At 65.9% G+C, this 55,495-nt stretch carries 58 protein-coding genes and 2 tRNA genes (2 of these 60 running past the window's edge); 34 read left to right on the forward strand and 26 right to left on the reverse strand.

Features of this window, described 5'->3' with window-relative positions:
* The 13 genes from AC1DV8_RS06570 to AC1DV8_RS06630 form a co-directional block, all read left to right on the forward strand.
* Nucleotides 1-801: the final stretch of a stimulus-sensing domain-containing protein gene (locus AC1DV8_RS06570; protein WP_477151550.1), read on the forward strand. 930 nt of this gene lie to the left of the window's left edge; the window shows 801 of its 1,731 coding nt (coding positions 931-1,731); the start codon falls outside the window, past its left edge; its stop codon occupies nt 799-801.
* Nucleotides 798-1,283 (forward strand): HPr kinase/phosphorylase, encoded by a 486-nt coding sequence (locus AC1DV8_RS06575; RefSeq protein ID WP_477156907.1) that lies wholly within the window; start codon nt 798-800, stop codon nt 1,281-1,283. The genes AC1DV8_RS06570 and AC1DV8_RS06575 overlap by 4 nt, the downstream gene beginning before the upstream one ends.
* Before the next feature lie 86 nt (nt 1,284-1,369).
* Nucleotides 1,370-1,768, forward strand: coding sequence for a PTS sugar transporter subunit IIA (locus AC1DV8_RS06580; RefSeq protein WP_477151548.1), 399 nt, complete (start codon nt 1,370-1,372; stop codon nt 1,766-1,768).
* 24 nt (nt 1,769-1,792) lie between these two features.
* Complete coding sequence (locus AC1DV8_RS06585; protein ID WP_477151547.1) at nt 1,793-2,104, forward strand: HPr family phosphocarrier protein; 312 nt, start codon at nt 1,793-1,795, stop codon at nt 2,102-2,104.
* 99 nt (nt 2,105-2,203) lie between these two features.
* Nucleotides 2,204-2,722, forward strand: a complete 519-nt coding sequence (locus AC1DV8_RS06590; RefSeq protein WP_477156908.1) for a DUF2937 family protein — start codon at nt 2,204-2,206, stop codon at nt 2,720-2,722.
* 81 nt (nt 2,723-2,803) lie between these two features.
* Entirely contained in the window at nt 2,804-4,204 is a 1,401-nt protein-coding gene (gene ahcY, locus AC1DV8_RS06595; RefSeq protein WP_477151545.1) for an adenosylhomocysteinase, read from the forward strand.
* A 467-nt stretch (nt 4,205-4,671) separates the two neighbouring features.
* Entirely contained in the window at nt 4,672-7,074 is a 2,403-nt protein-coding gene (locus tag AC1DV8_RS06600; protein WP_477156909.1) for a sensor histidine kinase, read from the forward strand.
* Nucleotides 7,075-7,113: 39 nt separating this feature from the next.
* The gene (gene tsaE, locus AC1DV8_RS06605; protein ID WP_477156910.1) at nt 7,114-7,563 is read left to right on the forward strand and encodes a tRNA (adenosine(37)-N6)-threonylcarbamoyltransferase complex ATPase subunit type 1 TsaE; all 450 of its coding nucleotides are present in this window, start codon (nt 7,114-7,116) and stop codon (nt 7,561-7,563) included.
* 42 nt (nt 7,564-7,605) lie between these two features.
* Complete coding sequence (gene addB, locus AC1DV8_RS06610) at nt 7,606-10,560, forward strand: double-strand break repair protein AddB (protein ID WP_477156911.1); 2,955 nt, start codon at nt 7,606-7,608, stop codon at nt 10,558-10,560.
* On the forward strand, nt 10,557-13,979 hold the full coding sequence (gene addA / locus AC1DV8_RS06615) for a double-strand break repair helicase AddA (RefSeq protein ID WP_477156912.1): 3,423 nt from the start codon (nt 10,557-10,559) through the stop codon (nt 13,977-13,979). Before addB ends, addA begins: the two co-directional genes overlap by 4 nt.
* Nucleotides 13,980-14,058: 79 nt before the next feature.
* Nucleotides 14,059-14,382 (forward strand): thioredoxin, encoded by a 324-nt coding sequence (gene trxA / locus AC1DV8_RS06620; protein WP_055047562.1) that lies wholly within the window; start codon nt 14,059-14,061, stop codon nt 14,380-14,382.
* Between the two features lie 149 nt (nt 14,383-14,531).
* A complete protein-coding gene (trxA, locus tag AC1DV8_RS06625; RefSeq protein ID WP_477151540.1) occupies nt 14,532-14,855 on the forward strand; it encodes a thioredoxin in 324 nt (107 codons plus the stop codon).
* Between the two features lie 60 nt (nt 14,856-14,915).
* Nucleotides 14,916-16,565, forward strand: a complete 1,650-nt coding sequence (locus tag AC1DV8_RS06630) for a glycoside hydrolase family 3 protein (protein ID WP_477156913.1) — start codon at nt 14,916-14,918, stop codon at nt 16,563-16,565.
* A 21-nt stretch (nt 16,566-16,586) separates the two neighbouring features.
* Here AC1DV8_RS06630 and AC1DV8_RS06635 read toward each other — a convergent pair whose 3' ends face one another.
* The 9 genes from AC1DV8_RS06635 to AC1DV8_RS06675 all read right to left on the reverse strand — a co-directional run bounded on the left by AC1DV8_RS06635 (nt 16,587) and on the right by AC1DV8_RS06675 (nt 25,959).
* Nucleotides 16,587-17,909, reverse strand: a complete 1,323-nt coding sequence (locus AC1DV8_RS06635) for a bifunctional folylpolyglutamate synthase/dihydrofolate synthase (protein WP_477156914.1) — start codon at nt 17,907-17,909, stop codon at nt 16,587-16,589.
* Nucleotides 17,910-17,952: 43 nt separating this feature from the next.
* On the reverse strand, nt 17,953-18,912 hold the full coding sequence (gene accD / locus AC1DV8_RS06640; protein WP_477156915.1) for an acetyl-CoA carboxylase, carboxyltransferase subunit beta: 960 nt from the start codon (nt 18,910-18,912) through the stop codon (nt 17,953-17,955).
* Nucleotides 18,913-19,049: 137 nt separating this feature from the next.
* Entirely contained in the window at nt 19,050-19,880 is an 831-nt protein-coding gene (gene trpA, locus AC1DV8_RS06645; RefSeq protein WP_477151536.1) for a tryptophan synthase subunit alpha, read from the reverse strand.
* The gene (gene trpB / locus AC1DV8_RS06650) at nt 19,880-21,100 is read right to left on the reverse strand and encodes a tryptophan synthase subunit beta (RefSeq protein ID WP_477156916.1); all 1,221 of its coding nucleotides are present in this window, start codon (nt 21,098-21,100) and stop codon (nt 19,880-19,882) included. Before trpB ends, trpA begins: the two co-directional genes overlap by 1 nt.
* 12 nt (nt 21,101-21,112) lie before the next feature.
* Nucleotides 21,113-21,763, reverse strand: a complete 651-nt coding sequence (locus AC1DV8_RS06655; protein WP_477151534.1) for a phosphoribosylanthranilate isomerase — start codon at nt 21,761-21,763, stop codon at nt 21,113-21,115.
* A 9-nt stretch (nt 21,764-21,772) separates the two neighbouring features.
* Complete coding sequence (locus AC1DV8_RS06660) at nt 21,773-22,126, reverse strand: lipopolysaccharide assembly protein LapA domain-containing protein (RefSeq protein ID WP_477156917.1); 354 nt, start codon at nt 22,124-22,126, stop codon at nt 21,773-21,775.
* A 15-nt stretch (nt 22,127-22,141) separates the two neighbouring features.
* Nucleotides 22,142-22,426, reverse strand: coding sequence for an integration host factor subunit beta (locus AC1DV8_RS06665; RefSeq protein WP_055047553.1), 285 nt, complete (start codon nt 22,424-22,426; stop codon nt 22,142-22,144).
* Between the two features lie 37 nt (nt 22,427-22,463).
* Nucleotides 22,464-23,411: a signal peptide peptidase SppA gene (gene sppA, locus AC1DV8_RS06670; RefSeq protein ID WP_477151532.1), complete on the reverse strand. Its 948-nt coding sequence runs from the start codon at nt 23,409-23,411 to the stop codon at nt 22,464-22,466.
* Between the two features lie 61 nt (nt 23,412-23,472).
* Nucleotides 23,473-25,959: an ATP-binding protein gene (locus AC1DV8_RS06675; RefSeq protein WP_477156918.1), complete on the reverse strand. Its 2,487-nt coding sequence runs from the start codon at nt 25,957-25,959 to the stop codon at nt 23,473-23,475.
* Nucleotides 25,960-26,087: 128 nt separating this feature from the next.
* Between AC1DV8_RS06675 and AC1DV8_RS06680 the strand changes: the two genes are divergently transcribed.
* On the forward strand, nt 26,088-26,282 hold the full coding sequence (locus tag AC1DV8_RS06680) for a hypothetical protein (protein WP_477151530.1): 195 nt from the start codon (nt 26,088-26,090) through the stop codon (nt 26,280-26,282).
* On the opposite strand, the gene AC1DV8_RS06685 is transcribed toward AC1DV8_RS06680, so the two are convergent.
* From AC1DV8_RS06685 to AC1DV8_RS06695, 3 genes are all read right to left on the reverse strand, one after another.
* Nucleotides 26,283-26,789, reverse strand: coding sequence for a GNAT family N-acetyltransferase (locus AC1DV8_RS06685; RefSeq protein ID WP_477156919.1), 507 nt, complete (start codon nt 26,787-26,789; stop codon nt 26,283-26,285).
* A gap of 96 nt (nt 26,790-26,885) precedes the next feature.
* Nucleotides 26,886-28,583, reverse strand: a complete 1,698-nt coding sequence (gene rpsA / locus AC1DV8_RS06690; RefSeq protein WP_477151528.1) for a 30S ribosomal protein S1 — start codon at nt 28,581-28,583, stop codon at nt 26,886-26,888.
* Nucleotides 28,584-28,761: 178 nt separating this feature from the next.
* Nucleotides 28,762-29,397 carry a (d)CMP kinase gene (locus AC1DV8_RS06695; protein WP_477151527.1) on the reverse strand — a complete coding sequence of 212 codons (636 nt, stop codon included), beginning with the start codon at nt 29,395-29,397 and terminating at the stop codon, nt 28,762-28,764.
* Nucleotides 29,398-29,583: 186 nt separating this feature from the next.
* Here AC1DV8_RS06695 and AC1DV8_RS06700 point away from each other — a divergent pair, with 186 nt between their 5' ends.
* From AC1DV8_RS06700 to AC1DV8_RS06710, 3 genes are all read left to right on the forward strand, one after another.
* Entirely contained in the window at nt 29,584-30,000 is a 417-nt protein-coding gene (locus AC1DV8_RS06700) for a TIGR02300 family protein (protein ID WP_477151526.1), read from the forward strand.
* 197 nt (nt 30,001-30,197) lie between these two features.
* Nucleotides 30,198-30,273: transfer RNA gene (locus tag AC1DV8_RS06705), tRNA-Ala, on the forward strand.
* 82 nt (nt 30,274-30,355) lie between these two features.
* Complete coding sequence (locus AC1DV8_RS06710) at nt 30,356-31,615, forward strand: Hsp70 family protein (protein ID WP_477156920.1); 1,260 nt, start codon at nt 30,356-30,358, stop codon at nt 31,613-31,615.
* A 7-nt stretch (nt 31,616-31,622) separates the two neighbouring features.
* On the opposite strand, the gene AC1DV8_RS06715 is transcribed toward AC1DV8_RS06710, so the two are convergent.
* The 4 genes from AC1DV8_RS06715 to AC1DV8_RS06730 form a co-directional block, all read right to left on the reverse strand.
* Complete coding sequence (locus AC1DV8_RS06715; RefSeq protein WP_477151524.1) at nt 31,623-31,832, reverse strand: hypothetical protein; 210 nt, start codon at nt 31,830-31,832, stop codon at nt 31,623-31,625.
* A 235-nt stretch (nt 31,833-32,067) separates the two neighbouring features.
* Nucleotides 32,068-32,394, reverse strand: a complete 327-nt coding sequence (locus AC1DV8_RS06720) for a cupin domain-containing protein (RefSeq protein WP_477151523.1) — start codon at nt 32,392-32,394, stop codon at nt 32,068-32,070.
* A gap of 8 nt (nt 32,395-32,402) precedes the next feature.
* Nucleotides 32,403-33,809 (reverse strand): glucuronate isomerase, encoded by a 1,407-nt coding sequence (uxaC, locus tag AC1DV8_RS06725; RefSeq protein WP_477156921.1) that lies wholly within the window; start codon nt 33,807-33,809, stop codon nt 32,403-32,405.
* A 103-nt stretch (nt 33,810-33,912) separates the two neighbouring features.
* Nucleotides 33,913-34,887, reverse strand: coding sequence for a helix-turn-helix transcriptional regulator (locus tag AC1DV8_RS06730; RefSeq protein ID WP_477156922.1), 975 nt, complete (start codon nt 34,885-34,887; stop codon nt 33,913-33,915).
* A gap of 86 nt (nt 34,888-34,973) precedes the next feature.
* Between AC1DV8_RS06730 and AC1DV8_RS06735 the strand changes: the two genes are divergently transcribed.
* Entirely contained in the window at nt 34,974-35,246 is a 273-nt protein-coding gene (locus tag AC1DV8_RS06735) for a YjiS-like domain-containing protein (protein ID WP_477156923.1), read from the forward strand.
* 4 nt (nt 35,247-35,250) lie between these two features.
* On the opposite strand, the gene AC1DV8_RS06740 is transcribed toward AC1DV8_RS06735, so the two are convergent.
* A complete protein-coding gene (locus tag AC1DV8_RS06740) occupies nt 35,251-36,213 on the reverse strand; it encodes a complex I NDUFA9 subunit family protein (RefSeq protein WP_477151519.1) in 963 nt (320 codons plus the stop codon).
* A 153-nt stretch (nt 36,214-36,366) separates the two neighbouring features.
* On the opposite strand from AC1DV8_RS06740, the gene AC1DV8_RS06745 reads away from it, so the two are divergent.
* The 3 genes from AC1DV8_RS06745 to AC1DV8_RS06755 all read left to right on the forward strand — a co-directional run bounded on the left by AC1DV8_RS06745 (nt 36,367) and on the right by AC1DV8_RS06755 (nt 38,217).
* A tRNA-Leu gene (locus tag AC1DV8_RS06745) sits at nt 36,367-36,451 on the forward strand.
* Between the two features lie 127 nt (nt 36,452-36,578).
* Nucleotides 36,579-36,983, forward strand: a complete 405-nt coding sequence (locus AC1DV8_RS06750) for a group III truncated hemoglobin (RefSeq protein WP_477151562.1) — start codon at nt 36,579-36,581, stop codon at nt 36,981-36,983.
* A gap of 130 nt (nt 36,984-37,113) precedes the next feature.
* Nucleotides 37,114-38,217, forward strand: a complete 1,104-nt coding sequence (locus tag AC1DV8_RS06755; protein ID WP_477156924.1) for a DUF937 domain-containing protein — start codon at nt 37,114-37,116, stop codon at nt 38,215-38,217.
* Here AC1DV8_RS06755 and AC1DV8_RS06760 read toward each other — a convergent pair.
* Both AC1DV8_RS06760 and AC1DV8_RS06765 read right to left on the reverse strand, forming a co-directional pair.
* A complete protein-coding gene (locus tag AC1DV8_RS06760; protein WP_477156925.1) occupies nt 38,214-39,011 on the reverse strand; it encodes a phosphodiesterase in 798 nt (265 codons plus the stop codon). The genes AC1DV8_RS06755 and AC1DV8_RS06760 overlap by 4 nt on opposite strands.
* A 5-nt stretch (nt 39,012-39,016) precedes the next feature.
* The gene (locus tag AC1DV8_RS06765; protein WP_477156926.1) at nt 39,017-40,870 is read right to left on the reverse strand and encodes a polysaccharide biosynthesis protein; all 1,854 of its coding nucleotides are present in this window, start codon (nt 40,868-40,870) and stop codon (nt 39,017-39,019) included.
* A 126-nt stretch (nt 40,871-40,996) separates the two neighbouring features.
* On the opposite strand from AC1DV8_RS06765, the gene AC1DV8_RS06770 reads away from it, so the two are divergent.
* The 7 genes from AC1DV8_RS06770 (at nt 40,997) to AC1DV8_RS06800 (ending at nt 46,394) form a co-directional block, all read left to right on the forward strand.
* Nucleotides 40,997-41,611: a ribonuclease D gene (locus AC1DV8_RS06770; protein WP_477151516.1), complete on the forward strand. Its 615-nt coding sequence runs from the start codon at nt 40,997-40,999 to the stop codon at nt 41,609-41,611.
* Nucleotides 41,611-42,249 carry a hypothetical protein gene (locus AC1DV8_RS06775; protein ID WP_477151515.1) on the forward strand — a complete coding sequence of 213 codons (639 nt, stop codon included), beginning with the start codon at nt 41,611-41,613 and terminating at the stop codon, nt 42,247-42,249. The genes AC1DV8_RS06770 and AC1DV8_RS06775 overlap by 1 nt, the downstream gene beginning before the upstream one ends.
* The gene (lptA, locus tag AC1DV8_RS06780; RefSeq protein ID WP_477151514.1) at nt 42,246-42,695 is read left to right on the forward strand and encodes a lipopolysaccharide transport periplasmic protein LptA; all 450 of its coding nucleotides are present in this window, start codon (nt 42,246-42,248) and stop codon (nt 42,693-42,695) included. The genes AC1DV8_RS06775 and lptA overlap by 4 nt, the downstream gene beginning before the upstream one ends.
* Nucleotides 42,692-43,459: an LPS export ABC transporter ATP-binding protein gene (gene lptB, locus AC1DV8_RS06785; RefSeq protein ID WP_477151513.1), complete on the forward strand. Its 768-nt coding sequence runs from the start codon at nt 42,692-42,694 to the stop codon at nt 43,457-43,459. The genes lptA and lptB overlap by 4 nt, the downstream gene beginning before the upstream one ends.
* 174 nt (nt 43,460-43,633) lie before the next feature.
* Nucleotides 43,634-45,148, forward strand: coding sequence for an RNA polymerase factor sigma-54 (gene rpoN / locus AC1DV8_RS06790; RefSeq protein WP_477156927.1), 1,515 nt, complete (start codon nt 43,634-43,636; stop codon nt 45,146-45,148).
* A 160-nt stretch (nt 45,149-45,308) separates the two neighbouring features.
* Entirely contained in the window at nt 45,309-45,878 is a 570-nt protein-coding gene (locus tag AC1DV8_RS06795) for a ribosome hibernation promotion factor (RefSeq protein WP_477151511.1), read from the forward strand.
* Between the two features lie 48 nt (nt 45,879-45,926).
* Nucleotides 45,927-46,394: a PTS sugar transporter subunit IIA gene (locus AC1DV8_RS06800; RefSeq protein ID WP_477151510.1), complete on the forward strand. Its 468-nt coding sequence runs from the start codon at nt 45,927-45,929 to the stop codon at nt 46,392-46,394.
* A 199-nt stretch (nt 46,395-46,593) separates the two neighbouring features.
* On the opposite strand, the gene AC1DV8_RS06805 is transcribed toward AC1DV8_RS06800, so the two are convergent.
* Both AC1DV8_RS06805 and AC1DV8_RS06810 read right to left on the reverse strand, forming a co-directional pair.
* Nucleotides 46,594-46,866 (reverse strand): DUF1150 family protein, encoded by a 273-nt coding sequence (locus tag AC1DV8_RS06805; protein ID WP_477151509.1) that lies wholly within the window; start codon nt 46,864-46,866, stop codon nt 46,594-46,596.
* A 15-nt stretch (nt 46,867-46,881) separates the two neighbouring features.
* On the reverse strand, nt 46,882-47,301 hold the full coding sequence (locus AC1DV8_RS06810; protein WP_477156928.1) for an Hsp20 family protein: 420 nt from the start codon (nt 47,299-47,301) through the stop codon (nt 46,882-46,884).
* 125 nt (nt 47,302-47,426) lie between these two features.
* On the opposite strand from AC1DV8_RS06810, the gene AC1DV8_RS06815 reads away from it, so the two are divergent.
* Nucleotides 47,427-48,293 (forward strand): glycosyltransferase family 2 protein, encoded by an 867-nt coding sequence (locus tag AC1DV8_RS06815; protein WP_477156929.1) that lies wholly within the window; start codon nt 47,427-47,429, stop codon nt 48,291-48,293.
* On the opposite strand, the gene AC1DV8_RS06820 is transcribed toward AC1DV8_RS06815, so the two are convergent.
* The 5 genes from AC1DV8_RS06820 to AC1DV8_RS06840 form a co-directional block, all read right to left on the reverse strand.
* Complete coding sequence (locus AC1DV8_RS06820; protein ID WP_477156930.1) at nt 48,294-49,187, reverse strand: ribokinase; 894 nt, start codon at nt 49,185-49,187, stop codon at nt 48,294-48,296.
* A complete protein-coding gene (locus tag AC1DV8_RS06825) occupies nt 49,184-49,702 on the reverse strand; it encodes a DUF1697 domain-containing protein (RefSeq protein ID WP_477156931.1) in 519 nt (172 codons plus the stop codon). Before AC1DV8_RS06825 ends, AC1DV8_RS06820 begins: the two co-directional genes overlap by 4 nt.
* Nucleotides 49,699-50,301: a YdeI/OmpD-associated family protein gene (locus tag AC1DV8_RS06830; protein WP_477156932.1), complete on the reverse strand. Its 603-nt coding sequence runs from the start codon at nt 50,299-50,301 to the stop codon at nt 49,699-49,701. The genes AC1DV8_RS06825 and AC1DV8_RS06830 overlap by 4 nt, the downstream gene beginning before the upstream one ends.
* The gene (locus AC1DV8_RS06835) at nt 50,301-51,122 is read right to left on the reverse strand and encodes an arylamine N-acetyltransferase family protein (protein ID WP_477156933.1); all 822 of its coding nucleotides are present in this window, start codon (nt 51,120-51,122) and stop codon (nt 50,301-50,303) included. Before AC1DV8_RS06835 ends, AC1DV8_RS06830 begins: the two co-directional genes overlap by 1 nt.
* A 93-nt stretch (nt 51,123-51,215) precedes the next feature.
* A complete protein-coding gene (locus tag AC1DV8_RS06840; protein WP_477156934.1) occupies nt 51,216-51,836 on the reverse strand; it encodes a L,D-transpeptidase in 621 nt (206 codons plus the stop codon).
* A gap of 262 nt (nt 51,837-52,098) precedes the next feature.
* On the opposite strand from AC1DV8_RS06840, the gene AC1DV8_RS06845 reads away from it, so the two are divergent.
* The 5 genes in view from AC1DV8_RS06845 to AC1DV8_RS06865 are tightly spaced (at most 19 nt apart) and all read left to right on the forward strand, a layout consistent with a single transcriptional unit that may run on beyond the window.
* Nucleotides 52,099-52,770: an amino acid ABC transporter permease gene (locus AC1DV8_RS06845; protein ID WP_477156935.1), complete on the forward strand. Its 672-nt coding sequence runs from the start codon at nt 52,099-52,101 to the stop codon at nt 52,768-52,770.
* Entirely contained in the window at nt 52,770-53,441 is a 672-nt protein-coding gene (locus AC1DV8_RS06850; protein ID WP_477156936.1) for an amino acid ABC transporter permease, read from the forward strand. Before AC1DV8_RS06845 ends, AC1DV8_RS06850 begins: the two co-directional genes overlap by 1 nt.
* Nucleotides 53,442-53,444: 3 nt before the next feature.
* Nucleotides 53,445-54,179: an amino acid ABC transporter ATP-binding protein gene (locus AC1DV8_RS06855; RefSeq protein WP_477156937.1), complete on the forward strand. Its 735-nt coding sequence runs from the start codon at nt 53,445-53,447 to the stop codon at nt 54,177-54,179.
* 5 nt (nt 54,180-54,184) lie between these two features.
* Nucleotides 54,185-55,102: a glycosylasparaginase gene (locus tag AC1DV8_RS06860; RefSeq protein WP_477156938.1), complete on the forward strand. Its 918-nt coding sequence runs from the start codon at nt 54,185-54,187 to the stop codon at nt 55,100-55,102.
* Between the two features lie 19 nt (nt 55,103-55,121).
* Nucleotides 55,122-55,495 carry the beginning of a transporter substrate-binding domain-containing protein gene (locus tag AC1DV8_RS06865; protein WP_477156939.1) on the forward strand. Its footprint extends 418 nt past the window's final position, so only the first 374 of its 792 coding nucleotides appear in the window; it begins with the start codon at nt 55,122-55,124; the stop codon falls past the right edge of the window.

Raw genomic sequence — 55,495 nt, forward strand, 5'->3', positions numbered from 1 at the left:
ACCAGCCGCACCGAGATCCCGGATTTCTCCGACCGTACCGACGAGGTCGGGCACCTCAGCAAGGCGCTGCGCTCGATGACTTCGGCGCTCTATAACCGCATCGAGGCGATCGAACGCTTCGCCGCCGACGTAGCGCATGAGCTGAAGAACCCGCTGACGTCGCTGCGCTCCGCGGTCGAAACCCTGCCGCGAGCCCGCCGCGCCGAGGATCGCGAACGGCTCAACGCCATCATCCAGCACGACGTGCGCCGGCTCGACCGGCTGATCTCCGATATCTCCAACGCCAGCCGGCTCGATGCCGAACTGGCGCGGCAGAGCGCCGAGCGGGTGGATGTCGCCCAGTTGGCCGACGCCATGGTGTCGATCCAGAAGGACGTGGCGGCCAACCGCAAGGTCGATGTCGTGCTGGAAAAGCACGTCAGCCGCTACGTGCCGGTGGTGCTCGGCCATGACAGCCGGCTGGCCCAGGTGATCAACAACCTGATCGACAATGCGGTGTCGTTCTCGCCCGAGGGCGGCAAGGTGCTGGTGAACGTCTCCACCAACGAGGACACCATCACCATCGTCGTCACCGACGAGGGGCCGGGCATCCGCGGCGATATCAGCCGGATCTTCCAGCGGTTCTACACCGATCGCCCGGACGGCGAGCATTTCGGCGATCACTCCGGCCTCGGCCTCGCCATCTCCAAGCAGATCGTCGAGGCGCATGCCGGCAGCATTACTGCGGCCAATCGCGACGATCGCAGCGGCGCCAAGTTTACCGTCAAGCTGAGACGCGCCGCGGCCGAGAAGCGCCGGTGACCACCACTCACAATATCCACGCGAGCGGACTGGTGCTGGGTGGCATCGGCCTGATCCTTCGCGGGCCGCCGGGCTCCGGCAAGTCACTGCTGGCACTCGCCTTGCTCGACCAGTGGGACGCCCGAGGACTCGAAGCGACACTGGTGTCGGACGACCGCGTCGAGATTGTCACCGGCAACGGCGCGCTTCGCATGCGACCGGCGCCGAACATCGAAGGGCTGATCGAGCTGCGCGGCCGCGGCATCGTCAAGCGCCCCTTCGTCGAAGAGGCGCCGCTGCACCTTGTCATCGACCTGGTCGAGACGCTGGAACGCATGCTCGAGGACGATGCGCTGGTCACCGAGCTGTTCGGCGTCACCCTGCCCCGGGCACCGGTTCCACGGGCCGGCGTGATCGATACGTGGCACCAGTTGCTGCTGATCGGGGAGGCAATCCGGGAGCTCGGTTCACAGCCGCGAGTGGCGCGACAAAAAACCACTTGAATCAGGCTCGCCATGGGGCAAGACTCCCGCTTCCTCTGGGAGCCCTAGTTGCCCGGCCGGAACCTGCGAGACTTTGGGGATATTGCATGATCGGCATGGTTCTGGTGACGCACGGGGCGCTCGCCGTTGAGTTCAAGTCCGCCCTCGAGCACGTCGTCGGCCCGCAGGAGATGGTGGAAACCATCGCCATCGGCCCCGATGACGACATGGAAGAGCGGCGCAACGACATCCTCAGATGCGTCGATGCGGCCGACCAGGGCCAGGGCGTCGTGATCCTCACCGACATGTTCGGCGGCACCCCATCCAACCTCGCCATCTCGATCATGCAGCAGCGCGAAGTCGAGGTGATCGCCGGGGTCAACCTGCCGATGCTGGTGAAGCTCGCCCGAGTCCGCGCCGACCTCGAAATCAAGCAGGCGGTGAAGGAAGCCGCCGAAGCCGGCCGGAAATACATCAACGTGGCCAGCGAGACGCTTGGCGGTTAAGCCGAAATCCGGCATCTTAGCGTGATGGATACCGCAGCTGGTTCGGATCGGGCACTCGCGCAGCAATTGACCATCGTCAATCGCAAGGGTCTGCATGCGCGGGCTTCGGCCCGGTTCGTGCGCACCGCGGAGTGCTTCGATGCCGAGATCAAGGTGGTTCGTGACGGGCAGGCGGTTTCGGGCAATTCGATCATGGGCCTGATGATGCTGGGCGCCGGCCCGGGCTCCACCATCCTCGTGCAGGCCACCGGCAAGCAGGCCCGCGAGGCGCTCGATGCCATCACCACGCTGGTGAACAACGGCTTCGACGAGGATTCGGACGGCGCTGCGGCCTAAAGGCCGGTTTATCCCCCTGATACCATCTCGCCCTATGTTGGGAACGCCCGGGCAGATCGGCCCGTTGCGCAGTCGTGTCGAGACCGGTCGGAGAACCAGATGCGCAGAACGCTTGCCCTGCTCGGCGGCCTCGTGGTTGGCGCCGGGCTCAGCCAGTTCCCCGAGTATGCCCAGCAGTACACGCAGCGTCTCGGCGGGGCGGTCGACGAACTGAGGATTATCACCGAGGATTTTGACAGGGCTGCAAAGGAGGCCGGGCTTGGTCGCGATGAGGCGATCGATCGGTTCTCGAAGACCGGTGACGGCTTTATCGCGGCACGCGGCGAGTCGATGGCGCGCACCTTCAAGCGCTACGAGGAGCTCTCTGCCACGCTCGCCGAGGTGCGCAGCGCGGCCGGCTGGGAGCGCTTCACCAAACTGCCCGAGTATCTCGACAGCGAGATCGGCGGCCGCGCGCTCAGGGACTACAAGCCCGCAGTGCCGGTGACGATCGAGGGTTTCGCCTATGCCGGCGCCGGCTTTCTGGTCGGCTATGCCGCGCTTTCGGCCGTGGTCGGCTTCCTGATGCTGCCGTTCAGGCGGCGGCGCATCCGCTATATCGAACGGCGAGAGACATAAAGCTTTCTTTATATCCCGGTTGATAGCGCCGGCCGCCTTCAGTATAAGGCCCCAACACCAGCGATAAGACGGAGAGGGCCGATGGCCAGCAACAACGACTACGTGGTCACCGACATCGGCCTCGCCGATTATGGCCGCAAGGAAATCGGCATGGCCGAGATCGAAATGCCCGGCCTGATGGCGATCCGCGAGGAATATGCCGCCAAACAGCCGCTGAAGGGCGCCCGCATCGCCGGCTCGCTCCACATGACGATCCAGACCGCGGTGCTGATCGAGACGCTGAAGGCGCTCGGCGCCGATGTTCGCTGGGTCAGCTGCAACATCTTTTCGACCCAGGACCACGCCGCCGCCGCCATTGCCGCCGCCGGCATCTCGGTGTTCGCCAAGAAGGGCGAGAGCCTCGAGGAGTACTGGGATTACACCGACCGCATGATGGAGTGGCCGGGCGGCCAGACGCCCAACATGATCCTCGACGATGGTGGCGACGCCACCATGCTGGTGCTGACCGGCGCCAAGGCCGAGACCGATCCGTCGGTGCTGAACAATCCGCATTCCGAGGAAGAGGAAATCTTCTTCGCGCTGATCAAGAAGCGCCTGGCCCAGGATCCGAAGTTCTACTCGAAGATCCGCGCCAACATCCGCGGCGTTTCCGAGGAGACCACCACGGGCGTGATGCGGCTCTACCAGCTGCAGCAGAAGGGCGAGCTGCCGTTCCCGGCGATCAACGTCAACGACAGCGTCACCAAGTCGAAGTTCGACAACAAGTACGGCACCCGTGAATCGCTGGTCGACGCGATCCGTCGCGGCACCGACGTGATGCTCGCCGGCAAGGTGGCGATCGTCTGCGGCTATGGCGACGTCGGCAAGGGTTCGGCCCAGTCGCTGCGCGGCGCCGGCGCTCGTGTTCTGGTCACCGAAGTCGATCCGATCTGCGCGCTGCAGGCGGCCATGGACGGCTACGAGGTCGTCACCCTCGAGGACGCGGCGCACCGCGCCGACATCGTCGTCACCGCCACGGGGAACAAGGACGTCGTCAGCCTCGACGACATCCGCAACCTCAAGGACATGGCGATCGTCTGCAACATCGGCCACTTCGACAACGAGATCCAGGTTGCGGAGCTCCGCAACTTCAAGTGGACCAACGTCAAGCCGCAGGTCGATATCGTCGAGCTCTCGGCCGGCAAGCGCATCGTGCTGCTGTCGGAAGGGCGCCTCGTCAACCTCGGCAACGCCACCGGCCACCCGAGCTTCGTGATGAGCGCCTCGTTCGCCAACCAGACGCTGGCGCAGATCGAACTGTGGACCAACGGCGACAAGCTGACCAAGGCCGTGCACGTCCTGCCCAAGCATCTCGACGAGAAAGTCGCGGAGCTGCACCTCGCCAAGCTCGGCGCCAAGCTGACCAAGCTGTCGAAGCCGCAGGCGGAGTATATCGGCGTCAGCCAGACCGGGCCGTTCAAGTCCGAGCAGTACCGCTACTGATCCGCGGCATCGCTACAAGTTTCCGAAGGGCGTCCCGCAGGGCGCCCTTTCTCATTGCACCAGCGGAAGTGTGAGTGCCTTCTCCCTTTGTGGGAGAAGGTAGACCGGCGGCCGCCGCTGCCCACTCGGCAAAATAATCCGCCCAAATCACCGCGGCGTTAACGAAGCGTTCACTGTTCGGACTCGGGTCAACTCCCAATCTCGGGGCATTCCCCGCTGTTCACATACAATTAGACTCTTTTTGCGCGATTCCGAGCCCGGTAAGGTCTGGTGATTCGGCGGTTACGGGTTTTGACCGGCCGGATGCGCGGCGAATCAGTGGGGCTCGGCGCGCCAGCAAGTGCGGTGTTCGCCGTCCGCTTCGGGCGGCGCTGAGCGGCATAATCGGTTAGGGGCAGTATATGGCGCCGGATAGGGTCCGGAACGATTGGGGATTCGCAGGTTTATCAGCGAGTCTGGTAACCCTTTTGAGCGCGTCGCCTGCCCTTGCCCAAGGGATCACCGCCAACAACGTGATGGGCGCTGCGCCCGTCGCCATTGCACTCGGGGCCGGCGCTTTCGCGCTGATCGCCATGGCGCTGGTGCGCCGCATGCTGCACGACAACCGTTCGGCCCGGCACCGCGCCGCCGAGCAGATCGCCAGCCTTCGCGCCCGCGTCGATGAGTACGAAGCCCTGCTCTCGGGGGGGCGCGAGATCATCGTGCTGTGGGCCAGCGCCGGCGAGGGTCCGCGCTTCCTCGGCCAGGCTTCGGCCCTGCTGCCACCCGGGCGGCGCGCCGAAGCGGTGCTCGATTTCGGCTCCTGGCTCGGCGAGGCCGATGCCGAGCGGATGGCCCGCTCGATCGAAAACCTGCGGGTCGGCGGTCGCGGCTTCGAGCTGACACTGAAGGCGCATGATGGCCGCACCGTCCGCGCCTCCGGCTCGCTGCTCGGCAATGGCGCTGCGCTGCGGCTGCGGCCAGCGGTGACGCAGCCCTCGGGTGAACTCATCCCGGCTGGCGTTCCCGCCGTGGCGCAGACGACTACCGATTACGCCACTGCCCGCACCGTCCTCGCCAGCCTCGGCAAGCCGGCGTTCCTCCGCGACGGGACCGGCCGCCTGGTGTTCGCCAATGCCGCCTATCACGACCTCGCCCGGGCCCTCGGTCGCAAGACCAGCGAGAGCCAGCCGGCCGAGCTGGTCGATTACGGCCTGCTGCAGCGCAACCGCGCCGTGCTGGGCGATGCCCGCAAGCCGCAGAGCACCATGGTGACGCTGGGCGAGATCGGCGATTTCGAGGTCGTCGACTTCCCGGTCAATGGCGGCTCCGCCGGGTACCTGCATGCCCGGCAGGACAGTGCGCCGCGCGATGCCGGTCTCTCCCATCTCTCGGCAATCATCGACGCGCTGGCGACGCCGATCGCGATCTTCAACGCCAATCGCGAACTGGTGCAGTTCAACCGCGCCTACTGCACGCTGTGGGACATCGACCCGACCTGGCTGAAGCTCGGCATGGACGAGCGCGCTATCCTCGACAAGCTGCGCACCGACGGCAAACTGCCGAACGAGCCGGACTATCAGGGCTGGCGGACACGGCACCTCGCCTCGTACCAGCTGCGGGTCCCCAAGGAACTCGAGGCCTGGCACCTGCCCGATGGTCGCACCGTGCAGGTGATCGCGGCGCCGGCCGGCCCGAAGGGCGGGGTGATCTATGTGTTCGAGGACATCACCGACCAGCTCAACCTCAAGAGCCAGCACAAGGTGGTGCTGGATGTACAGCGCTCGACGCTGAATGCGCTGAGCGAGGCCGTGGCGGTGTTCGGCACCAATGGCCGGCTGACGCTCAGCAACCCAAAACTCTCGACGTTGTGGAAGCTGCCAGCGAACCTGCTCAGCGAGACCCCGCATATCGACCAGATCGCCGAAGCCGCGTCGCGGGCGCTGCCGGATGACGGAGCGACGATCTGGCGCGACCTGAAGCGCTCGATCATCGACCTCAACCCGACCCGGTCGGATCGGCAGGGCCGGATCACCCGGGCCGACGGCAAGCTGATCGACTACGCCGTGGTGCGGCTGCCCGACGGGCAGACGATGATGACCTTCCTCGATGTGACCGAGAGCGCCAACTACCAGCGGGTGCTGAAAGAGCGGAACGACGCGCTGATCACGGCCGACCGGCTGAAGGATGCGTTCGTGCAGAACGTCTCGTACGAACTGCGCTCGCCGCTCACTAACATCATTGGCTTTGCGGACCTGCTCGCCTCCGGCACTGCCGGTGAGCTCAACGACAAGCAGCGCAGCTACACCGATTTCATTCGTGCCTCGAGCGCGACGCTGGGCGTGCTGATCGACAACATCCTCGATCTCGCGACGGTCGATGCGGGGATCGCCGAACTGCAGCCGGAGTTGCAGGATGTCGGGGCGCTGGTCGACAAGGCCCGCGCCGGGTTGGCAGCCACCTTCCCCGATATCGATGGCGAGCCGTCGCTCAACCTCAAGGTGGTGATCGAGCCCGACCTGCCGCCGTTCAACGCCGACGGCACGCGCATCGTCAACGTGCTCTACAACCTCTTGTCGAACGCGGCCCGCTTCTCGGAGCCGGGCGGCGAGGTGAAGCTCACGGTCAGCGGCCGCACCGGGCGCATCCAGTTCATCGTCGAGGATGAAGGTGCGCCGATGAGCGAGGAAATGCGCCTGGCGCTGCTCGATCGCAACGACGCACTCGCGGGTGCGGCGCGGCAGCGCGGGGCCGGGCTGGGGCTCTCGATCGTCCGCGCCTTCGTCAACCTCCATGGCGGCACCATCAATGTCGAGCGGCGTGAGCCGCGCGGCACAAGAGTGGTGGTCAGCCTGCCGAGCGACGCGGCGATGGTCGGCGCGGCCGAGTAGGGCTTTGCGTCCGGCGCCATCCTCGGCTATCCGAACTCGATGAGCACCGAGCCGCAGACCCTGTTCCTCGCCGATGATGATGCGACCGCCGATCTCGGCCGCCGCCTCGCGGCGGTTCTGCGGCCCGGCGACCTGGTGCTGCTCGAGGGCGATCTCGGTGCAGGCAAGACGGCGCTGGCGCGGACGGTGGTTCGCACGCTGGTCGGCGATCTCAGGCTCGACGTTCCCTCCCCCAGCTTCGCGCTGGTGCAGCCCTACGAGGCGAACGGCACGCCGGTGCTGCATGCCGACCTCTACCGGCTCGGCGGTCCGCGCGAGGTCGACGAACTGGGGCTGTTCGACCGGGCCGATGCGATCGTCCTGGTCGAGTGGCCCGAGCGTTCGGACGAGGTGGTGGAGCGGGCGACCGTGGCTATCAAGCTCGCCATTCCACCGGGCGGCGAGGGTCGGAGCGCGACGATCCGCTTCGCCGACGGGCGGGCCGTCTAGCGCGCTGGACTTCATCGGCCTCAACAAGTCAAATCGCCCACCATGCGCCGCGACTCGCTCTTCACCATCGCGCCCCACGCGCCTTTCCTCGCGACGCTCGCCGAGCGGGTGCTCGATGGCACGTTGCTGGGCGACTGGTCGCGCGAAGGCCCGTTCTGGCTGAGCGACGTCACCATCATCCTCCCCACGCGCCGCGCCCGGTTCGGGCTGGCGGAGGAGTTCGCCAAGCGCCTCGGCGGCACGGTGCTGCTGCCCGATATCCGCACCTTCGGTGGCGAGGTGGCCGATGAGGAGCCATTCCTGCCGCCCACCGACGCGCCCGCCAGCAGGCCGGCCGCCTCACTGCTCGAACGGCGGCTGACGCTGTCGCACCTGGTGCGGCTGTTCGCCGAGCGGGCCGAGAGCTTTGCCACTCCGCCCAACCCGGCGGAGATCTTCTGGCTCGCCGACTCGCTGGGCGAGGTGATCGACGACTTCACCATCGAGGACGTGTCGCCCGACAAGCTTAGGGATCTGGTGCCGGAAGAGCTGGCGGGGAACTGGCAGAAGGTGCTGGAATTCCTCGACGTGGCGCTGAAAGCCTGGCCGGCGATCCTCGCGGAGCGTGGTCGGATCGATGCAGCCGCAGCGCGTAACGAGCGGCTGTTGCGGCAGGCGGCGACAGCCGAGTTCGCATATGGCGAGCGGCCGGTCATCGCCGCTGGCTCGACGGGCTCGATTCCGGCAACCGCCGCACTGCTCAAGGCCATCGCCAAGCTGCGGCGCGGCGTGCTGGTGCTGCCGGGGCTCGACACGTCGTTCACCCCTGATCGGCATGAGCGGATGCTCGGCGGCGAGACAACACAGGGTCATCCGCAATATGGCCTGATGAAGCTCCTGCGAGGCCTCGACGCTGGTGTCGGCGAAGTCGAGGAGCTGGCGGGGGAAGCACATCGCACGGCGCTGGTGCGGGCGGCGCTGGCGCCGGCCAGCGAGACGCCGGCCTGGCCGATCCTCCGCTCGGACATTCCGGTGTGCAGAGCGCTCGAAGGCGTCAGCATCCTGGCAGCGCGCAATGCCGATGTCGAAGCGCGGGCAATTGCCCTCGCGGCGCGCTCCGCCCTCGCCGAACTCAAGACCGTCGGCATTGTGGCGCGCGATCAGACGCTGGCCCGGCGTATCGCGGCGGAACTCAAGCGCCACGGCGTCGAAGTCGATGACGCCGCAGGTACGCCTCTGTTCCAGTCCAGCGCCGGGCGGCTGGCGCGGCAGGTGCTCGCGGTCGCGACGGACAATTATGCACCGGTGGATATCATCGCCCTGCTCCGCAACGCGGCGGTCTCGCTCGATCTCGACCGCTACGCAGTGCGGCGCCTCGCCGACATCATCGACTTGAAGTTGCGCGCGGTACGCCCGGCGGCCGGGATTGCCGGACTGCGAGAACTCTCGGATCACGAGGACCTGCCGCAGTTGCTCGACAAGCTCGACGCGGCGATGCAGCCGGTCTTTGCGCTGGGGCAGCACGAGCGGATAACGGCGCCTGATCTCGCATCGGCGCTGCTCACCACTATGGACGTGCTGATCGGCGATGCCGAATTGCCGGGCATGCCGGAGTTCCGCCGCTGGGCTGGGGAACTGACCTCGCTCGACCAGGGCGGCACTGCCTTTGCGCCGTTCGACCTGGAGGCTGTGCTCGAAGCGCTGCTGGCCGGCACCAAGACGCAGGATCCGGTCCCGACCCGCGACGACATCCACATCTGGGGCGAGCTCGAAGCGCGCCTGCAGAACCCGGACCTGATGATCCTCGCCGGCATGAACGAGGATATCTGGCCACCGGTGGCCGATCCCGGTCCATGGCTCAGCCGCGGTATGCGGATCGGCATCGGGCTCGAGCCGCCCGAGCGGCGGCAGGGGCAGGCGGCGCACGATTTCGCCATGGCGGTCGGCAATGCCGAGGTGCTGATTGCCTATGCCGAGCGCATCGGCACGTCGCCGGCGCTCCCGTCGCCGCTGCTGCAGCGGCTCTATGCCTTCATCGGCGAGGCGGATGCCAAGGTGGTGAAGGCGCGCGGCGCGCGCTGGCTGGCGCAGGCCGAGGCGATCGACTTCGCCGGCGTGCCGCGCCCCGCGGACCGGCCGGTGCCCAATCCGCCCGCTAGCATCCGGCCGCGGCGGCTGTCGATCACCGAGATCGAGCCGCTGATGCGCTCGCCCTACGACATCTATGCCAAGCACGTGCTGGCACTGCGCCGCATCGAGCCGCTGGGCACCGAGCCGAGTGCCCGCGAGCGCGGCACGATGATCCACGGCGTGTTCGAGAAGTTCATCGCGGCCGGACTCGACCTCGATCTGCCGGAGGCCCTGCCGGAAATGATGGGCATGGCGCGCGATGCCTTTGCCGGGCTCGACGCCATCAAGGAGCGACGCGACATCTGGCTCAAGCGCTTCGAGCGCGCGGCGCGGCAGTTCCTCGACTACGAGCGGCGGCGCGACAATGAGATCGTCGAACGCCATGCCGAGACCAAGGGCGAGTGGAAATTCCCGGCGCTCGACAACTTCGCCCTGGTCGGCAAGGCCGACCGGCTCGACGTGAAGCGCGACGGCACGCTGGAGATCATCGACTTCAAGACCGGCGGCGTGCCGCAGCCCAAGGACATGACGGCGTTCGACGCGCCGCAGCTGCTGCTGGAAGCGGCGATGGCGCGGGCCGGGGTATTCCCAGGCATTACCCCGCGCGACAGCTCGGCGCTGACCTACATCAAGATCGGCCTCGGGCCGGCGGCGTTCCAGATCAAGCCGTTCAAGCTGCCAAAGGGCATGAGCCTGATGGACGCAGTGGGCGAGATCGAGCGCCGCATGCAGCGGCATGTCGATGCGTTCCTGCTGCATGACGGGCTGCCGATGGCGGCGCGGATCCGGCCGCGGGTGGAGACCGGCCGCAAATCCTACCCGGGCGACTACGACCACCTCGCCCGCACCGACGAGTGGACACTGACCGCCGGAGTGGACGACCCATGAGCCGGCGACTTCTCAACCCGATGCCGCAGCAGATCGTTGCGGCGCAGCGCGATGCCTCCGATCCGGAACGCAGCGTCTGGGTGACGGCCAATGCCGGCTCGGGCAAGACCTATGTGCTGACCGCCCGCGTGCTGCGGCTGCTGCTGAGCGGCGCCAAGCCCGAGGAGATCCTCTGCCTGACCTACACAAAGGCGGCTGCGGCGGAGATGCGCGGCCGCGTCGCCGAGCGGCTCGGGCAATGGGCCCTCGAAAGCGAAGACGAACTGATCAAGGATCTGACGGCGCTCAGTGGCGTGCCGCCGACACCGGGGATGCGCCTGCGTGCCCGGTCGCTGTTCGCACGCGCCCTCGAAGCGCCCGGCGGCTTGCGCATCCAGACCATCCACGCCTTCTGCGAGAGCGTGCTGCACCGCTTCCCGCGCGAGGCGGGCGTGCCGTTCGATTTCAGCGTGCTGGAGGAGCATCAGCGCGACAGCATGCTGCTCGAAGCCCGGGAGACGGTGATCGCCGCGGGTCTGCGCGGCAGTGGCGAAGCCACGGCGGTGGAGACGCTGTTCGGCCTGCTCAGCGATTTCCAGATCGAGACCGCGATCCTCGAAGCACTGAACCAGCAGCGGACGCTGCGGCGGGTGCTGGCGCAGCCGCGCGTCGCCAAGCGCGAGTTGCGGAAGCTGGTCGGCGATGTCGGCTCGATTGACGAGGTGATGGACGAGATCAGCTCGGGCTACGGGCTCAGCCGCAATGACCACGCTACGATCTTCTCGCTGATCGTGCCCGATCCCTACGGCACCGATTTCGTCGACCGGCTGAGCCAGATCGACCCGGAGCGGCCCGATGCCGACGACCTGCTCGATGCGTTCCTGACTCAGGCGGATCGCACAGCGCGGAAGACGCTGATCAAGAAGGCGACGGCAGTCCTTATCCCCGACGTGGCGGCCCGTGTGGTGGCCGAGGGGCAGCGGATCGAGCGGCTGTACCAGAAGCTGGTGACGGCCGAGCTGGTGGCACGCAGCGAGGCGATGCTCGACGTGGTGGCGGCGATTTCGGCGCATTACGAGAAGGCGAAGCGGGCCCGCTCGCTGCTCGATTTCGACGACCTGATCGAGAAACTCGCAGCGCTGCTGCGCGACGAGGCACAGGGCACGTGGGTGCGCTACAAGCTCGACGCCGGCCTCAGCCATATCCTCGTCGACGAGGGGCAGGACACCAACCCGCTGCAATGGCAGGTGGTGGGCGCGCTGATCGACGATTTCTTCTTCGGCGACAGCGCCGCCGCCGACCGGCCGCGCACGCTATTCGCGGTGGGCGACCAGAAGCAGTCGATCTTCTCGTTCCAGGGCGCCGACCCCGAGGTGTTCGTCGAAGCCGGGCGCCAGTATGCGTTCAGCGCCAAGGCGGCGCATTTCGAGATCACCCCGGTGCCGCTGCGCTACAGCTTCCGCACCCTGCCCAACGTGCTGAACGCCGTGGACGAGGTGTTCAAGCGGGCCGATCTGCGCGATGGGGCGCTGGAGGAGAGCGGCGTCGCGCACAGCACGGCGCGCGCCGATGCCGGTGGGTTGGTGACACTGTGGCCGCCGATCAAGGATCAGGCGGAGGAGACCGACCCGGAGAACTGGCCGACCGAGCCGCCGCTGATCCAGACGCAGAGCGCGCAGCGGCAGGTGGCAGAGCGGATCGCCCGCGAGATCAAGGGCTGGATCGACGCCAAGCGTCCGCTGGGACCGCGCGGCCGCGCGGTCAGCGCCGATGACGTGCTGATCCTCGTGCAGGTGCGCAGCATCCTGTTCCACGAAATCATCCGCGCGCTGATCCGCGCCGGAGTGCCGACGCCGGGGGCGGACCGGCTGGCGGTCACCACCCATATCGGCGTGCTCGACATGATGGCGCTGGGCGATGTGCTCAGCAATCCGGCCGACGACCTGCAACTGGCGGCGCTGCTGCGCTCGCCGCTGTTCGAGGTCAGCGAGGATGAGCTGCTGGCCGTGGCGCAGCCGCGCGGCGACAAGCGGCTGTGGCGGGCGATCGAGGGTTCCGACATCCCATCGGTGAAGGCGGCCTACGACCAGCTCTATCGCTGGCGCAACCGGCTCGATTTCGAGCGGCCGTTCAACTTCTACGCCGACGTGCTCTATGCGGGGGGCGGGCTGCGGCGGATGCGCGGCCGTTTCGGCAGCGAGATCGACGACGTGATGGCCGAGTTCCTCGACCTGGCACTGTCGCACGAGCAATCGACGCAGCCCTCGCTGCTGGGCTTTCTCGCCGAACTCAGGTCGCGCGAAGTGACGATCAAGCGCGAGCTGGCCGAAGGCGGCGCCGGGGTGCGGGTGATGACCGTGCACGGGGCGAAGGGACTCGAGGCACCGATCGTCATCCTCGCCGATGCCGCGATCACCGAGCGCGGCCGCGACCGGCGCAGCATCTATCTCAGGGCTGTGCCGCCGCTGTTCATTCACGCCTCGTCGTCCGCCACCCATGCGCCACAGACCAGCGAGTTCAAGGACGATGCCGACAGTGACCAGCTGAAGGAATACTGGCGTAAGCTCTATGTCGCGATGACCCGGGCCGAGGACGAGCTCTACGTCACCGGCTACCTGACCAAGCAGGGCAAGGTCGATGGCAGCTGGTACAAGGCCATCGAGCAGGGCTTGGGGCCGCTGAGCGAGAGCGTGGTCGATGCCGACGGCAATACCAGCGCGTTGGTCTATCCGAAGGAGCGGCCGGCACCTGCGAAGCTGAAGCCAAGCGAGGCCCTGGTGGGTACCGCTGCCGCCCTGCTCGACCTCACGCCGTTGCCACCCCATCGGGCCCGCAAGGTGTTGCGGCCGTCGAGCCTCGAGGTGCCATCCGATCCGGCTCGCTCGCTGGCGACACGACTGGAAGAGGGGCTCGACCCCGAGACGGCCCGCCTCTCCGGCACCGCACTGCATGCCCTGTTGCAGCACCTCGCGAAAGTGGATCCGGCTGACCGGGCAGCGGTCGCGGCGCGGGCTTTGCCGCTGCTGTTGCCGCAAGCGCCAGATCAGCATGCGCCGCTCGCCGCCAAGGCCATTTCGATCCTCTCCCGTCCGGAGCTCGCGCACCTGTTCACCGAGGGCAGCCGGGCGGAAGTGCCGTTCCTCGCAACCGCCATGCGGAACGGCGAAACGGTGACCATTGCCGGCCGCATCGACCGCATCGTCACCACCTCGGGCGGCGTACTGCTGGTGGATTTCAAGTCCGATGCCGACCCGGTGATGGAACCCGGGCGGGTGAAACCCGGTTATCTGACGCAACTCGGGCTCTATGCGCTTGTTGCAAAGCAGCTTTTCCCGGGGCAGAGGATAGAAGCCGGGATTCTCTGGACTGAGTTGGAATCGCTGCTAAAATTGCCCGACGCTGCTTTGGCGGAAGCGGCGCGGGGGTTCACCATCCGGTGACGTTCGTTGAAGTCACACTGGACTCTACCTAGCTTTTGGATCAAACAGACCGCCGCTTTCAACCCAAAAGGCAATCCCAATGACAACCCACGTTTCCGACGCCAATTTTGGCGAGGAAGTCCTGTCCTCGAAAGAGCCCGTGCTGGTAGATTTCTGGGCAGAATGGTGTGGCCCGTGTCGCGCCATCTCGCCGGTTCTGGAAGAGCTCTCCACTGAGCTCCAGGGCAAGGTGAAGATCGTCAAGCTAAACGTCGACGACAACCCGAATACCACCGTCAAGTACGGCGTGCGTTCGATCCCGACGATGATCCTGTTCAAGGGCGGCGAAGCCGCGGACATGAAGATCGGCGCGGGCACCCCGAAGGCCGGCCTTGCGAAGTGGCTCGAGAGCCACGCTGCCTGATACGGGCGCGACACTCGCCGCTTTGATAGAAAACGCCGCTGGTTCACGCCGGCGGCGTTTCTCTTTCCGGCAAAGGCGTGGAATGACATGCCTTTCTTTCCCCGCCGACTCCCTGTAGCTTTCATCGGTAATCGACGATGGAGACGATCATGGGTACGCGCGTCAACGACCAGAACTTCGAAGCCGAAGTGCTGAATTCCAGCAAGCCAGTCCTCGTCGATTTCTGGGCCGAATGGTGCCCGCCGTGCAAGGCGATGGATCCGATCCTCGACGACCTCACCACTGAACTCGCCGCCAAGGTGAAGATCGTCAAGCTCGACGTCGACAGCAATCCGTCGACAGTGGTGAAATATAACGTGCGCGCCATGCCGACGCTAATCGTGTTCAAGGACGGCGAGCCGGTGGATTTCAAGGTCGGCGCCGGGCAGTCGCGCGTGCAGCTGATCAAGTGGCTGGATCAGTTCGCCGCATAATTTCGAGCAGGATTTTCCGGTGCGATGGGGCATAGTCCCCGCCCTGCACCGGAGGACTGCATGACTTTCGACCACCTCGCCAAAGCCCCGTTCAACCTCGACGCCCAGGCGCTTGCCTGGGTGCGGGAGCGCTTTGCGGCGCTGACCCCGGACGAGAAGTTGCGGCAGCTGTTCAACCTCCTGTCGCGGGGGCAGAACCCGGACGAGGTCGCCCGGATTCGGGCCTTCCGGCCTGGTGGAATAACCCGGCATGCCGGCGCCGATGTCGCGGCGGAACGGGCGCTGTTCGCCGATCTCAATGCCGCCGCACCGGTGCCGCTGCTGGTTTCGGCCGACCTCGAGGGCAGCCGGATGAGCCTCGCCGCGGGGGCGGAAATGCCCAACCCGCTAGCGCTCGCGGCGATTGACGATATCGAGGTCACCGCCGAGGTCAGCCGGATCATGGCCGAAGAGGCCCGGACGATCGGCATCAACTGGAGTTTCACCCCGGTCCTCGACATCAACGCGGCGTTCCGCAGTGCCATCGTCGCGACGCGTGGCTTCGGCTCGGACGTGGAGACGGTCGAGAAGCACGCACTGACCCAGATGCGGGTGTTCCAGGAGCATGGGGTCGCCTCGGCGATCAAGCACTGGCCCGGCGAGGGTTTTGACGATCGCGACCAGCACCTCGTCACCACCATCAACCCGCTGTCGCTGGACGAGTGGGAGGCCAATTTTGGCCGGCTCTATCGCGGGGCGATCGCGGCCGGCGCGCTGTCGGTGATGTCGGCGCACATCGCGCTGCCGGCCTTCGTGCGGTCGCTGGATCCCAACGCCGGGATCGAGGCGTTCCGACCGGCCTCGATCAGCCGCCTGCTGAATGAGGAGTTGCTGCGCAAGCGCCTCGGCTTCAACGGGTTGATCGTTTCCGATGCGACACCGATGGCCGGGTTGGGAGCATGGTCGAAGCGTAGCGAGCATCTGCCGGAGATCATCTCCTCGGGTTGCGATGTGATCCTGTTCTCGGACGATTACGACCAGGACCTCGCCTATCTCCAGGCGGCGCTGGCCGATGGCCGGCTGAGCTGGGACCGGGTCGACGAGGCGGTGATCCGCCAACTCGGGCTGAAGGCGGCGGTTGGACTGCACAAACCGGCGGTGGCGGGGACACTGGCGAGCAGCGAGACGCGCGCCTATGCCGACGCGGTGGCAAAGCGGGCGCCGACGCTGGTGAAGGACGTCCAGAACCTGCTGCCGCTCGATCCCGCGAAGCACAGGCGCGTGCTGGTGATTTCCGGCGGCATCGTGTTTCCGTTCCTGCCGCATCCGCTTCCGTTCTCAGTGCCAGAGCTCCTGCGCGAGAAGGGCTTCGAGGTGACGGTGCATGATGCCACCACTGAGGTGGACGCGGATAAGTTCGACCTGGTGCTCTACCTGTTCGGCGACGAGACGCTGCTGACGCGGGGGCGGATCTTCCTCGACTGGCTGCGGCTCACCGGCAGCTTCGGCAAGGCGATGCACCGGCACTGGCACGACATCCCGACGCTGATGATCTCGTTCGGCTACCCGTACATGCTCTACGACGCGCCGCGGGTGCCCACCTACATCAACGCCTATTCGACCACCGAGACGATGCAGCGGGCGGTGGTCGAGGCGTTACTGAGCAACCTGCCGTGGAACCGGCACTCGCCGGTCGATCCGTTCTGCGGGCTCGAGGACGCGCGTTACTGAGGCCGCGGAGGCGCCTCGCCGTTACTTCGGCGGGGTACCGTTCTGGTGGAGGACGTGGCCGGCGAGGTAGAGCGAGCCGGCGAACACCACGCGGGCGGGGTGGCCGAGCCGGGCCGCATCGGCCAGAGCGTTGAGGATCGAGGTCGATGCCACGGCGTCGAAGCCCGTGGCGTGGGCCTGCTCAACGATGGCCGATGCCGGATGGGCGTTCGGCTCGCCCGGAATGGATAGGGCGAAGACCTTTTCCAGCATGCCGCTGAACGGCGCGAGGAAATCGGCGGGCTTGCGGGTGTTCATCAGCCCCATGATCAGGACTAGCGGCAGCGGACGCCGGACCTGCATCTGCTGCAGGGCCAGCGAGAGCGCGGCCGCGCCGTGCGCGTTATGGCCGCCGTCGATCCAGAGCTCCGAGCCCTCGGGCAGCATTTGCAGCAGCGTGCCATGCACGGGCTGCAGGCGGGCCGGCCAGACCACGTCGCGGAGGCCGCGGGCAATGTCGGCCTCGGTCACCGGCAGGCCGAAATGCCGTGCCGCGGCGATGGCCAGCGCGGCGTTGTCGAACTGATGCGGGCCGGCCAACGCCGGCGGCGGCAGGTCGAGCAAGCCCTGCTCGTCCTGGTAGACCAGCCGGCCGTTCTCGGATTGGCTGTTGAAATCCTCGCCGGCGATCAACGGCGTCACGCCAAGCCGCGCGGCTTCCCGCACCAGCATGGCGCGACCCTCGTCGCGCTGCCGGCCGAATACGGCCTTTGAGCCGCGCTTCATGATGCCGGCTTTCTCCCAGGCGATCTTCGACAGGCTGTCGCCGAGGAAGTTCTGGTGGTCGTAGTCGACCGGAGCGATGACGGTGCCCAGCGGGTGCGCGACCACGTTGGAGGCGTCAAAGCGCCCACCCATGCCGGTTTCGAGCAGCAGGTAATCGGCCTTCACTTCCGAGAACAGCTTGAACGCAGCTGCAGTAGTGATCTCGAAGAAGGTGATGGGCTCGCCGCCATTGGCCTCTTCGCAGAACTCCAGCGCCTGGTTGAGCTTGCGGGATGACACCAGCTTGCCGGCCAACCGGATGCGCTCGTTGAAGCGCACCAGGTGGGGCGAGGTCATGACGTGCACCTTCTTGCCCGACGCTTCGAGGAAGGCGCGCAGATAGGCGATCGTCGAACCCTTGCCGTTGGTGCCGGCGACGTGGATGACCGGCGGCAAATGGTCCTGCGGATTGCCGATCCGCTCGAGCAGGCGCAGCTCGCGGTCGAGCTTCAGGTCAATAAGCTTCGGATGCAGCTTGAGCAGCCGCTTCAGGATAGCGTCGGTGCGGGACACGGGGACGAGATTCTCGAACAGGAGCATGGCGCGCTTTTAGCACCCGGTTCTCGCGTGATGAAGAGGCGGCCTACTCGGCGTGGGCGGCTTCCGGCATGCCGACGAGATCATCACCCGCGTTGGCCGAAACCGGCGTCGCGAGGCGGGCCGGGGCGGTTTCGCTCAGCTCCTCGCGCTGCGGTGACTTGGTGAGGATGCCGACCAAGGAGCCGATGGTTTCGCGCAGGTTGTGCCGGTGCACCACCATGTCGATCATGCCGTGCTCGTAGAGATATTCCGAGCGCTGGAAGCCCTTGGGGAGCTTTTCGCGGATGGTCTGCTCGATGACGCGAGGGCCGGCAAAGCCGATCAGCGCGCCGGGCTCGGCGAGGTGCACATCGCCCAGCATGGCGTAGGACGCAGTGACGCCGCCGGTGGTGGGGTTGGTGAACACCACGATGAACGGCAGCCCGGCCTCGCGCAGGCGCAGCACTGCGACGGTGGTGCGCGGCATCTGCATCAGCGACAGCACGCCTTCCTGCATGCGGGCACCGCCCGACGAGACGAACAGCACGAACGGGGTACGCTTGCTCGCGGCAGTCTCGAGCCCGGTGACGATGGCCGAACCCGCGGCCATGCCGAGCGAGCCGCCCATGAAGTCGAAATCCTGCACGCCGACCGTCACCGGCTGGCCGAACAGCTCGCCGACGCCGACGGTGACCGCATCCTCGGTACCGGTCTTCAGCCGGCTTTCCTTCAGGCGGTCGGCATAGCGCTTGGAATCGCGGAACTTCAGCGGATCATGCGGCACGGCAGGCAGCGCCACGGTGTCGTATTTGCCCTCGTCGAGGAAGGTCGACAGCCGGTCGGAGGCCTTGATCTTCATGTGGTAGCCGGAATTGGGCACCACCCACATGTTCGCTTCGAGATCGCGGTAGAACACCATCTCGCCCGACTCCGGATCCTTGACCCAGAGGTTCTCCGAGCCGGTATCCTTCGGTTTGAGGAAGGAGCGGATGCGGGGGCGGACGACGTTGTTGATCCAGTTCATTGCCTAAGCCTGTTCGCGGTCCATGTGCGCGCCAAACGGCGCTGCCATGGGCCTATATGGTGATTGTGGCAGATATTATCAGGATCGGCTCTCGTGGTTAAGCCACGGTACCGTCATTGGTAACCGGATTTGGTGGTTCAGGCTGCCGCCTTGGCCCGCTTCACGCCGCTGGCGAGACCTGCGACCATCGTGGTCACCGCCGCAACGGTGCCGGCCGTGGCCTTGCCATTGTCGAGCGAGCCGAGCACCGCGTTGCAGATTGCCGTGCCCACCGCGACGCCGTCGGACTCGCGGCCGAAAGTTGCCGCATCATCGGCGGTCTTGATGCCGAAGCCCACGACAACTGGCAGGTCGGTATGGCCCTTGATGCGCTGCACGGCGGTGCCGACTGCGGCCGTCGCCTTGATCGTGCCGCCGGTAATGCCGTTCATCGAGACATAGTAGACGAAGCCAGAGGTGTTGTTCAGCACTGCCGGGAGGCGCGCGTCGTCGGTGGTCGGCGTAGCCAGCCGGATGAAGTTGAGGCCTGCCTTCAGGGCCGGGATGCAGAGCTCGTCGTCCTCTTCGGGCGGCAGATCAACAACGATCAGCCCGTCGACGCCCGCCGCCTTGGCGGCCGTGAGGAAGGCATCGACGCCGAAGATGTAGATGGGGTTGTAGTAGCCCATCAGCACGATCGGGGTCTCCTGGTCCTTCTTGCGGAAGGCTTCGACCATGCCCAGCGTCTTCTTCATGGTCTGGCCCGCGGCCAGCGCGCGCTGACCTGCCGCCTGGACGCCGGGGCCATCGGCCATCGGGTCGGAGAAGGGCATGCCGAGTTCGATGATATCAGCGCCGGCAGCTGGCAGCGCATCGAGGATGGCCTGGGCGGTGGTGAGGTCCGGGTCGCCGGCCATGGTGTAGGTGACGAGAGCCGGGCGGCCTTCGGCGGCGCACTTGGCAAAGCGGGCGGGGATACGGGTGGTCATTACGAGTTCATCCCCAGGTAGCGGCCGACGCTCTCGACGTCCTTGTCGCCGCGGCCCGAGAGGCACAGGACGATAGTCTCGTCCTTGCCCATGGTCGGGGCGACCTTCATAAGCTGTGCCAGCCCGTGCGCGCTTTCCAGCGCGGGAATGATGCCCTCGAGGCGGGTGCAGAGCTGGAAGGCGTCGAGCGCCTCCTTGTCGGTGATCGGTGCGTAGGTGACGCGCTTGGTGTCGTGCAGATAGGAGTGCTCGGGACCGACACCGGGGTAATCGAGGCCGGCGGAGATCGAGTGACCTTCGAGGATCTGGCCGTCGGCATCCTGCAGCAGGTAGGTGCGGTTGCCGTGCAGCACGCCGGGGCGTCCGCCGGTCATCGAGGCGGCATGGCCGTTCTCGACCTCGATGCCATGGCCGCCGGCTTCGGCGCCATAGAGTTTCACCGAGGGGTCATCGAGGAAGGCGTGGAAGGTGCCGATGGCATTGGAGCCGCCGCCGACGCAGGCGACCAGCGCGTCGGGGAGCTTGCCGGTCTCGGCCTGCATCTGCGCCTTGATCTCTTCGCCGATCACCGACTGGAAGTTGCGGACCATCTCCGGATAGGGGTGCGGGCCTGCCGCGGTGCCGATCAGGTAGTAGGTGGTCTCGACATTGGTGACCCAGTCGCGCAGCGCCTCGTTCATGGCGTCCTTGAGGGTGCCGGCACCGGCGGTGACCGGACGGACCTCGGCGCCGAGCATCTTCATGCGCAGGACGTTCGGGTACTGCCGCTCGACGTCGGTGGCACCCATGAACACCACGCAGGGCAGGTCGAACTTGGCGCAGACCGTCGCCGTCGCCACGCCATGCTGGCCGGCGCCGGTTTCGGCGATGATGCGGGTCTTGCCCATGCGCTTGGCCAACAGGATCTGGCCGAGCGTGTTGTTGATCTTGTGCGAGCCGGTGTGGTTCAGCTCTTCGCGCTTTAAGTAGACCTTGGCACCGCCGAGGTGCTCGGTCATCCGCTCGGCGAAATAGAGCGGCGACGGGCGGCCGACATAGTGGGTGGCGAGGTGCTTGATCTCGGCCTGGAACTCAGGGTCGGCCTGCGCGGCGCGATAGGCCTTCTCGAGATCGAGGATCAGCGGCATCAGCGTCTCGGCGACGAAACGGCCGCCATAGAGACCGAAACGACCCTGGTCATCGGGGCCGTTGCGAAGGGAATTGGCCCCAGTCACGGTCACTTCAGCAGACTCCTATCCGTGCGCGGCTCGCGCCTGGTCGATAAAGGCCCGGATCAGCGCCGCGTCCTTGACGCCGGGCGCGGTTTCGACGCCGGAGGAGACATCGACGCCAAACGGCCGAACGGCCTTGATCGCGTCCCCCACCGTCTCGGGCGTGAGGCCTCCCGAAAGCATGAATGGAAGGCTGGGGTCAAGCGCCTTGAGCAGGGCCCAGTCGAACGGCACGCCGAGCCCGCCGGGGCGGTCGGCGCCCTTGGGCGGCTTGGCGTCGAGCAGGATGCGATCGGCCACATCGGCGAAGTCGGTTACGTGCGCGACATCCTCGGCAGTGCTGATCCCAACCGCCTTCATGATGGCGATGCCGGCTTCATCGCGGATGGCCTCGACGCGATGCGGCGTCTCGGGGCCATGCAGCTGGATCCAGTCGGGACTGAGCGCCGCGACTTCCATGACGAGGGAATTGTCCGGGTTCACCAGCAGCACGCAGGTCTCGACCCGACCGCGGGCCTCCGAGATGAGGAGCTGCAGGTTCTCGATATCGACGTAGCGCGGGCTGCGCTCGAAATGCGTGAAGCCAACGATGTCAGCGCCGGCATCGATCGCCGCTTCCAGCAGCGCGGGGGTCCTGATGCCGCAGATCTTGACGATGAGGGGGTCGGGCATGAGCTCGGGTCAGTTAAGGGAAGCGAATTCTTGAGCCCCGATCTGCGTCGGGGGTTCGGGCGAGCGGCGGGCAACCTCGAGCTCGCGGTGGAGCCGCTCGGTCTCGCGCTTGAAATGCCGTTCATCGCGCCGATGCGGGCCCTGGGCGAACCAGGTGGCGACACCGCCGAGCAGCACGCCGACCAGGAGCACCGCAAAAATCACCAGGAACAGCGGCACGCCAACGCCGGGCGAGGTCAATGCATCGACCGGGGCGAAGGGATTGAAATTGACCACCACGAGCTGGCGGTTGGCCAAGGCAAACACGATCAGCACCGCGCAAAGCGGCACCAGCACGAACCAGCCGACTATGCGCCTAATCATCGGTAGAGCCCGGCATCATCCCGCGCGATTGATCCGCTCACGGATTTCCTTGCCGGCCTTGAACTGGGGCACATATTTCTCGCCCACATCGACGGTCTCGCCGGTCCTTGGATTGCGGCCGACACGTGCCGGCCGGTTCTTCACCGAGAAGGCGCCGAAGCCGCGCAACTCAACCCGGTCGCCCCGGGCCATGGCGTCGCCCACCTCGTCGAGGATGGCGTTCACGATGTTCTCTATATCACGCTGAAACAGATGCGGATTTTCTTCGGACAGTCGCTGCACGAGTTCGGACTTGATCATACCGCCCCCCGGCGCTCCTCCACGGGTCGATGGGTTGTCACATCGATGGGGCAGCCTGCCAAAGCGAGACCAAACCGTCAAGGGACATCGCCCCGTCGACACCAGACCGTACCATTTCGGCAGCGCTCTGGCCGAGCCAGCGGCCGACGCCGAACCAGCCTTCGGCCGGCAGCGGGAAGTAATCGACCACCGGCAGATCGGCCGCAACGGACTTGTCGGCCTCGAGCCAAGTAATGGCTTCGGACTCGCCACCAATCGCATCGATGAGCTTGGCGTCCACGCCCTGCCGCCCGGTGATGATGCGGCCGTCGGCCAGAGCCAGGGTTTCGGGCCGCGGAATGCCGCGACGCTCGGCCACGATGTCGACGAACCACTCGAACGAATCGTTGACCAGCGCCTGCAGCGAGGCGCGCACCTCGCCCTCCATCGGCTCGTCGAAATCCGGCTCTGCCTTCAGCGGGCCGGTCTGCACCTTGTCGAAATCGACGCCGATCGTGTCGAGGAGCTTGCCGGCGTTGACGTGCTGGAACAGTACGCCGATGGAACCGACGATCGACAGCCGGCGGGCGAAGATGCGGTCGGCACCGATGGCGGTCATGTAGGCGGCGGAAGCGCCGAGCTCGCTGATCACCGCGACAACCGGCTTCTTGGCGCGCAACACGGCGAGGGCCTCGTACAGTTCCTCGCCGCCGGCGGTGGTGCCACCGGGCGAGTTGATGGCGACGATCACCGCCTTCACCGCATCGTCCTCGGCGAGCTTGTCGAGGATCTTCAACCGCGCCGGATCGGTCATGATGGTGCCAGTGATGCTGACCCGGGCGATGCGATCGCCGGGACCACCCTGTTCCATTGCGAAGCGACCGACGACGGCGAGCACGGTGACGGCCAGTGCGAGGAAGAACAGCACGCGCCACAGCCGGCGCGAGCGGCGCAACCTGGCGTTGGCGGGGATCAGGTGCGCGGGGTCGCCGGACGTGTCGGTCATTTGGGCCTCGTTGAGGATTGGTGCGAGGTAACCCGCGGGCCGCGGCAAATGCAAGGCAGGGCTAGAGTTTCAGCCGCGGCCGTTCGGTCTTGATGAAGCCGGCGAGGTGATCGGCCTCGAACAGGGTGAGCGCCCGGCCCTGCTGCATCAGCCGATCGCGCTCGCGCCGGGACAGTGCGGCCTCGAGCGTCGCGGCCAGCCGGTTGCGCTGCATCTCTTCGGTCGCCTGCCGGCCGTCGATCCAGCTCTCGAAGCTCTTGTCGGCAAAGCCGAGCAGCAGCGCCGCAACGTCGTAGGCACCGCGTGTCGCCAGCAGTTCCGCGGCATTCTGCAACAGGCACCAGTGCCACTGGCCGCCGTCCCGCGGCACGATCTCGGCGGCCTCGAAGAGCGGCGCCGCGGCCCCTTCGGCATCGCCGAGGGAGAGGCGGTAGGCGGCGATATTGTTGAGCTGGAAGCCGAGCTGCAGGCTGCGGCCGGCAGCCCGGAGCTCGGGCAGTATCTGCTCGGACAGCGACAGCGGGCGCTCGGTGTCGCCGCCTTTGTGCAGCATTTCGGCAAGGTTCATCACCGAGCGAAAGCGGCCCTTGGGGTTGCCGGTATCGAGGTGCATGGCAAGGCCGGCTTCGGCACGGGCGAGGCCCGCCGTGACGTCGCCGCGCGTCCACATCTGCGTGCCGATCGCAACCAGCGCCCATGATTTCACCTTACTGGGCGGCATGTCGGCGATCAGCGTCTCGAGCTCGGCGACCAGTGGCTCGGCATCGCCCTGGTGATGGAAGAAGATGGTGATCCAGGCGGTGAGGACCAGCGCCTGGGTGTAGCGCAGCCGGTCATCGCTGCTGCGGAAATATGCCAGCGCCGGCTCGAGCCCCTGGTAGGCCCGGACGTCCATGGCGTTGTAGCGGCCGATCTCACCGAGGGCCAGTTGCAGTCGGGCCGCCGTTTCGGGCGGGACGGCGCCCACCAGCGACATGCCGGCCTCGATGGTCGCGAGCCCCTCGGCGCCGAGCTGTTCTTCCATGAAGTAGCGGTAGGAACCGGCGGCGATCTCGACATAGGTGGGCCAGTCGGCGCGGGTTTTGGTCCAGGCCAGCGCGGCGCGCAGGTTGTCGCCGTCCGGCCGGTAGATCTGGTCCCATCGCTCGTCGGGCAGCGCTTCCCAGCGCAGCACGCTGTCGGCGAAGAGTTCGCGGATATAGGCCGCGTGGCGGTCGCGGGTGGCGACGTCCTCGCCCGCTTCTGCCAGCTTGTCGAGGGCGAAGTGACGGGTGGAATCGAGCAGGCGATAGCGCGCGCGATCCTGCCCGTCACGCACCACCAGCGAGCGACGGACAAGTTCGGCGACGCGGGTCTCGGCGCCCTCACCCGCAACCGCATTGGCAGCGGAAATCGAGAAGCTGCCCTGGAAAACGCCGAGGGCGCGCAGCGTGCGCTGGTCGTCCGCCTCCAGCAGGTCGTAGCTCCAGGCCAGCGACGCGGCGAGCGAGCGGTGGCGCGGCAGGGCCGGATCCCAATCAGCTTCGAGGCTCGCCAATCGCTGCTCCAGCTGACGATCGACTGTCTCAATGCCGACCGTCGCGGCGCGCGCTGCGGCCATCTTCAGCGCCAGCGCCACGCCATCGAGCCGGCGGCAGAGGCGAGCGACGATCGGCAGCTCAGCCGGCGAAAGCCGTTCGCCGAAGGCTTCGTAGCAATAGGCGAGGAACTTGGCCGATGCGGCGTCGGCCAGTTCGCCCTCCGCGGTGACGGCAAAGGGCAGCAGCTTGAACACATGCTCCTCAGGCAAGGCGAGCGGCACCTGCGAGGTGGCGAGAATCCGGATGTTCGGGACCTCGGCGAGCAGCGTGCGGATGACGCGGGCGGCGGCGCCGCGCACATGCTCGCAATTGTCGAATATCAGCACCGCCTCGCTGGGCCGCAGATATTCGACGATCGACTCGAGTGAGCGGCTGCCGGCCCGGAACGGTACGGCAAGGGTCTGGATGAGGACGCTTTCGATGAACTCACCGCTGCTGAGCGAGGCGAGATCGACCATCCACACGCCGCCATCGACAGTGCCCAGCGTTTCGGCCACGGCAACGGCGAGTGTGGTTTTGCCGACACCGCCGGGGCCCAGGATGCTGACCAGCCGGTACTGGTCCAGCAGCCGCGCCACGGCCTCGATCTCCCCCTCGCGCGCTACGCAATCAGCGCGATAGCGGCCGATATTCCCGGCGGTGCCGGCCGGACGGCGGCGCAGCGTATCCTCGTCCTCAACCGGCTCGGGACCGACGTATTTATAGCCGCGGCCGTGCACTGTGGCGACGAAACCCGGGCCCAGCGCCTTGCGCAGCGCCGACATGTGGACCTGCAGCGTATTCTCCTCGACCACCACCCCGGGCCACACCGCATCGAACAGCGCCGCCTTGTCGAGCAACTGGTTGGGCTGGCCCAGCAGCACCTCGAGCAGGTCGAACGAACGGCTCGACAGCTCGATCACGCCCTCGGGGCCGACGAGCTCGCGTTCACGCGGCCTGATCCTGTAGTCGCCAAAGCGTTTTTCCATTGTGGCAGCATAGCCTAGCCGCCTGAGTCCCGTCGATCAGGACCGCTTCAGAACTCTTCAGGATTGCCCCAAGGACTGCCGCCGCCGCCCGGGCGATGATCATCGCATCAGATCCGAGGAGACGGAAAATGCTGTACCAGCCCAAGTCCCGCACCACTGCCGCAAGGCTAGCCCGCGCCGTCTTTGGCGCCATTGCCGGCATGTTCGCCGGCATCGCCCGCACCCACTCGGACGGAGCCTATCTCGACGGCATGCGCAGCAACGAACTCGAAGACCTCGGCCTCCGCCGCCGCGACCACGGCGGGTACGGGACGTTCAAGTGATCAGCCTAGCTTCCGCACCATGTACCGCGCCTCCGCCTCGTAGCTCAGTAGCTTGCCGTAGAGTTCGTCGACTTCGGTCACCTCGAAGCCGTGGCGTTGCCAGAACGGGAGCGAGCCGTTGACGGCGACGAGGGTCATCGTGGGGTAGCCCTCTACGCTGGCGTGTTTCACCAGTGCATCGACGATCTTCGACGCGGCGCCGACGCGGCGGCTGACCGGTAGCAGGCAGAGGTCGTGGAGATAGTAGGTGTCGGGTTCGGTTGGCAGCTGACCCAGCAGCGTGTTGAGCGGCGGCAGGGTGCCGTAGAGCCAGGGGTGGCTCAGCACATAGCCGGCCGGCTTGTCGCCGATTTCGAGCAGGTAGCAGCCGTTGCGGTAGAGCTTCAGCCGCTCGGCCAGCACCTCGGGGGTCTCGAAGAAATCGACATGCACGGTGTCGGCGATGCCCTGCACGGCCGGCAGGTCATAGGCGGTCATGGCGCGCCAGGCGACATCCTTCAGAACCATCCGAGTTCCCCAAAACTCTCATGAAAAGGGCCCGCACCTGATGGTGCGAGCCCCGTATGCGCAGACCCGCGAGCGCTGGAGCACTCGCGGAAAAGCTTACTTCTCGTCGCGGCCCTTGAGCGCGGCGCCCAGGATGTCGCCGAGCGAAGCGCCCGAGTCCGACGAACCGTAGGCAGCGACAGCTTCCTTTTCCTCGGCGATTTCGAGCGCCTTGATGGAAAGCTGGATGCGCTGGGTCTTGCGATCGTACTGGGTGACGCGCGCGTCGACCTTCTCGCCCTTGGAGAAACGCTCCGGACGCTGGTCGTTGCGGTCACGCGACAGATCGGCGCGACGGATGAACGCGGTCATCTCGGTGTCGGCGATGCGGACTTCGATGCCGCCGTCATTCACTTCGGTCACGGTGCCGGTCACCACGGAACCCTTGCGGATGCCGTCGCCGCCGGTATCGGCCACTTCGCCGACTGCCAGCTGCTTGATGCCAAGCGAGATACGCTCCTTGTCGACATCGACGTCGAGCACCTTGGCCTGGACCATGTCGCCGCGGTTGTAGGCTTCGAGAGCCTGCTCACCGGGCTTCTGCCAATCGAGGTCGGAGAGGTGGACCATGCCGTCGACATCGCCATCGAGACCAATGAACAGACCGAACTCGGTCTTGTTCTTGACCTCGCCCTCGACAACGGTACCCGACGGGTACTTCTCGGCGAAGGTTTCCCACGGGTTCGCAAGCGTCTGCTTGAGGCCCAGCGAGATACGGCGCTTCTCGGGATCGACCTCGAGCACCATCACTTCCACTTCCTGCGAAGTGGAGACGATCTTGCCCGGGTGGACGTTCTTCTTGGTCCAGCTCATCTCGGAAACGTGGATCAGGCCTTCGATGCCCGGCTCCAGTTCGACGAACGCACCGTAGTCGGTGATGTTGGTGACGCGGCCGGTGAACTTGGCGCCAACCGGGTACTTCACCGCGATGCCATCCCACGGGTCGGCCTGCAGCTGCTTCATGCCCAGCGAGATACGATGGCTCTCGTGGTTGATGCGGACGATCTGCACCTTGATGGTCTCGCCGATGGCGAGAACTTCCGACGGGTGGTTGACCCGGCGCCAGGCGATATCGGTAACGTGCAGCAGGCCGTCGATGCCGCCGAGGTCCACGAACGCACCGTAATCGGTGATGTTCTTGACCACGCCGTCGACGACCTGGCCTTCCTCGAGCTGCTGGACGATCTCGGAGCGCTGCTCAGCGCGGCTCTCTTCGAGGATCGCACGACGCGACACGACGATATTGCCGCGGCGCTTGTCCATCTTCAGGATCTGGAACGGCTGCGGCACATTCATCAGCGGGCCGATGTCGCGGATCGGACGGATGTCCACCTGCGAACGCGGCAAGAAGGCAACGGCGCCTTCGAGGTCGACGGTGAAGCCGCCCTTGACCTGGTTGAAGATGATGCCTTCAACGCGCTGGTTGGCGTTGTACATCTCTTCGAGCTTGACCCAGCTCTCTTCGCGGCGAGCCTTCTCGCGGCTGAGGACAGCCTCGCCGACAGCGTTCTCGACGCGATCGACATAGACTTCGACGGTCGAGCCGACCTTGATGGTGCCGTCACGACCGGCGGCGCCGAATTCCTTGAGCGCGATGCGCCCTTCGGTCTTCAGGCCGACGTCGATGATGGCGAGATCCTTCTCGATCGCCACGACGGTGCCCTTGACCACGGTCCCTTCCAGCGGCTCGTTCTCGAGGAACGAGTCCAGCAGCAGGGATTCGAAATCTTCCTTGGTAACAGTTTGAACTGCCAAACGACTTCTCCAATGCGCCCGGTGGCTTGAGTGAAAGGCCCGGTTGCCAATCGCCATTCAAAGGCGATCCGGTGCGCTGGCGCGCGAGCCATATGGGTTTAGGATTGTTTTCCGCTGCCGGCTCTTGGAACATGCCGGGGGACGAAAGCCGCAAGGTTTGGTTTAGCAGCTCTAGAAGCTACGCCTTGCGCGCCATGACCCCGTCGACAATGGCGACGGCTGCGCGGAGTGCGGCCTCTATATCCAAGAGCGTGGTGTCCAGCAAGTGGGCATCAGCAGCGGGATAGAAGCCGCCATTGGGATTGGCGCTGTCCCGCGCGTCCCGCTCTTCTATTTGGTGATAGAGGGCGTAGCGATCAACCACCTCGCCGCGCGCTTCCAGCTGGCGGGCCCGGCGCTCCATCCGCGACTTGCTGTCGGCGACGATGAATAGCTTCACATCGGCATCGGGGCAGACGACGGTGCCGATGTCGCGGCCATCGAGCACGGCACCGGCGGGGCCATGGGCGAAATCGCGCTGGTATTGGCGCATGGCGATGCGCACCTCGTTGATCACGGCGACGTGCGAGGCAAGAACTCCGGCCTCGGCGCTGGTCAACTTGTCGATATCGGTGAGGTGCGCGGCATCGAGCGCCCGGGCGGCGGCAATGGCCCTCGCCTCGAAATCGGGCTGCCCCAGATGTGCGCCGACGGCGATCCCGACCGCGCGGTAGAGCAAGCCGGTGTCGAGCTGCGGCAGGCCGTAGTGCCGCGCCAGGCCCGCGGCGAGCGTCCCCTTTCCGGATGCTGCCGGTCCATCCACCGCGATGATCATTGCCCCTCCGCGCCCGCACTGCAGCCGCCCTCCCTATCATGGCGCCGCGACCAGCTGCCAGCACGCCACCGATCAACCCCCAGGGATCACGGACCGAGGGCTCCATTTTCGGTTTGACAGGGGGCAGCTTTCACCCTAACCGGACGTTTCCCAGCGGGTGGCCCCGCCTTTCTAATGAGGAAGCAATTGGCCAACGACGAACGCGGTACAAAACGGGAAGATCCCGATACCGGCAAGAAGTTCTATGATCTGAACAAGGATCCGATCGTCTCGCCCTATACCGGCAAATCCTATCCGCGCTCTTTCTTCGAGCAGAACGCAGTTGCGGCGGTTCGCGCCAAGGCGGCTGTGGTGAGCGCGGCAGAGGATGACGAGGAAGAGGTCGAAGTCGAGGAGGTCGCCGAACCCGGCGCTCCCGAGATCGTCTCCCTCGAGGATGCCGATGCCGAAGAGGCAGGTGTCGAAGGCGAGGATATCCCTGATGTCGAGGACGTCGAAGACGTCGAGGACATTGGCGAAGACGACAGCGACGTGTTCCTCGAAGAGGACGAAGACGAGGACGAGAACCTCGATTTCGACGTCGGCGGCGGCGACGAGCGCTAAGCTCCGAACCAGCCGAGCGCGTTGTCGGATAGTGAAAGTCGCCAACTTTCGCCGACCGCGCGATGCCCGCGAAATACCCCTTGCATGCGAGAGGTGACGTGGGTAGATAGCACCGCGCTTCGACGGGAGACCGCCGCGGCGCACACCCAAGACACGATCCGTTCGTGTCACCGGACGTGATCCAGCGGATCGTTGATGGGGCCATAGCTCAGTTGGGAGAGCGCTTGCATGGCATGCAAGAGGTCGTCGGTTCGATTCCGATTGGCTCCACCAAGTCCCCCGGGCAGGCAGGTCGCCTGACCCATGATGATGAGCCGCCTTCGGGCGGCTTTTTGTTTCAGCGCCGGAGGCGAAGATGACGCGAACCCATTGCGGCATGGATTTCGGCACCTCCAACTCCACCCTCGCGGCAGCCGGCGGCGACCAGCCGCCCCGACTGCTGCCGCTCGAGGACGGCAAGCCCACCATCCCCTCGGCGATCTTCTTCTCGTTCGAGGAAGATCGGACGTTCTTCGGCCGGCAGGCAGTGAGCGAATACGTCACCGGCGCCGATGGCCGGTTGATGCGCTCGATCAAGAGCGTGCTCGGCACCTCCCTGTTCAATGACACGACGCGAGTGAAGCGCGACGCGCTGAAGTTCTCCGATATCCTCGGCAGGTTCGTCGGCGAGCTCAAGCGCCGGTCCGAGGCTTCGCTCGGGCACGACATCGAGGATATCGTCTGCGGGCGGCCGGTGCGCTTTGTCGACGATGACGACAAGGCCGATGCCGAGGCGCAGCGCCAGCTCGAAGGCGCGGTGAAGGCGCAGGGTTTCAGGCACATCGAGTTCCAGTTCGAGCCGATCGCCGCAGCGCTCGACTACGAGCAGCAGGTGACGCACGAGGAACTCGGGCTGGTGGCCGATATCGGCGGCGGCACTTCGGACTTCACGGTGATCCGGCTGTCGCCGGAGCGCGCGACGCGGGCTGACCGCAAGGCCGACATCCTCGCCACGGCAGGCGTGCATGTCGGCGGCACCGATTTCGACCGGCTGCTGTCGCTGAAGAAGGTGATGCCGCTGATGGGCTATGGCACGGAGACGGCGGATGGCAAGCGCCCCCTGCCCTCGGCGCCGTACTATGACCTCGCCACCTGGCACCGCATCAACCGGCTCTACAATCAGAAGACGCTGCTCGAGCTGCGCTCGACCTACCAGGAGGCGCAGTTCCCCGACCTGGTCAGCATGCTGATCGCACTGGTAGAGGACCGGCAGGGGCACCGGCTGGCGGGGCGGGTGGAAGAAGCCAAGATCGCGCTCAGCGAGGCGCCGCAGACCGAGTTTCGCTTCGTGACGCGCGACGTGAAGCTGGAGACGCCGATCGCTCTCGAGGAGTTGGAGGCAGCGCTGCAAGGCGCCACGGCTGCGATTGCCACTGCGATCGGGCGTACCCTTGCGGCCGCCGGGGTCGAAGGCAGCCAGATCGACACTTTGATCCTCACCGGCGGCTCGACCCGCGTGCCTGCGGTGGGCGACATGCTGCGCGCACTGTTCCCCGAGGCCAAGGCGGTCGAGACCGACGCTTTCGGCAGCGTCGGGCTCGGCCTCGCGCTCGATGCGTCGCGGCGGTTCGGCTAGCGAGAGATCACGCGGCGCGGGAGACCCGGGCGGCTTCGGCATTGGCGTAGAGGTCGACGAGGGCTCGGGCGCGGACGATTGCGACCTCGCGGCCTTCGCGCAGCAGCGAAGTGGCCTTGGTCGGCATGATCAGTCCCGTTGCGGTTTCGACCAGCACCGCGTCCCAGCGTGTGGTGCGGGTGATGCGGATCGTGTAGCCGCGATAGCTATCGTCCAATAGGTGGTCCCCCGCCGAATGATGCGGTGTGCAATTGCAACGCTGCACCCAGCGTTCCACTCGCTCAACGACACCGCGATCACAACTAGCGCACGGTGTGGATTGTGGGGAGAACGGGAAACGTGATCGGCGGCGTCACGCTTCCGGGCATTTCGCCGTTTCGGCGAAATGCCGCAGGGTTTTGAGTGTTCACGCTTTCGAACCGGAAAAGTCTGCAACTTTTCCTGAAAGCGCTCTACAGGAAATCGTCGCGCCGCGGGGTGAAGCTGTCGATCAGCTTGCCCGCTTCCAGCGCCTTGACGCCATGCACCAGGCCCGACGGCACGATATAAGCGCCGCCCTTGCCGATGGTTTCGGTGATGCCGTCGATGGTCACCTCGAACACGCCTTCGGCCACATAGCTGGTCTGCAAATGCGGGTGCGAGTGCAGCGCGCCGACGCCGCCCTTGTCGAAGGTGAACTCCACCAGCATCAGCTCTGGCAGATCGAGAATCACCCGGCGGCTCGAGCCATCAAGCTGGGTCTGCTTGCCGTCGCCGGGCTGCGCGAAGAGAGGAGACATTCTGTCACTCACAGCTTGTAGGCCTTCTTGACCAGATTGTAGGCGAGGTCTTTGGCGACTTCGTGAGCTTCGTCCTCGTCGAGCCGGTGCTCGGTGACGAGGCGGGCAAGGAAGGCGCAATCGACGCGGCGGGCGACGTCGTGGCGGGCGGGGATCGAGGGGAAGGCGCGGGTGTCGTCGTTGAAGCCGACGGTGTTGTAGAAGCCGGCCGTCTCGGTCGCCATCTCACGGAAACGGCGCATACCCTCCGGGCTGTCGTGGAACCACCAGGGCGGCCCCAGCTTCAGCGACGGATAAACACCGGCCAGCGGCGCCAGTTCGCGCGCATAGACGCTTTCGTCGAGGGTGAAGAGGATGATCGAGAGCTTCGGATCGGTGCCCACGGCGTCGAGCAGCGGCTTCAGCGCGCCGACATAATCGGTGCGCGATGGGATATCGAAGCCCTTGTCGCGGCCGAACTTCGCCAGCATCGAGGGCGAGTGGTTGCGCCAGGCGCCGGGGTGGATCTGCAGCACCAGCCCGTCATCGATCGACATACGGGCCATTTCGGTCAGCATCTGGGCGCGGAACAGGGCGCGCTCACGGGCATCAGCCTTGCCGGTGCGGACCTTGTCGTAGAGCTGGCCCGCCTCCTTGGGCAGGAGGTTTGCGGTCTCGGCGGTCGGGTGGCCGTGGTCGGACGAGGTGGCGCCGAACTGCTTGAAATAGGCGCGGCGCTTCCGATGCGCTTCGAGATAGCCGTTCCAGTGGCCGGTATCCTCGCCGCTGATCTCGCCCAGCTTGTCGAGATTGTCAGCGAAGCCGGAGAAATCCGGATCGACTACCGAATCGGGACGATAGGCGGGGACCACCCGGCCTTTCCAGCCGCTATCGTGGATCATCTTGTGCCACTTGAGATCGTCGAGCGCCGCGTCGGTGGTGGAGATCACCTCGAGGTTGAAGCGTTCAAACAGGGCGCGCGGGCGGTAGTCGTCGCGCTCAAGCAGTTGGGCGATCTGGTCGTAGATCGCATCGGCGTTCTTCTCGCTGAGCCGCTCGGTGACACCGAACAGTGTCGCCAAGGTATGGTCTAGCCACGAGCGCGTCGGGGTGCCGCGGAACAGATAGTAGTGCTTCGCGAACAGCCGCCAGATCTTCCGCCCATCGGTCTCCACCGCCGAGCCATCGGTGGTCGGGACGCCGAGGTCCTCGAGGCGGATGCCCTGCGAAAACAGCATGCGGAAGACATAGTGGTCAGGAACGATCAGCAGGCGCGCCGGATCGGGGAACTTGTCGTTCTCGGCATACCAGCGCGGCTCGGTGTGGCCGTGCGGCGAGACCAGCGGCAGGTCCTTGATGCCGGCATAGAGCGCCTGCGCGATACCGCGGGCCTTGGGTTCGGCATCGAACAGCCGGTTGTCGTCGAGCAAAGTCATGGTCCGTAGTCCTCCGAACCACTTGGTTACTTAGCGGGGACGAGGATGTCAAAGCCGGTCAGGCGGAGCGGCCACCGACGCTGGCTCGCGTGCTCGCCGAGGACTACTTGGGCGTCAGTCCGTACAACCGCGCCATTTTCTCGACGTTGCCCATCACGCGGGCACGCAACTCGGGCGGGCCGAGCACTTCCACGTCGTCGCCGAGCTTGATGAATTCGTGGCTGGCCCAGCCCACTTCCTCGATCGGCACGTCGAACTCCGCCCAGCCATCGGCGTCCGGCACGAGGGTCAGCGCTTCGACCGCCTGCCGCACCGTGTCGCTCATTCCCCTGAGCTTGCGGCGGCCGACCTCGTTGGCCCGCACCCTCGCGATACCGACATAGATATCGCGCTCGAATTGCTTGGTGGCTTCCTGCCAGTGCGACGGCAGGTCGAAATTCTTGGGCCGGGTGAAGGTCTCGCCGGTGGGGCCGAGCGCCTGGATCTGCGACAGCCGGTAGGTGCGGGCGTTGCCGTCGCGTTGCGCCACGACGTACCAGACGCCGCCCTTCAGGACGAGGCCGAGCGGCTCGATCACCCGGTCCTGCACGTCCTTCCAGCTCTCGTAGCGGATAGCGATGCGGGTTTCGCTCCACACTGCCTCGGCCACCAGCTTCAGGAATTCCGGCTTGTAGCCGGGTTGGAACCAGCCGCGCGGATCGAGATGAAAGCGCGAGCTCATCCGCCGCGCCTCGGCCTGCCAGTCGGCGGGCAGCGCCGCCAGCAGCTTCAGCTCGGCCTGCGCCGCCTCGTCGCCGAGACCGAGTTCACCAGCCGGACCGGGCAAGCCCGAGAAGAACAGCGCCCGAGCTTCCGGGGCAGTGAGGCCGTTGAGCCGGGTCTTCCAGCCGTCGAGCAGGGCGAAACCGCCATTGCGACCGGTCTCGGCATAGACCGGAACGCCCGCGGCGCTCAGCTGGTCGATGTCTCGGTAGACGGTGCGAACGGAGACCTCGAGTTCTTCAGCCAGTGACTCGGCACTAGTCCGCCCCCGGGTTTGGAGGATCATCAGGATGGTGAGGAGGCGGCTTGCACGCATAAATCTTCTCTACACCAGCAACCCTGACAGCGGGTGTCAGTGTTACCGGCATAGAGTCGTTTCGTGAAGAGATGAGGAGAAGCGAGATGGCCTTCGATCAGGTGAACAGCGGTCGAGTAGATGGCGGCAAGGAGCGGACCCGCGTTGCGACGGACCTACGTCAGGCCGTCGCCATCATCAACGTTTCGCGCGCGGACCTGCCGGCGCATCGGTTTGGGCAGTGGGTCCGGTTGCTGGTGCTGCGCCGCTACGCCAACGCCATGCTGAAGCGGGCACTGCCCCGTCCCCAGCGCATGAACCTCGACGAACTCTCGCCGCACCTGCTCAAGGATATCGGCCTGCCACCGGACACCCGGTGAGATATCAGGCAGTCTGGCGGTCGAACTGGCCGTTCTTCATGAAGCGCCACAGATAGCTCGGCAGGATCGCGTCCATCGCGGTGGGCGCGATGTCGAATGCCGCGAGTGTGCGCTTTTCGCGCTTGGCTTCTTCGGAGACCATGTTGTCGGCCTGCAGCAGGTCGACCTGGTCGCCGGTGATAAGCGGCGAGGGCAGCAGCGACAGCGGGAAAGCCACCAGCTTCGCCAGCCCGGCCGGCAGCGGCAGCGTGAGGTTGCTGCGGCCGGTATCGGTGAGGACGCGCGCCACCAGCTCCTTGTGGGTCGCGACTTCCGGACCGCCGATCTCGTAGATCTTGCCGCCCTTTACCTGACCTTCCGCCGCGCGGCAGATCGCCTCGGCGACGTCGCCGACGTAGATCGGCTGGAAGCGCGACTTGCCGCCGATCACCGGCAGCACCGGCAGCATGCGAGCCAGCATGCCGTAGCGATTGAAGAAGCCATCGCCGGGGCCGAAGACGATCGAGGGCCGGATCACCACGGCCGACGGGAAGGCCGTCAGCACTTCGGTTTCGCCCAGCGCCTTGGTGCGGGCATAGCCGCTGACGCTCTGCGGATCGGCACCAAGCGCCGAGACATGCACCAGTTCGTCGACGCCAAGCGCCCGGGCCGCCTCGGCGATGTTCTTCGCGCCCATCGTGTTGACGGCACGGAAGCGCTGCTTGCCGCCTTCGACACCGATGCCGACCAGATTGATGACGATCGAGGCGCCCTTGATGGCGCGCTCGACCGAATCGCGGTTGCGGACATTGGCCTGGATCGGCATCACCTGGCCGACGGCGCCGAGCGGGCGCACATGGCCGGCGAGATCGGGGCGGCGCACCGCGACGCGGATGCGATAACCGCGCCGGGCGAGCAATTGCACCACCTGGGTCCCGATGAAGCCGGCGCCACCGAAGATAGTGACCAGGTTTGTGGTGGAATCCATGGCTCGGGCAGCTCCGCGGCAAGGCAAGTGGGCTAGGGTTTCGCCGCTTCTAGCGTGCGGGTCACGACGTGTCGAGTGGACGAGGCGCGCTCAGAGCGCAAAGCCCGTTGACAGCCCCCGCCCCTTCCCCTAGTGAACGGCGCCCATCGGTTTGCCCTGGTGGCGGAATTGGTAGACGCGCACGGTTCAGGTCCGTGTGTCGAAAGACGTGGAAGTTCGAGTCTTCTCCAGGGCACCAATGGTTCAACAAAAGCCTCCCTCACGGGAGGCTTTTTGCTTTGCTTGAGGAGTCGATCGTGACTCAACCGGAAGGCCCGCGCCTCCACCCCACCGGGCGGCTGATCCCGCCAGGGCTCGATGACGCCATGGTCACTGCCGTGGTGGAGCACTTCTATGGCCGGGCGCGGCAGGACGAAGTGATCGGGCCGGTGTTCAACCGGGTGATCCCCGAGGCCGAATGGCCGGCGCATCTCGAGACCATCGCCGATTTCTGGAGCTCGATGCTGCTCGGCACCGGGCGCTATTACGGCCGGCCGATGCCCAAGCACATCGCCATCCCCGAGCTCTCCGATCGGCATTTCGCCCGCTGGCTCAAGCTGTTCCGGGAGACGGTGGAGGAGCTTTGCCCGCCTGAGGTCGCAGCGCTGTTCGTCGAGCGGGCCGAGCGGATCGGCTACAACTTCCGCCTGCGCATCGCGCAGTTTCGTGGGCAGGACCCCGAGCAGGTGCGACCGATCAGGGCCGGCGACGAGAGCCCGGACCAACCCTGACGCCTGCCAGTTTGTGGCAAATTCCACCAAGTTTTCTGGCACCCCGTTAGCCCGGCGGGGCTAGCACGAACCTCCATGACCGGAAGGCGCCTCACCCGACCGGCCGCTATGCGACGCGTGAGGTTTTGCCATGGCTATCGATCTGGTTTCTCTCATCAAGCAGTTCCTGACACCGGAGATGGTGCAGCGACTGGCGGAAACGCTTGGCCTTGACGCCACGCAGGCGCAAACCGCGATCGGTGGGGTTATACCGGCGCTGCTTGCGGGCCTCTCGGGCACTGCGGCGAAGAGCGGCGGCGCGCAAAAGGTCGCCGACGCGGTCAACCAGCAGGCGGCCGGGCTCGATGGCATTGTTGGCATGCTGGGCGGCAGCAGCCAGACCGCACTGGTCGAAGATGGCTCGCGGCTGGTGGGCTCGCTCATAGGCACCAACGCGCAGACGGCGCTGTCCTCGGCGATCTCGACCTTCTCGGGGCTCGGGCAGAGTGCGGTGACGGCATTGCTCGGCGCATTGGCGCCGGTGGTACTCGGCGTCATCGGCAAGCAGGCGAGCGGGCCGCAGGGGTTCGACGCGGCCAGCCTCGGCACGCTGCTCACCTCGCAAAAGGACAGTATTGCCAAGGCCATGCCGGCCCGACTCAGCGGCCTGCTCTCCGGTTCGGGGCTGCTCGATTCGCTGGGCGGGGCGGCCGAGGCTGCCACCGGCAAGGTCAAGGAAGCCACCACTGCTGCGTCGCAATATGCCGGCGCCACCGCCGATGCCGCGACGCGCTCCGGCCGATCCTGGGCCTACTGGCTGGTGCCGCTGGCGCTTGTCGCCTTCGGCCTGTGGTACTTCATGGGCCGCCAGCAGCCAGCGACTTCTACCCCGGAGATCAGCAGCAGCCTCGTCGCTCCTGCCGCGCCGCTGACCATCGGCGACGTCGACGTGGGCAAGACGCTGACCGACAGCCTCGGCACGCTCCGCACCTCGCTCGAGGGCGTGACGGACGTTGCATCGGCGCAGACGGCGCTGCCGCAACTGCAGAACATCGATACGGCGATCGGCAAGGTGAGCAGCCTCGTCGGCGCGGCGACGGCAGAGCAGAAGGCGGCGCTCGGCGGCATCGCCGCCCCGCCGATCGCCTCGCTGACGCCGCTGTTCGACAAGGTGCTCGCCATCCCCGGCGTCGGTGAGGTGCTAAAGCCGACGATCGATGGGCTGAAGAGCAAGCTCGCGAGCCTCGCGGGCTAGAAGAACGGCAGCGGCCCCTCGCCCGGCTCGATCGGCACGTGGTGGGTGACGAGGCCTGTATCTGGCCGCCAGTGGTGCAGCAGCAGGGCCGGCGGCTCGATGTAGGACGCCGGCTCGTCGTCGGGCGCGAGCCGCAGCGCTATGGCCGTGGTGGCGCTGGGAGCAGTCAGCAGCAGCGTGCCGCCGAAGCGCAGCATCATATGGCGGTGGACGTGGCCGCAGAGCACGCGCTCGACCGCCGGATAACGAGCGACGATCGCCGCCAGCCGCCCGCCGTTGAAGCAGCGATAGGTGTCGATGAAACCGATGCCGGTCGAGATCGGCGGCTGGTGCAGCATGATGATGGTCGGGCGATCCGGCTCGGCGGCGAGCGCGGCCTCGAGCCACGCGGCTGCGGCGTCGCCGAAATCGCCGTGGTGGTGGCCCGGCACCGTGATATCTAGCCCGAGCACGCGGACCGGGCCGTGACGGCCGCTGCTGAAGTGCAGCGGACCCCCTGGCGGCAGAAAGCCGAGATCGGCGAAGGCGGTGCGGAAGGCCTCGCGCTCGTCGTGGTTGCCGGGAATGGCGAGGACAGGTGGCGTGATGGCGGCCATCAGCCCGCGCGCGTGAGCGTACTCTTCCGCCGTCGCGTGCTCGGTCACGTCGCCAGAGATCAGCACCAGGTCAGGCGCCGGATCGAGCGCCGCGAGGCGGCGGATGGCGGCCTCGAACATGGCGTTGGAATCGACCACCCCCTGGTAGAGCGTGCCCGGCGCGCAGACATGTGGGTCGGACAACTGGGCGATCAGCACCGGCCTCAAACCTTCACATAGTCGAACAGCACCCGCCGCAACTCTGCCTCGTCCTCTGCATCGAGCGCCGTGGTGAGGGCGGCGAGGGCGGCCGGCAGGTCGTTGGTCTGGCGCGCGCTGGGGGGCGAGCGGAGGATCTTCTGCTGGGTGGTGCGGAGCGCGTTTGCCGGATCGAAGAACAGTTCCTCGGTGAGCTTTTCGCCCGGCCGGGCGCCGGTTTCGACGATAGCGATGTCGCCGGTCGGGTTGTCCGCCGATTTCACCGAGAGGCCGGCGAGGCGGATCATGTTCTCTGCCAGGTCGCTGATGGAGACCGGCTCGCCCATTTCGAGCAGGAAGATGTCGCCGCCCTCGGCCAGGGCGCCTGCCTGGACGATCAGCTCGGCGGCCTCGTGGATCGACATGAAGTAGCGGGTCATGCGGCTGTCGGTGAGGGTCACCGGGCCACCGGCGGCGATCTGCTCGCGGAACAGCGGCACTACCGAGCCGTTGGAGCCCAGCACATTGCCGAAGCGCACCGAGCAGAAGCGCTTGCCCCTGCCCTTGCCGTAGTGGCGGACGATCAGTTCGGCCCAGCGCTTGGTCGCCCCCATGACGCTGGAGGGGCGCACGGCCTTGTCGGTGGAGATGAGGACGAAGCGCTGCACCTTGGCCTCCACCGCCGCCTGCACCAGGGTCTGCGTGCCGATGACGTTGTTGCGCACGCCTTCGAAGGGGTTCGCTTCCACCAGCGGCACATGCTTATGCGCCGCGGCGTGGAAGATCACCTCGACTCCCTGCTCGCCGAGGGTGCGGCGCACCAGCCGGGCGTCGGCGACCGAGCCGAGGATCGGCACGATCGGCACATTGGCGAGTGCGCGGAGCTGCCGATCGATCTCGTAGAGCGCGAACTCGTTGGCCTCGAGCAGCACCAGCTTCCTCGGCGCCTGCTGGACGATCTGCCGGGTCAGCTCGGAGCCGATCGAGCCGCCGGCGCCAGTCACGAGGATAACGCGGTCGGCGAGGATTTCGCGCATCAGGTCGGGGTTCGCGGGCACGGCGGAGCGGCCGAGCAGGTCGTCGATATCGATCTCGCGCAGCTGGCTGATCAGATATTTGCCCGACACCAGGTCGGCGATGGCCGGCAGGGCGCGGATCTTGATCGGATGATGGCTGAGCTCGGTGACGATCTGGGCGCGGCGGGTAGCGTCGGCGGAAGGCACCGAGAGAATCACTTCGTTGACGCCACGATTGCGGATCAGCTCGCCGAGCTTGCCAGGCGGATCGACGCGGACGCCCGCGACATCGCGACCCCAGAGGCTCGGATCGTCATCGAGAAAGGAAACGACATAGCTGGCGTGGTGGGCCCGCAGCGCTTCGGCGAGCTGGGTGCCGGCGGAGCCAGCGCCGTAGATCACCACGCCACCGCCACGGCCGACGCCGCGCTCGGGCAGCCAGAGCAATGCCTTGGCGATGAAGCGCGAGCCGGCAACGACCACCGTGCCGAAGATGAAATAGAACAGCGGCACGGTGCGCGGGAAGATCGCCAGCCGGGTGGCTTCGGCGAGAAACAGCGCGAATACCCAGAACAGCGTCGCCAGCATCATCGCCTGGATGATGGTCCACAGCGCGCGCTCCGGCAGGTAGCGGATCACGGCGCGATAGAGCCCCAGCCGGATGAACACCGGGATGGCGACGACCGGCGCCAGCAGCATCAGCATGAGGTGCGCGAGGGTCGGCGTGAAGGTGCCGCCCAACCGAATGGTGAAGCTCAACCACAGCACGCCAAGCAGCGCGAGGGTATCGAAGCCAATGAGGATGGCCTGTTTCCAGCGGCGCGGCAGACCGCTCAGCCCGTCGCGGACTTTGTTCAACGTCATAGAGAAAAACCCACCCGCCGCGAGCCGCGTGGCCTGCAGCCCCGGTTTTTGTAGCGGTGCCGCCCGGTCTTTCCAACGCCTTTATGCTATGGCATCACAGCCCATTCGCCGAGTTAGGACATCGACATGACCATCAGACTGCACCGGGGCGACCTGCCCGACCTTTCGCGCTATGGCCGGGAGGTGGCGATCGACACCGAAACGATGGGGCTCGATCCGCGGCGCGACCGGCTCTGCGTGGTGCAGCTTTCCCCCGGCGACGGCAGTGCCGACGTGGTGCAGATTCCGCAGGACCTGACCGAGGCGCCGAACCTGGTGAAGCTCTTGAGCGATCCGGGCGTCACCAAGATCTTCCACTACGCGCGCTTCGACATGGCCGTGCTGAAGCACCGCTTCGGCATCGTCACCGGGCCGGTCTACTGCACCAAGATCGCTTCCAAGCTGGTGCGCACCTACACCGATCGACACGGGCTCAAGGACCTGGCGCGCGAACTGCTCAACATCGACATGTCCAAGCAGCAGCAGAGCTCGGACTGGGGCGCGGAGAAGATCAGCGAGGCGCAGCTCGATTACGCCGCGTCGGACGTGCTGTACCTGCACGACCTGAAGCGCCATCTCGACCGCATGCTGAAGCGTGAAGGCCGGGTGGAGCTCGCCGCGGCGTGCTTCGAGTTCCTCAAGCACCGGATCGACCTCGACCTGATGGGCTGGGACGAGACGGATATTTTCGCGCATAGCTGATGGCGTCGCTGGCCGCCCCGACCGATACGCGTGAGGCGCTCTACACGCGGCTGACGCGGCGCAACCGGCTGGTCGGGCTGCTGCGCTGGCTGGTGCCGGCGGCGGGAGTACTGACCTTCGCCGTGGTCTTGGGGATGATCGTCATCGACAATCTCGGCCAGCGCTTCGGCTTTTCCAATATCCGGATCGACCGTGACAACCTGGTGGTGGAAACGCCCAAGCTCACCTCCACCGGCGACGACGGCACGCTCTATGCGCTGTCGGCGCGGGCGGCGCGGGTCAGGCCGACGCAGACCGACCTGGTCGACATGGAGGATGCGGTGTTCGCCATGACCCCGCCCACCGGAGCGGCACTGGAAGCCGTGGCCGAGGCCGGGCAGTTCCAGATCAACGACCAGCTGCTGACGGTGCCGGGCGTCACCCACATCTCCAGCACCGAGGGGCTCAAGGGCACGCTCGAGGCGGTGTTCGCCGACCTGATGAACTGGAAGATGGTGGCGAGCGGCACGGTCGACATCACCATGCCCAACGGCTCGCACCTCGTTTCGGACGGCATGACCTACGATCGTGCGACCGGCATCTACACCTTCAAGCGGGCCAACCTGACGCTGGTCTCGACCCCGGGAGAGACCCCATGAAGCAGTTGGCCGCGCTTGTCCTCGCGCTGCTCTTCGCCCTGCCCGCCATGGCGGCCGAGCCGGTGAACGTCACGGCCGACAACTTCACGGTCGACCAGAACAACAACAATGCCGTCTTCACCGGCAACGTGGTGATCACCCGCACCGGACTGAAGCTCTGGGCCGACAAGGTGGTGGTGCTCTATGGCAGCGGCGGGCCGAGCGATATCGACAAGCTCACCGCCACCGGCAGCGTACGGATCAAGACCACCAGCCAGGAGGCCACCGGCGACAAGGCGACCTTCGACCCGGATACGCAGGTGCTCAAACTCACCGAGAACGTCACCGTCAGCAATGCCCAGGGCAAGGTCAGCGGACCGGCGCTCACCATCGACCTCGCCACCAACAAATCGGTGTTCCAGGGCACCGAAGGGAGCCGGGTGACCGGCGTCTTCACCCCGCAATGAACGAGCAGCCGACAGCAACGCCAAAGCCCCGGGTCGACCAGACCGGATGGCTCGTGGCGCATGGGCTGAACAAGAGTTTCGGCAAGCGCACCGTGGTGGAGAATGTCAGCCTTGCCGTGCGGCGCGGCGAGGCGGTCGGCCTGCTCGGCCCGAACGGCGCCGGCAAGACGACGGTTTTCACCATGATCATGGGGCTGGTGAAGCCCGACAAGGGCAAGATCCTCCTCGATGGCCGGCCGATCACCAACCTGCCGCTGTTCCAGCGTGGCCGGCTCGGCATCGGCTACCTGCCGCAGGAGAGCTCGATCTTTCGCGGCCTCAGCGTCGAGGGCAACATCCTTGCCGTGCTCGAAGGGCACGTGCCGCGGAAAGCCGACCGCCTGGCCCGGCTGCGCGAGCTGCTCGACGAGTTCGGCATCGCCCATATCGCCAAGTCCAACGCCATGTCGCTCTCGGGCGGTGAACGCCGGCGCGTGGAAATCGCGCGAGCGGTCGCTACCGACCCTCTGTTCATGCTGCTCGACGAGCCGTTCGCCGGCGTCGATCCGATCGCGGTGAGCGAGGTGAAGATGCTGGTCAAGCACCTGACCCGCCGCGGCATCGGGGTGCTGATCACCGATCACTCGGTGCGCGAAACCCTGTCGCTGGTCGATCGCGCCTACCTGATCCACGAGGGCCACGTGATGATCCAGGGCAAGCCCGACGTCATCGTCGCCGACCCGGAAGCACGCCGGGTGTACCTGGGCGATACGTTCGAGGTTTAGCTCGATCTCGATTCCTCAGTCAGAACCTTCTCCCACAAGGGGAGAAGGCAAGAACGCTAAGCACAACTACGCGCCCCCAACCTTAACCAATCTTGGCACGGTTCTTGCCCTAGCGCTGCCAATCATGCATGGATGTCACCCGGAAGCCTTAAGTGCCTCGGGGAGTTTCGCGGGATGGCCTTGACGCCGCGGCTTGAGGTTCGTCAGAGCCAGGGCCTGACGCTCACGCCGCAATTGATGCAGTCGATCCGGCTGTTGCAGCTCAGTCACCTGGAGCTCAACACCTTTGTCGAGGCGGAATTGCTGCGCAATCCGCTGCTCGAGCGCGAGGACGGCGCCGAGCCGGCCGAGGACGCGGCCAACGAGCTGCCGGAACGGCCGGCCGAGCTCAACGCTGCCGAAGACACCGTGGATTTTTCCGAACGCATCCAGTCGGCCGACAGCATCGCCAACGGCTACGACACCGAGGTCGAGAACGTCTTTCCGGACCAGTCCACACCCGACCGCCAGACCGATTCCACCCAGTGGAATGAGCGCAGCGGCTCGGGCGATGGCGAGGCCGCCGATATCGACCAGTTCGTCGCCTCCCGCCCGACGCTGGGCGATCACCTCGCGGCGCAGGCCGGCCTGATCATCTCCGATCCGGCCGAGCGGCTGATCGCGCAGTTCCTGATCGATAGCCTCAGCGAGGCGGGCTACCTCGCGGTCGAGCTCGAAACCGTTGCCGAGCAACTCGGTGCACCGGTCGAGGCCATCGAGGCCGTCCTGTTCAAGCTGCAAGGGTGCGATCCCGTCGGGGTATTTGCCCGCGACGTGCGCGAGTGCCTGGCGCTGCAGTTGAGGGAAAAGGACCGGCTCGACCCGATGATGCTGCGGCTGCTCGACAATCTCGAGCTGATCGCCCAGCACGATCTCGGCGCCCTCGCCCGCGCCGTAGGCTCCGATCGCGAAGACCTGCTCGATATGCTTGCCGAGCTCCGCCAGCTCGACCCCAAGCCGGGCCGGGCATTCGAGGCCGGGCCGGTGGAATCGGTGGTGCCCGACGTGTTCGTGCGGCCGGGCTCGGGCGGCGAGTGGCAGATCGAGCTCAATCCCGACGTGCTGCCGCGCGTGCTTGTCAACCGTATCTATTATGCCTCGGTGACCAAGAAGACCCGCGACACGGCGGAAAAGAGCTTCCTCACCGATTGCCTCGCCACCGCCAACTGGCTGGCCAAAAGCCTCGACCAGCGGGCGCAGACCATCCTCAAGGTCACCGCCGAGATCGTGAAGCAGCAGGACGGCTTCCTCGTCCACGGCATCACGCACCTGAAGCCGATGACGTTGAAAGCCGTGGCCGACGCCATCGAGATGCACGAGTCGACGGTGAGCCGCGTTACCTCGAACAAATACGTGTCGACGCCGCGCGGGCTGTTCGAAATGAAGTACTTCTTCACCACCGCGCTGGGCTCCTCGACCGGCGAGGGCGACCATTCGGCCGAGGCGGTGCGTCACCGTATCAAGCAGATCATCGAGGCCGAGCAGCCGGCCGATATCCTCTCGGACGACACCATCGCCGAGATGCTGCAGAAAGAGCGTGGGATCGAAGTGGCTCGCCGCACCGTCGCGAAATATCGCGAGGGAATGAACATCCCGAGCTCGGTGATCCGACGTCGGCAGAAGCGCGCCTTGGTGGCGGCGGGACGATAGCGCGCTGCCGAGGCGGCTGTCGACACCTCGCATTTGAACCCAATGTCGATCCGCGCATTGCCCCTCCCGTAGGGGCGGTCTAGACTCCGCCTCCCGGGGTGACCACATCTCATGGTGGCGGCTGCTCCGGCCGGCTGTACCAAAGAGAAAGAGGACCTCCATGACACTGCGCGTCTCAGGAAAAAACATGGATGTCGGCGATGCGCTGCGGATCAAGGCGCAGGGCCATTTCGACACGGTGGTGAAGAAGTATTTCGACGGCAACTACACCGGCCACCTCACCCTCGAACCGGAAGGCTCGGGGTTCAATGCCCAGTGCATGGTGCACCTCGATTCCGGCGCCGTGCTGCAATCGAGTTCATACGGCGGCGATGCGCTTTCGGCCTACCAGGTCATGGCCGACACCATCGAAAAGCGGCTCAGGCGCTATAACCGCAAGCTCAAGGCCCACCGCCGCCATGCCAATGGCGCCGATGAGGAGGCGCCATCCTACGTGCTCGCCGCGCCCAGCGACGAGGATGAGCTGCTGGAGGACTACTCGCCGCCGGTGATCGCCGAGGCGACCTCGAGCCTGAGGCAGATGTCTGTGGGCGAAGCGGTGATGCAGCTTGATCTTACCCAGGCGGAAGTGGTCGTATTCCGGCATGCTGGACATGGTGGCCTAAATGTGGTCTACCGCCGCGCCGACGGCAATATTGGCTGGATCGATCCAGCCCTCAGGCCGAACTAGGGCTCCGGAAAAGCTTGCACTTTCCGCATCCACGATGGGAAATTCTTGATGGAATTGGCTGACATCCTCTCCGAGGAGTCCGTGATTGTTTGCTCTGGGATCAAGACCAAGCTGGACGTATTGCAAAGGCTTTCCGAGCGCGCCGCCAAGATCACTGGCCAGGACGCCGCGACCATCTTCGAAGCAGTGAACGATCGTGAGCAGCTCGGCTCGACCGGGCTGGGCAACGGCATCGCGATTCCGCACGGCAAGTTCCCCGGGCTTGGCGCGGTGACGGCCGTGTTCGCCCGTCTCGAAGCGCCGGTCGAGTTCGAGTCGGTCGACGACCAGCCGGTCGATCTCGTCATGCTGCTGCTCGCCCCCATGGGGGCGGGCGCCGACCACCTGAAGGCCCTGGCGCGCGTTGCCCGGATCCTGCGCACCGATTCCGTGGTGGCCCGCCTGCGCCGTTGCCACGACGCAGGCGAACTGCACGCCATCCTGACCCACCCGCTGGAAACGACGCGGGCGGCCTAAGCCTCAGCAATTTCGGATTTGCACCTCTTGCCTTCTCCCCTTGCGGGAGAAGGTGGCGCGTTGCTCGTTGAGAGTGCCGCAACCGCCGGTTGCGCGATCGGAACGAAACGACGAACGACTGGAGTGCGCGGAGAGATACCCCTCATCCGCCTTCGGGCACCTTCTCCCACAAGGGAGAAGGGCTATCGTCTCAAGCGCGTCAGTGCAGCGTCACGATCCCGAACGACTTGTCGCTGAGCCACTCTTCCACGGCTTCCTCGCTGTCGCCCACCATCAACGGCGAGCCGTCGGCGGAGACCACGATATGGAAATCGGACTCTTCGCTGAATTCACTGTCGGGCAGGATCGGACCCATATCCGCGCCCTTGACGTGCTTGACGTAGACCACTGCATTGCCGCCGAGCGCCATGAACTGGGCCGGGGTCAGGTTCCGCAGGGGGTTATCTAGCTGCTGTTCTCTGTTCTCTTGCATGCGTGTTCCCCTTTCTTAGGCAGAACGGATCTCGATACGGCGGGCGATTTTTTCGGCTCTTGGACGAACAACTGCGATCATCAGCATGCCGTTCCTCAAAATCGCGTCTTTGACCACCATGCCGTCGGCGAGGAGGAAGTTTCGCTGGAACTGCCGCGCGGCAATGCCGCGATGCAGGTATTCCCGGCTGGCGTCGTCCTTCTGTCGGCCTCTGACCAGCAGTTGATTGTCTTCCACCGTCACCTCGAGATCGGATAAACCGAACCCCGCGACAGCGATGGAGATCAGAAAGGTCTCCGCGCCCTCCGCATCGAGCGAACGCTCGATATTGTAGGGCGGGTAGCCATCGGCGGCTTTGCTCATCCGATCGATGCGTTCTTCGAAGGCATCGAAGCCGAGCAGAAACGGCGCCGAAAACATGGAGACGCGCGACATCCGGATCGTCCTTGTTCCAAGCAACGGTGTGGAGCGGCCCTAGTTTCAGTGGCACCGTTCCATGCCCGTGATATGGGTCTCGGGACTTTCTCAATCAAGACCGCGAGCGGCGGGGAGCCTGGGCTTTGACGGACAGTACTGTGGCGGTGGTGATCCCCGCCTACAAGGCCGAAACCCTTATCGAGGAAGCGGTGCGCAGCGTGCTCGCGCAGACCCATGCCGATTGGGAAGCCTGGATCGTCACCGATGACGGCGAGGACTACGAAGAACTGCTCGGCCGCGCCGGCCTCGTCGACAGACGCTTCCATTTCCTCAGTTCCGGCCGCGTCGGCGCCGGTGCCTCACGGGCCCGCAACCTGGCGCTCGACCGCATCCAGACGCCTTACGTGGCAATCCTCGACGCCGACGACCGGATGAAGCCGCGCAAGCTCGAACTGGCGGTCGCGGCGCTGGCTGAACAGCCGATCGTCGCATCGGCGCTCGACGTAATGGACCAGAACTACAACCGGCTGCGCCTGGTCGGCGACGGGCCGGACCAGGTGCTGACACCCGGCGCCTACAAGTTCGTCAACTTGTCGATGGATTCGATGATCGTCTGGGACCGCCGCCGCTGCGACGCGCGCTACGATCTCGAGCTCACCAACATGACCGATCTCGAACTGTTGATGCAGCTATGGCGCACTGCGGGGAGCGTCCATCACCTCGGCACGCCGCAGCACGACTACATCAAGCTCGCGACCTCGATGAGCAACGGCATTGGCGTCACGGAAAAGATGATCGCCGCGAAAAAGACGCTCCTGTCGCGCCTCGAAACTAACCAATACCGCTTCGCCGCGCCCGGCACAGCGGAAGGGATCATCGCCTTTCTCGGCATCTCGCTGGCGGCAGAGGCGGCATATCCCATGGCCCTGGAAGAGCGGCCGGGCCTGCTGTTCGAGGATCACCTCGAGCCGATGTTACGGGCCTATGAGGCGCAGGTTCGGCGGGACTGACTACTTCAGCGCCGCTTCGACGTCCCTCAGATACGGCACCGCCGGCTGCGCCCCCGGCTTCAGCACCGCTAGGCTCGCCGCCACCGCCGCCCGGCGCATGGCCGCCTCGAGATCCAGCCCACGATCCAGGCCAGCGGCCAAGTAGCCGCAGAACGTGTCCCCTGCCCCGACCGTATCGACCGGGTCGACCTTCATCGCCGGCACCGCAAAACTGCCGGTCGGCGTCGCGGCCCGTGCGCCGTCCGGCCCAAGCGTCACGATCACCGTCTGGTTCTGCGATTTGGCCCAGTCGGTCATGGCGGCATCGAGCTTGTCCATGCCGGCGCCGGTCAGCAGCTCGAACTCGGTCTCGTTGGCGATGACGATCGAGGCCTGCTCGGCCACCGCCTTGGTGGTCTTCAGAAACGGCGCGGTGTTGAGGATCGAGACGACGCCCTGGGCCTTGGCCAGTTCCAGCGCCCGCTCGGTCGCCGCCTGTGGGATCTCCTGCTGCAGCATCAGCACCGAGCCGATGCCGAGGCCCGCGAGCGCCGCATCGGCATCAGCAGCGCTCATGGTGCCATTGGCGCCGGGGAGGATGGCGATGACATTCTCGCCCGCCTCGTCCACGAAGATCATGGCGATGCCGGTGGCGCCGTCGACGATGCGCACGTGGCTCAGATCGACGCCGTCGGCGCGCAGAAGCTTGAGGGCTTCGTCCGCAAAACTGTCGGAACCTGCCGCGGCGAACATGCGGACTTCGGCCCCCGCACGTCGCGCCGCCAGCGCCTGGTTGGCGCCCTTGCCGCCGGCAGCCATCGAGAACTCGTTGCCCGGCACGGTCTCGCCGGGCTTGGGGATACGGCTGACGGTGCCGATGAGATCAAGGTTGGTGGAGCCGAGGACAGTGATCAATTGAGGACCTTGGGGATGGTGTTCCAGTTGCGCATGGTCGCGATTGCGCCCTTCTCCAACTGCCGGTCGAACTTGTCCAGCCCCGGCCCGTGCCGCCCGTCCGGCTGGCGGTAGCCGACGAGGTAGATGTCGCGCGCGTCGGCACGCACGACGTCGTAGTTGTCGGGGATACCGGTATAGACCGCGCCCTTGGGCAAGGGCTTGTCGAACAGCATGACGTAGCGGTGGAAGTTGCCCTCGTCGGCATAGGCGGCGAACGGCTTCGACGCTAGCATCGCCTCGATCTCGTCGCCCGACCGCATCACCGCCTCAGAGTACCAGCCCCAGCGCTTCTCGATCGCGGCTTCCAACTCGGCCTTGGGATCATGCAGGCATTCGAACCGCACGTTGCCGCTGGCGAGGATGGTCTTGATGTTGCCGTAGCCGAGTTCCTCACAGAGCGCCTTCAGCTCGGCCATCTTCATCTGGCGCTTGCCGACATTGACGGCGCGGAGGAACGCCACCCACACCGTCACTTCCGCTTGCCCTGCGGGTAGATTGTCTCGCCGCGCTTCAGCATCTCGACGAAGCTCGCGATCTTTTTCTGCCGGCCGGCCTCGGTTTTCATGTTGTGGGTGCGGAAGGCGATGGCGAAGCGGTTCTGCTCGCTGAGCTTGCCGAGCATTTCCCTGGCCGCCGGTTCGGCGTCGATCGCTACCTGCAGGTCGTCGGGGATCTTCAGGTCCTTGCCGGCGCCGTAGGCCTTGTCCCAGCGGCCATCGGCCTTGGCCGCCTCGACATGCTTCAGTCCGTGCTCGGTCATCCGCCCGGATTCGACCAGCCGGGCGACGTTGTCGACGTTGATCTTGCTCCAGATGCTCTTCCGGCCGCGCTTGGTGTAGCGCTGCAGGAAGCTCTTGTCGTCGAGCCCCTTGCGCACCGCGTCGATCCAGCCCCAACACAGCACCACATCTATCGCCTGCTTGGCGGTGATCGAGGGTAGGCCGGAACCCACCTTGTGGATCTTGATCCAGACCTCGTCCCAGCTGTCGTGGTGCTGCGCCAGCCAATCGTAGAAGGCCTGCTCGTCCTTGAATTCGCGGACTTTTTCTGGGTCGACATAGACCGGCGCCATCAGGTGGGCTCGCGATCGATGATCTTCTGCAGCGCTGGGTCCAGCCGCTCGTCATGGGGCAACTGGATGCCAAGCGGACCCGCCAGCAGTTCGCGCATCTCGGCAACCGAGTTCAGCAGCCGCGCCTCGCTCGGCGCGCCGACGGTGTGGATGTTGAGCTTGCGGTTGAACAGCGCCAGGCGCCGGCCCTTTTCGACACGGGCGACCAGCAGGTTCTGCGTGAAGAACGGCGACGAGGCGGCCTCCTCGCTCAGCCGGACCAGTTCCTCCTCACTGCGCTCGGTGCGCTCGAAGCTATAGAGCGCCCGCCACTCGCCCTCGATTTCGATATCCACCTGCCAGGTGCCATCGGTTTCGAGGAGGCGGAAGGTGTCGAGCGGGGTCTCCTGGGGAACATCGGCGCGCAGCCGGAGCGGCGCCGTCGCAGTCTGGCCGCCGAAGCCAACATCGGCAAGGTAGGTGACGCCGGCCACCTCGACGGTGAGCACTAGGTGGCGCAGCGGCGGCTCCTCACCCTCGGCGAGGCCCCAGAGCACGCGGGCGCCATGCATCTTCACCTCGAAGTCGAGCTCCTGGAGCATGGCCTTGAACAGCAGGTTGTGCTCGAAGCAATAGCCGCCGCGCCGGTCGAACAGCAGTTTCTGCTGCAGGTTGGCGAGGTCGAGCCGGACAGGCGCGCCCATCAGCGGATCGAGGTTCTCGTAAGGGATCGCCGCCGGGTGCAGCTGATGCAATTGGCCCAGCGTCTCCAGCGAGGGAGCGATCGAGCCGGCAAAGCCGATGCGCTCGAACCAGGCATCGATATTGGCCTTTGATGCCACGGACGTCCCCGCCGCTGATTCCGGGAGGGCCATAATGATGAGCGGAACGGGATTTGTCACCCCGCCCCTCATGGCCCTGCCTGGATGGGCAGGTCAGCCGGTGACGACCACCTTCGTACCGGTGGGAACGCGGCTATAGAGGTCGATGATGTCCTGGTTGATCAGACGGATGCAGCCCGACGAGACAGACTGGCCAATGGTGTAGGGCTCGAGCGTGCCATGCAGGCGGAAGTGCGTGTCCTTGCCGTTGCGGTAGAGATAGAGCGCGCGCGGGCCGAGCGGGTTCCTGATGCCCGGCTCGAGGCCGGCGGCGACGGGCCCGTAGCGTTCGGGCTGGGTCTTGACCATGTTGGCGGTGGGGGTCCAGCGCGGCCACTCGGCCTTGCGCGAAATCACCGCGGTGCCGCGGAAGTTCAGCCCCTCCTCGCGCCCGACGCCGACGCCATAGCGCATGGCGCGGCCACCCGGCTCGACCAGGTAGAGGAAGCGCTCGGTGGTGTTGACGACGATGGTGCCGGGCTTCTCCTTGCCGGCATAGTCGACTTCCTGGCGCCAGAACTGTTGCGGGATCTTGCGGATGTCGATGCCGGGCACCGGGAACGGCTCGTTGGTCTTCATCGAGTAGTAGCTGGCCCAGGGCTCGTCGACCTGGATGACATTGCTCCTCGAGGCGAGCTCGCGCCTACCGGTGGAGGAGCAGGCACTGAGCGCCAATGCGGCGCTCCCGATCATAAAAAGGCGGCGGGTGGTCAAAACAGGTCTCGCAACAAGGGTGGCCAATAACAGCCCGCTACCCAGCAAGAATGAGCCGTGATTGTCGAGTGCTAGCCGGCCACACCTCCGGATGAATGCCGTTCACGCCGACGTGTGTGCGGTTACGCACTCGCCACGCCATCAAGGAAAAGGGCAGCCTCGCTGCTTGACAATGCGGAACCGTCACATAAAGTGAAACCGGTTTCACTCGGCGGGAGGGCACGTGCGGCTCGATCTCACCATTCTCATTCCGCATCTCGGCTTCCTGGCCGAGGGGGCACTATTGACGCTCGAAGCATGCGCCCTGGCGCTCTGCGGCAGCGTCATCCTCGGCATGCTGGTGGCCATCGCGCGCACCTCGGCAAGCCAATGGATCAGCCGGCTGGCCTTCCTCTATGTCGACCTGTTCCGCAACATCCCGTTCATCGTGCAGCTGTTCTTCTTCTATTACGGACTGCCCGAGATCGGCATCTACATCGACGCCTTCACCACCGGGGTGGTGGCGCTGTCGATCGCCGGCGGCGCCTATGCGTCGGACGCGATCCGGGCGGGTATCCTCGCCATCGACAACGGCATCCTCGAAGCGGCGGAAGTCAGCGGGCTGTCGAAGCGCGTTACCTTCACCCGCATCGTGCTGCCGATCGCGCTGCGCACCTCGGTGCGGCCGCTCGGCTCGGTGCTGATCAACATGATCCTCACCTCGTCGATTCTTTCGACCATCACCCTCAACGAGCTGACCGGACAAGCAAAGATCGTCGCCTCCGACACCTTCCGGCCGTTCGAGGTCTATGTCGTGCTGCTGGTGGTCTACGCGGCGCTGACCTACCTCGTGTCGCTCGGCATCACGCTGCTGCACCGCCGCCTCAACCGCGACCTCCAGGAACAGGTGAGCTGATGCGTTTCGCCGAGTTCACCCCCTACGACATCATCCTGCTGCTGCAGGGCCTCGGCGTCACTGTCGGGCTGTTCCTCATCACCTCGCTGATCGGCGTCTTCATCGGCGTCCTGTGGGGCGTCGTGCGGTTCTACCGCATCCCGGTGCTGATGCAGGTCATCACCTTCGTCTCCGAGATCCTCAAGAACTCACCCGTGCTGGTGCAGCTGTTCCTGGTGTTTTTCGGCTTTCCGGCGTTCTTCCACGTCAACGTGACGCCGGTGCAGGCGGCCGTGGTGACGCTGTCGGCCAATACCGCGGCCTTCGTCTACGTCATCGCGGTGTCGTCGATCGAATCCATCGGCCGCGACCAGATCGAGGCGGCCCGGGTGTTCGGGCTCAGCCGCTGGCAGGTGTTGCGCCACGTGATTGCGCCGCAAGCCGCCGCCTTCTCGATCGGGCCGCTGACGGCGCTCTTGGTCAACCAGCTGCAGGTCACCTCGCTGATCTCGGTGATCGGCGTGCTCGACCTCGCCAAGATCGGCGCCACGCTGAACCTGAGGACGCTGAAGCCGTTCATCGTGTGGACGGCCGTGGGCATCCTCTACTACCTCGCCGCCAAGGCGGTCGCCTCGCTGGGCGCCTGGGCCGAAAAACGTCTGCGGGCGCACAGCGCCTTCCGGGGCCTCTGAAGCATGCTGAAAGTCGAAAACGTCAAAAAGGCCTTTGGCCCGACGGTTGTCCTCGATGGGGTCAACCTCACGGTGAACCCCGGCGAGGTGGTGTCGATCCTCGGCTCCTCCGGCTCGGGCAAGTCGACGCTGATCCGCTGCATCAACGGGCTCGAGAAGCTCAATGCCGGCAAGATCACCGTCGACGATTTCGATGTATCGAAGCCCAAGGAATTGGCCGAGGCGCGGAAGCGCTCCGGCACGGTGTTCCAGCTGTTCAACCTCTACCCGCACATGACGGCGCTGCAGAACATCACGCTGGCGCCGATCGAAGTGCTGAAGCGGCCCAAAGTCGAGGCGGAAGCCGAGGGCCGGGCGCTGCTCGCCTCTGTTGGTTTGGGCGATCGCGCCGATGCCTATCCGGCGCAACTCTCAGGCGGCCAGCGGCAGCGCGTCGGCATCTGCCGCGCCCTGGCGATGCAGCCGCGCTACCTGCTGCTCGACGAGGTCACCAGCGCGCTCGACCCCGAGATGACCTCGGAAGTGCTGGATATTCTCGCCAAGCTCGCGACCAGCGGCACCACCATGGTGTTCGTCACCCACGAGATCGAATTTGCCCGGCAGATCTCCAACCGCATCGTCTTTCTCGAGAAGGGCGTGCTGCTGGTCGACCTGCCGACCAAGGAATTCTTTGCAGCCGATGGCGGCCTCGCACAGCCGCGCGTCGCGCAGTTTCTCTCCAAGATGCGGAAAGACTGACCACCATGTTGTTCATCGCCAATGCGGAAGGCTGGCCCGGCGTCCCCACGACCGTCGAGATGCTGCGCTCGGGCACCGATAGTCTGACGGCCCTGGTCGCCGGCATTTCGAAGGTCGAAGCCGAGACCAAGGTGCGCAGCGTCGGCTATGGCGGCTGGCCCAACATGCTCGGCGAGATGGAATGCGACGCCGCAGTGATGGACGGCACCACGCGAGAAGTCGGCAGCGTCGGCGCGGTGCCCAACACCATCCCGGTCGCTCGCCTCGCGCACGAGGTGATGAAGAAGCTGCCGCACGTCATGCTGACCGGCGACGGCGCGCGCCGCTTCGCCACTGAAACCGGTTTCTCTATCGATGACGTGCTGCTCGAGGATAGCAAGCGCGTCTGGTGGGAGCGTCTCGAAAAAGAGATGACGCCTGAGCAGAAGGCGGCCTTCCCCAACACCCCGCTGGCGCCGCTCCTCAAGACCATCACCGACCCCGAGCGGGTGCGCGACACCACGGTCTATCTCAGCGCCGACCCCGCACGCGGCATCCACGCCGCCACCTCGACCTCCGGCTGGGCCTGGAAATATCCGGGCCGGCTGGGCGACAGCCCGATCCCCGGCGCCGGCTTTTACGCCGATAGCCGCTACGGCGCGGCCGCTTGCACCCATACCGGCGAGATGACGATGCGCTGCTCGACCAGCCGCACAATCGTCCTCGCCATGAAGCTCGGCTACTCGCTGAGCGACGCCATCAAGCTCGCGGTCGACGAGCTCGGCGAATTGACCGAGGGGTTCCTCGGCGGGGTGGTGATCCACGCCGTCGACGCCAAGGGGAACCACGAGGTGTTCAATTTCAGGTGCCAGGGCGAGATTCGCTACTGGCTCTGGGACGACTCGATGCCGGAGCCGGAACTCCGGGCAGCGAAGACTATCTGATCCAGGAGAGGAACAACCCATGAAGCGTATTCTGACCACTATTGCCGCGCTGGCGCTCGTCGCCACCACGGCCGTCCCGGCCATGGCCGGCATGCTCGACGACATCCGCGGCCGCAACGTCGTGCGCATCGGCGTGTCGCTCGGCGGCGAGCCGATCGGCTTCCGCGATGCCCAGAACAACCCAGTCGGCTATGACGTCGACGTCGCCAACATGATCGCCACCAAGCTCGGCGTGCCGGTGGAATTCACCGACGTGTCGGGTGACGCGCGCATCTCGATGCTGGTCTCGGGCCAGCTCGATATCGTCGTCGCCAACACCTCGGCGACGCTCGAACGCGCCAAGTCGGTGAACTTCACCATCCCGTACAACCGTGCCGGCCTCCGCATTATCGT

The sequence above is a fragment of the Devosia sp. P3_B2 genome (assembly GCF_056402875.1).

Coding starts and splice junctions, on each gene's coding strand:
- AC1DV8_RS06580 (WP_477151548.1), top strand. CDS start 1,370: ATGATCGGCATGGTTCTGGTGACGCACGGGGCGCTCGCCGTTGAGTTC.
- AC1DV8_RS06585 (WP_477151547.1), top strand. CDS start 1,793: ATGGATACCGCAGCTGGTTCGGATCGGGCACTCGCGCAGCAATTGACC.
- AC1DV8_RS06590 (WP_477156908.1), top strand. CDS start 2,204: ATGCGCAGAACGCTTGCCCTGCTCGGCGGCCTCGTGGTTGGCGCCGGG.
- ahcY (WP_477151545.1), top strand. CDS start 2,804: ATGGCCAGCAACAACGACTACGTGGTCACCGACATCGGCCTCGCCGAT.
- tsaE (WP_477156910.1), top strand. CDS start 7,114: ATGAGCACCGAGCCGCAGACCCTGTTCCTCGCCGATGATGATGCGACC.
- addB (WP_477156911.1), top strand. CDS start 7,606: ATGCGCCGCGACTCGCTCTTCACCATCGCGCCCCACGCGCCTTTCCTC.
- addA (WP_477156912.1), top strand. CDS start 10,557: ATGAGCCGGCGACTTCTCAACCCGATGCCGCAGCAGATCGTTGCGGCG.
- trxA (WP_055047562.1), top strand. CDS start 14,059: ATGACAACCCACGTTTCCGACGCCAATTTTGGCGAGGAAGTCCTGTCC.
- trxA (WP_477151540.1), top strand. CDS start 14,532: ATGGGTACGCGCGTCAACGACCAGAACTTCGAAGCCGAAGTGCTGAAT.
- AC1DV8_RS06630 (WP_477156913.1), top strand. CDS start 14,916: ATGACTTTCGACCACCTCGCCAAAGCCCCGTTCAACCTCGACGCCCAG.
- AC1DV8_RS06635 (WP_477156914.1), bottom strand. CDS start 17,909: ATGCTCCTGTTCGAGAATCTCGTCCCCGTGTCCCGCACCGACGCTATC.
- accD (WP_477156915.1), bottom strand. CDS start 18,912: ATGAACTGGATCAACAACGTCGTCCGCCCCCGCATCCGCTCCTTCCTC.
- trpA (WP_477151536.1), bottom strand. CDS start 19,880: ATGACCACCCGTATCCCCGCCCGCTTTGCCAAGTGCGCCGCCGAAGGC.
- AC1DV8_RS06655 (WP_477151534.1), bottom strand. CDS start 21,763: ATGCCCGACCCCCTCATCGTCAAGATCTGCGGCATCAGGACCCCCGCG.
- AC1DV8_RS06660 (WP_477156917.1), bottom strand. CDS start 22,126: ATGATTAGGCGCATAGTCGGCTGGTTCGTGCTGGTGCCGCTTTGCGCG.
- AC1DV8_RS06665 (WP_055047553.1), bottom strand. CDS start 22,426: ATGATCAAGTCCGAACTCGTGCAGCGACTGTCCGAAGAAAATCCGCAT.
- sppA (WP_477151532.1), bottom strand. CDS start 23,411: ATGACCGACACGTCCGGCGACCCCGCGCACCTGATCCCCGCCAACGCC.
- AC1DV8_RS06675 (WP_477156918.1), bottom strand. CDS start 25,959: ATGGAAAAACGCTTTGGCGACTACAGGATCAGGCCGCGTGAACGCGAG.
- AC1DV8_RS06680 (WP_477151530.1), top strand. CDS start 26,088: ATGCTGTACCAGCCCAAGTCCCGCACCACTGCCGCAAGGCTAGCCCGC.
- AC1DV8_RS06685 (WP_477156919.1), bottom strand. CDS start 26,789: ATGGTTCTGAAGGATGTCGCCTGGCGCGCCATGACCGCCTATGACCTG.
- AC1DV8_RS06695 (WP_477151527.1), bottom strand. CDS start 29,397: ATGATCATCGCGGTGGATGGACCGGCAGCATCCGGAAAGGGGACGCTC.
- AC1DV8_RS06710 (WP_477156920.1), top strand. CDS start 30,356: ATGACGCGAACCCATTGCGGCATGGATTTCGGCACCTCCAACTCCACC.
- AC1DV8_RS06720 (WP_477151523.1), bottom strand. CDS start 32,394: ATGTCTCCTCTCTTCGCGCAGCCCGGCGACGGCAAGCAGACCCAGCTT.
- uxaC (WP_477156921.1), bottom strand. CDS start 33,809: ATGACTTTGCTCGACGACAACCGGCTGTTCGATGCCGAACCCAAGGCC.
- AC1DV8_RS06730 (WP_477156922.1), bottom strand. CDS start 34,887: ATGCGTGCAAGCCGCCTCCTCACCATCCTGATGATCCTCCAAACCCGG.
- AC1DV8_RS06735 (WP_477156923.1), top strand. CDS start 34,974: ATGGCCTTCGATCAGGTGAACAGCGGTCGAGTAGATGGCGGCAAGGAG.
- AC1DV8_RS06740 (WP_477151519.1), bottom strand. CDS start 36,213: ATGGATTCCACCACAAACCTGGTCACTATCTTCGGTGGCGCCGGCTTC.
- AC1DV8_RS06750 (WP_477151562.1), top strand. CDS start 36,579: ATGGTCACTGCCGTGGTGGAGCACTTCTATGGCCGGGCGCGGCAGGAC.
- AC1DV8_RS06755 (WP_477156924.1), top strand. CDS start 37,114: ATGGCTATCGATCTGGTTTCTCTCATCAAGCAGTTCCTGACACCGGAG.
- AC1DV8_RS06765 (WP_477156926.1), bottom strand. CDS start 40,870: ATGACGTTGAACAAAGTCCGCGACGGGCTGAGCGGTCTGCCGCGCCGC.
- AC1DV8_RS06770 (WP_477151516.1), top strand. CDS start 40,997: ATGACCATCAGACTGCACCGGGGCGACCTGCCCGACCTTTCGCGCTAT.
- AC1DV8_RS06775 (WP_477151515.1), top strand. CDS start 41,611: ATGGCGTCGCTGGCCGCCCCGACCGATACGCGTGAGGCGCTCTACACG.
- lptA (WP_477151514.1), top strand. CDS start 42,246: ATGAAGCAGTTGGCCGCGCTTGTCCTCGCGCTGCTCTTCGCCCTGCCC.
- lptB (WP_477151513.1), top strand. CDS start 42,692: ATGAACGAGCAGCCGACAGCAACGCCAAAGCCCCGGGTCGACCAGACC.
- rpoN (WP_477156927.1), top strand. CDS start 43,634: ATGGCCTTGACGCCGCGGCTTGAGGTTCGTCAGAGCCAGGGCCTGACG.
- AC1DV8_RS06795 (WP_477151511.1), top strand. CDS start 45,309: ATGACACTGCGCGTCTCAGGAAAAAACATGGATGTCGGCGATGCGCTG.
- AC1DV8_RS06800 (WP_477151510.1), top strand. CDS start 45,927: ATGGAATTGGCTGACATCCTCTCCGAGGAGTCCGTGATTGTTTGCTCT.
- AC1DV8_RS06805 (WP_477151509.1), bottom strand. CDS start 46,866: ATGCAAGAGAACAGAGAACAGCAGCTAGATAACCCCCTGCGGAACCTG.
- AC1DV8_RS06810 (WP_477156928.1), bottom strand. CDS start 47,301: ATGTCGCGCGTCTCCATGTTTTCGGCGCCGTTTCTGCTCGGCTTCGAT.
- AC1DV8_RS06830 (WP_477156932.1), bottom strand. CDS start 50,301: ATGGCGCCGGTCTATGTCGACCCAGAAAAAGTCCGCGAATTCAAGGAC.
- AC1DV8_RS06850 (WP_477156936.1), top strand. CDS start 52,770: ATGCGTTTCGCCGAGTTCACCCCCTACGACATCATCCTGCTGCTGCAG.
- AC1DV8_RS06855 (WP_477156937.1), top strand. CDS start 53,445: ATGCTGAAAGTCGAAAACGTCAAAAAGGCCTTTGGCCCGACGGTTGTC.
- AC1DV8_RS06860 (WP_477156938.1), top strand. CDS start 54,185: ATGTTGTTCATCGCCAATGCGGAAGGCTGGCCCGGCGTCCCCACGACC.